Source organism: Rhizobium sp. 2YAF20 (assembly GCF_052114685.1).
In the GTDB taxonomy this organism is placed as follows: Bacteria; Pseudomonadota; Alphaproteobacteria; order Rhizobiales; family Rhizobiaceae; genus Rhizobium.
Window position 1 is genome coordinate 1 of sequence record NZ_JBFRFF010000042.1, and the last position, 50,678, is coordinate 50,678.

Consider the following 50,678-nt stretch of genomic DNA (forward strand, 5'->3'; position numbering starts at 1 on the left):
GAGCTGATGCAGCTGATGCTGACGCCTTGGCTTCCCGAAACATTGCCGATCGAGATCTTGCCGTCGGCCGACAGTGACAGTTCGCCGGCATTGGCGGCCATGTCGCCGGCCATGTTGACGCCGGCACCCTTCTCGGTGACGACGATCTTGATGCGGTCGGCCTGCATGGCGCCGAGCGCCGAGCCATCGATGGCATATTCCGGCGTGCCCGAGGTTGCCGTCAGCGCCGTCGCCTCGCCGGTGGCATAATCATATTTGCTGGCGCCACCCGTCAGCCGCAGGGTTTTGCCGTAGACAGGAGCATTAACGTGAATATTGCGGGAGACGACGTCGAACAGGTCGACGGCGCCAGGACCGGAAGAGAAGTTGCCGCCTGCTCCTTCGAAGGTCACATCGCCGCCATTGACGGTGAAGCCGGTCAGGCTGCCGTCGGCACCGATATCGGGCGTACCTGTGGTCAGCGTCGCATGCGGGGTGTTGATGAAACCGCAACCACTGCAAGTGATCCCGTTAGGATTAGCGATCACTACATCGGCTCTGCCACCAAAAACTTCCGTCGGCCCGTTCAGTGCCGAACGGTTGCCGCTCGTTACCTCGTTTAAGAGTAAGCGGATAGGCCATCCCACGTAGCATCGAGACGGGAAATCGCTCATTTTCAGCATGAATCATGCTGGGAAACCTATGAGCGAAGATATGAATCAGGGTCGTACGTTCGAAATTCTGACGGCGGAGCCGGTGCGAAAGCGGCGAAAGCCGAAGTTGTGGTCAGAGGAAGCGAAGAGTCTGATCCTCGAACAAGCGTTGGCACCCGGCGCGAATGTCTCTGCGGTCGCGCGTGCCCATGGAATGGACCCGTCGCAGCTTTTCGGATGGCGGCGAGCAGCCCTTGCGTCGGGCTCGGTTCAGCGTCTGAAGGCAACCGGGGACAATGAGGCCTTTACGCGTTTCGAAGCGGTGCGAACGGACTCCGTAGAGATTTGGGTGGGCGACACAACGCTTCGCGTCAGCGCCTCCATCGATCCGGCGCTGCTGAGCGGCATTGTCAGGGCGGTGCGGCAAGCATGATCGCTTCGGGTGTGGTGGTCTACGTGTCATGCCAACCGGTCGACTTCCGCAAGGGCGCTGCGTCGTTGATGGCCTTGGTGCGGGATGGCGGCCTTGATCCATTCAGTGGCGCTCTCTTTGTATTCCGCTCGAAACGCGCAGACCGGATCCGCATTGTCTGGTGGGACGGTACAGGTATCTGCCTTTACGCAAAAATTCTTGAGGAAAATGGTTTTTACTGGCCAGCGAAATCAGCCACGCGCATCCGTCTCGACCATGCGCAGTTGATGGCACTTCTGGCTGGTATGGACTGGAAAAGGATCAGGCCTGCCCAAGTGCGCAGACCGCTTTCGACAGGCTGAACAGGCCTGCGGCAAGATGAATCATGTCGCTGTAAGTGTTGGGAAATCGGCTGATTTTATGCTTTAGTGCATCTCATGATTTTACCTGGTTCCGACCTTCCTGACGACGTCGAAGCGCTGAAAGCAATGATCATCGCGATGAGCGCAGAGAAGGCTGCGACTGAGGCCGAAATCGCCCGAATGAAGGCTGTCCAACAGAAAGCCGACGAGCGGATCACCACTTTAACGGCGATCTTGAAGGTCTTGCAGCGTGCCCAAAATGGTACGCGCTCCGAGCGTCTGCGGCTGGCGATCAATGACGACCAGATAGACTTCGCTTTCGAGGAGATCGAGGCTGGCCTTGCCGCGATTGATCGTGAACTCGGCCAGGTCGGCAAAGAACGGCCAAAGAGGGCAGCGCGGCCTCGCAAAGGTTTTGCTGCCCATCTGGAGCGCATCGAGGAAGTCATCGAGCCGGAGATCCCCGACGAATGCCAGGGCTTGGAGAAAGTTCTGATCGGCGAAGATCGATCCGAGCGGCTCGATGTCATACCGCCGAAGTTCAGAGTCATCGTCACACGCCGCCCGAAATACGCATTCCGGGAGCGTGACGGCGTGCTGCAGGCTTTGGCACCAGCGCATATCATCGAAGGCGGCCTGCCGAGCGAACGGTTGTTGGCCTATATCGCGGTCTCGAAATACGCCGACGGTCTTCCGCTTTACCGCCAGGAGGCGATCTATCTGCGCGACAGCGTGGTTCTCAGCCGCTCTTTGATGGCCCAGTGGATGGGGCATCTGGGCTTCGAGTTGCGAATCTTGGCGGATTACATACTGGAGCGCATCAAAGCCAGCGAGAGGATATTCGCGGACGAGACGACCTTGCCGACGCTGGTTCCAGGCTACGGCAAGACGATGAAGGCGTGGCTGTGGGCATACGCTTGCGACGACCGACCGTTTGGCGGGTCTGGTCCGCCGATGGTTGCTTATCGCTTCGAAGACAGCAGAGGTGGCAAGTGTGTCGCGCGCCATCTCGCCGGGTTCAGTGGCATCCTGCAAGTTGACGGTTACTCGGCCTATACCAGCATGCTTAAAGAGCGCGCCAAGTCCGGAAGTAATGAAACGATCAAGCTGGCCGGCTGCTGGGCACATCTACGTCGTAAGTTTTACGAGCTGCACGTCGGTGGCATCAATGACGCTGCGACAGCGTCGATCACAGCCATGACGGAACTTTGGAAGGTTGAGGACGAGATCCGCGGCAGTGATGCCGAGACACGCGCAACGCGTCGTCAGGAGACGTCCGCTGCCATCGTCGCCGATCTCTTCCAATCGTGGGAAAAGGAGCTTTCCAAAGTCTCCGGAAAGTCCAAGACTGCCGAGGCGATCCGCTACGCTCTGACACGCCGGGAGGCGCTCGAGCGCTTCTTGACCGATGGCCGCATCGAAATCGACTCCAACATCGTCGAACGCGCGATCCGGCCCCAGACAATTACAAGAAAAAATAGCCTCTTCGCTGGGAGCGAGGGCGGTGGAGAGACATGGGCGACGATCGCCACACTTCTGCAGACGGCAAAAATGAACAACGTCGATCCGCTCGCCTGGCTATCTCAAACGTTGACACGCATCGCAAATCGCTGGCCAGCCTCAGATATCGAGCAGCTAATGCCGTGGAACTTCAGCGACGACGCTACCGGCTAACCGCTTACGTTTAAGATGACGGAGGCAGGGTTGGAATTATTGAGGTTCGGATTGCCCGGCGTCACGCCGCCGAGGTTCGAGGTGCCGACCTCGCCCTTGTAGTTGTTGAGTATCAGCCCCGGCGTACCGACGTTGAAGTCCGAAAATTTGTTGTGTGACAGGCCGGCCGCGTTCGGGGTGACGATATCGATCAGYGGCACGCCGTTGGGAGCCGCACCRAYRCCCGGCTGGTTGGCSGCAGGGGCGGTGGTGCTTGCCGAGACCGACTGGGCATTGGCGATGGCCGGCTGCAGCAACAGAAGGGCGCTAAGGATGACGGCAAGCGATTGCTGTCCGAGGCGCACGAGCCAATGAATGGCGCTGCCTGATTGCTGCCTTGGATGTTTGCCCACGATACGTTCGCCCTTCTGAGGTCGGGCTACGTCCGCGGCTCTCGCCCAAACATCTAGCCTACATCTCACCTCGCCCAGGCCGCGTCATGCGGCACATAYTGWYGATTTTTCTTGATCGACTTATCGGCGCGCGTCAATCTCTGCACGGATATGGAGAGCAAACTTAGGGTAAGTTCGCGCAAATTTGGTAAAGACCGTGTGAATTTTACACCAAAACCTATAGGAAATGCGGATAAAAACACGCATCACGGATAGTTTATCGCAGGYGCTTCAGGCCTTGCGGCGCGGCGATGGCGGACGCGCCACGACGCGGTGCTCGAGCACGAAWCCGGGGCCTTGGTCGTGCAGCACGCCGGACAGACGGCATAAACGTCCGCAGGCGTCGCAACGGCACAGGCGGACGCCGCTATCCGAAGCAAAGCCGCGATAATGCATCTGATCGGCCACCCCGCAATGCGGGCACACGATATCAGGCCGGATCTCCATGCCCAGCCGAACCTTTGCGTCCCAGTGGCCGGACGGATCAAGTTGCAATATCCATTGCCGCGTGCGCTTGATCCAGCGCGTGACCGATACCGGCTTGACACCAAGGATCGCGGCTGCGTCCGTGACTGGTCGTTGTTGCGACAACAGCCGGATGAACTGCGGCAAGTTGTGGAACTTCAGCCTCGACAGGGGGGTGCCGGTGGTGCGGCGGAAATGCACGTCGCAGGCAACACACCGAAACACCGGCAGGACCGGTTTCGGATGGGCTGCGCGCGTGGCAAGCACCGTCTCGCCGCCTCCGCAATGCGGACAGCGTGGCGGTGCTTCCGACAGCGACAGTATCTCATCGAACTGCCCCTGCAGCCAGGCGGTCAACGCCTTGTCTTCCGTATCGGGAATTGGCCGATAGTGCCCCGTCCGCGGCATCATCGGGTCGAATATACGTTTGGGGGGAGCCGTTGTTGTCATGTCAATCTCATTGCCGGTGCAACAGGAGGGCCTTTAGGGCGGCTGCGCATCTGAACATTGGAGCGAAAATTTGCCTGCTGAAACAGCGGGATGTTTTAGGTGCAGCGCGCGAAAGTCACAAGCCTTCTGAAAAATGCTTTCTGGCTATTTTTAAGCGTTGCCGCCGGCATTGTTCCGGCTTCCGAACAGGAGGAGGGACTGCGTAATATACCGCGTCATCGCCGACAGTCTTCCGCAGTCGGCCCCCGTTGCGGTCATATACGGCTAACCAATTCCAAAAGACCGTCGGGGAAAATGATCTCGGTGGCTTGTTGAAGCTCTTCGGTAGACCACCAGTGATGATCGGCCATAGCCGCGTGGAAAATGCCCTAAGGCTCTTTCGGAGCGCCCGGCGGGATCTGCTCCTCGCCTCGCGGTCAGAGAGATAGCGAGCCGACCCGCGCGCGGACCCCATACCTGGATTGACACTTATAACCTTTGCGCCGTCAGCACGCCGCGCGCCATTCGTCCAGGGAACTTCGGATGGGTTTGCCAAGCCGTGGTTATTGACAGAGTATCGCCGTCAACACTGAAGAATCGAACTTGTTCAGTGCCGACCCAAGCCGGATGCCACGCTGCGTCTACTTTTATGACGAGCCTGCCCTCGTCCTCGACATGGCACGAGCCAGAGTAGGCCATCATCGTTTCGAAGAGCGCTGCGGCGTCTTTGTCGGTGCGCCCTCTGGATGTGAGGATCGACATCATCCGGTCATTGGTGATTACCATTTGGCCGAGAGGGTCGACGCCGAAAATGTCCACGCACTCGCCAGTATCTTCCAATTCGACATGAAAAGACGTGATCTTCCACCATCCCAGCAATGCGCCGCGCACCGATGCCGAAGCCGACATGACGTATCTCCTCTGTCGCACCGGACATGATCCGATATCCGTTGGGTCGATGTTGCACAGCGGGGCGTCAGCTCGCAAGATAATGAAGCCCCTTCGCTCGTCTCAAAAACCCGAGAATCTCCGGCTAAAAACGCTTCGTCAAAATTCTTAATTTTCGATCAGGCTCTTAGGCAAATTTGGACGTCTGGAAGATACGATCTCTATGCGACCGCCCCTAGAGTTGGCACTTAGGATCAATCATATCCTCCGCGGACCCGCGGGATTTGTTGGTTCCGATTATTCTCGCCAGAATATAGAAGCCATGCTGCCCGTCCGGTAATGTGGCGCCAAAGACGCCTACTACCACGTTTTTCATATTTGAGCGGGCTCCATCAACACCGTCTGCGACAACCTTCAACGGGTTCAAATTTGAGAAATCATCGGCCGTATGGAACGTTGCCCACCAACGGGCATTGGTCCTCAAGTTTGTAAACCGGACGCTTCCAATCTCTGCCGCATGGGTCTTCAGCAGAGCGCGAAAGCGAGGCGTCTCGCATCCCATGTGGATATGAAGCCGATCTTGTGTGCGCCAACTGGCGGCGTTTATCGCTAACGCAAAATCCTGTGGTGAAACCTTCCATCCGAGCAGGCCGATTGCGGCTGATCGCTCTCTCCACGCTGCGTCAAAATAGTTAGGCGCTCCCGCCGTCAGAACGCGAGGGTCTTCGATGCCGGCCACATCGGCTAGCGGCGCAAGAATGGTTCTCTCTTTGTCGGTCGGTTCGCGAAGAACGGCGTAGGAGGACAGCGGATCCTGCGCCTGAACTACTTTGAGGCACGGATATGGCGATCCTGTTAGGATAGAGTTCATCTCGCAAGCTTTAACGACCAGCCCCAAAGCAGAGCGGCTGACGAATGAGCTCATGATTACGACTGCAACAGCGAGAGAAATAGCGAGAATGCCAGGACGATGCTTCATGCGTGATTTCGATTTTTTACTGACGAGCCAATCATTTCCGAAGATTTGGCTCTCATGATATCTTCCCTGAATCCGTTTCGATAGACGCGGCAGAACCATCGACCTCAAGAATTCGACGGAGATTTCCATTGCGACTGTCGGAACATTGATATTTCCAGGATCGTTGTCTGGCAACGCAGGAAATATGGAGTTCGTAGCACCGCGGATGACCGCTCATGGCGCAATCCGGCCAACATCAGCGCCCCGGCAAAGGGTAAGGCGCTTGAATTGTGTCGCTCGGACATCCGTGCTATTCGCATTTCGCCTGTCTTGGGATGCTTCCGCCCTGATGTTCGACGGTCGAAGGATGAGTGGACCTTGCGCGCCACTTCGGAAACAAGGCGCCCAAGGCTGGAGAGATGAGGCGAACCGTTAGAAGCATCCGCCTCATACCATTCATCTTATTGAAGGGCGGCGTCCTTTATTTCTCACCCTCATTTCCTGATCGGGCGGGGACTGTTCAGACAAACCGAGCCAGCTCATTCGAACGCTGGCGGCAAGGGATATCGAGCATTCCGTTTCTCGTAATCGGCAAGGGGCGCGCGGCGTAATACGCCCTCGTATTCCTGAAGCGTCCAGTCACCAAGATCGGGTGAGATCCTGCTCATTGTTCCGACTGTTAGACTTGCACGCGGATCGGACGGAGCTAACGGAATGACGAACCATGGGCTACTCGATGGATTGGCGGGGGTGGCAAACTCCGCGCCATTCGTTGGAGTGCTACTTGCCGCCGCACTAACGGGGGCCAGCATGGAAACAGTGACTACAGCTAGATTAGCAATCTTTGTATCATGTCCCACGCGATTATCTTGCCAAATTAGCGACACGCCATCGCTACCTGAAAAAAATCGCCTATGCACACCACCATGCCTTGCGGGAGTCGCTCCAGCGCGCGTGTAAAGCGGACGCGGAAGTGTTCCACGGTCATCCGGTCGTCGGGGAACGAGACGTCCGCGGCGGGTTTGGAGCGGTTGTGCTCGTGCCGTGGTTTGGCGTTGTCGCTCATGTCGAGGATACACAAAAAGCATTCAATCGAACTGCTCGCCATGCCCGATCTGTTCCAGCACGGCGTCGCTTGCCACAGGATCGTCTGCCGGATCCGGATCGGCCTTATTCGCCTCCTCTAGCGAACGCGCGGCCTCGATCAGAGCAACGACAATTTCCCGCGTTGCCCAGCCGGCCTCGTTCGCCGTTGCAATGACTTCGTCCAACACGTCGCGAGCGGCAGCCTTCGCTTCCTCGAAACGATCCGCAGTGTCTTCACTTATGGGCGCAGGGAACCGAGTGCCGACCGGCTCTATCCACGGCTCCGTCAGGGTCCGCAATTCGTCCCGATCGATGAACTCGTCAGTTGCTCCGGCCTTGGGATCGGGATGAGAAACGGTGACGTCCATTTCCTCGGGAAGAGATAGCGCCTGCTTTGCATTCATGATGCCGACGGGAACCTGTTCTCCGCCGTCGTTGGTCACAGTCACTTCCACGATCTTTTTTTCTTCGGTCATGGATGGTCTCCTTCGATTGGCAAACGCCGGCGACGTCCTTCTGTTCCCGGACGTGGTGCCTTCGAAGGCGCCTGGGTTTCGCGACTGAACATTCGTAATCGGGCTCCAGAGTTTTTGCGCGTAGCTCGTTCGGCTGCTACTCGCCGGAACGGGCGCCTGGCACAAACCCAAGAACGAATTCTGTCACCTTCTCGGACGACATCTCGCACGGCTTCAACACCGACCGCCCTTCGGAGAGGACGTAGAGGTTGAACGAGACGAGGTCCGTGCCGCCGAGTTCCTCGGCGTACAGCCAGACACGCCGACCGTCGTCGGAACGCTGGATGGTCGATCCCCACTGCCGTTCTTGGAAGTCCCCCTCGACGTACCCGTCTGGAAGCCCAGCAAGTGCCTGCTCGAATCCCGGCGTGACGGAAGCGCTGGTACCGTTCACGGCGCGAGGCACTCTTCGCAAATGCCGCAGCCATCCTCGTCCAACGACGCTCGGACACATCCGCAGCAGAGGCAAGCGACGCCTCCTGCGTCTTCCCGCTCAGGCGGAAGGATTTCCATCGTCTCCATCGTGAGGTCGTACTTCAGGTCAGCGGCGTCTTCCATGTCGAGACTCCAGTCGAATTCGGACTCAAGATGGTGATGTCGGCCATCCAGACAAGACGGACGCCTTGACGGTTCGAAAGCGAACGACATCTCTTACGAATGAGCCGCATCCATTCCCCACCGGCGGATCGAAATCCCGACCGGTTCCTGAGATGCCAGGGCGCCATGGAGGATGCGATCGCAGTGACTGGTTGGCGCCGCCAATTGCAGTCGCTCTTGTCGAGGTAATAGTTTGATAAAGTATGCAACCCATGCTTCACAACGCAGGAGTTTCTGGCGATTTTCGGAAGTGCGCTTTTTGACGAACTAGCGACCCCATCCTGCACCCTCAACACTGAAATTTCAGCTCAAGCCCTCATCAGGACCATCAAGAAGTGACCGCCTCTCCGCCCTTTCTCGGCTTTCCCGATCGCCTCGCCGATGGCTGTATGCCCCACGTTGTGATCTTCGGAGCCGGTCACGGCACCACCTATCCCGGCAAGGACAGCAGCGGCCACACTCTGGCCGCCGACGCCATCCGCGCTGCGAGCCAAAACGACGCCGCGCTCGTCGAGCATTGGGATTTCGATCTCGGCGGCCCACTATTCGACGCCAAGCCGGTCTGTTGCATCGACGTCGGCAACATCCCGACCATTATGAATGACAATGCCGGCAACCGGGCCCGGATCGAGACGAGGACCCGCGAGGCCCTAACGTTGCAAGCCGTACCGATCCTGCTCGGCGGCGATTGTTCCGTGACCATTCCCTTCCTCACAGGCTTTTCGGACGACGGGCCAGTTTGGATCCTGCAGATTGACGCCCACATCGACTGGCGCGAGGAGGTGCAAGGCGAACGCTACGGTTATTCGAGCCCGATGCGTCGAGCGAGCGAGATGCCACATGTCGCCGGCATCGTGCAAGTCGGCCTACGCGGTGTCGGTAGCGCGCGCATCACCGACATCGAAGCAGCGCGACGCTATGGCAGCCACTTTGTAACCGCTCAAGCGATTCACGCCCGTGGCGTCGAATCCGCTCTCCAGCATATTCCGGAAGACGCGCGGGTCGTCGTCACCCTCGACTGCGACAGCATTGATCCGAGTATTATGCCGGGCGTGGCGGCGCGTACCCCCGGTGGCCTCACCTACACGCAGGTGATCAATCTGATTGCAGGCCTGGGCAGACGCGCCAGGATCGCAGGATTCGACCTTGTCGAGCTCTATCCTCCCGCCGACATTGGCGGCCTGTCGGCCCAGGCCGCCGCGCGCCTTCTCGTCAACGTGATCGGCGCCATCGTCCGGCAGGTTTGAATCCGCGCCCAGTTCACCCCTCTCGGGCGCGACCTTCCAGACCAGCGCTTCGCGACCGAAGTTGTCGTCCCAACCTATCGTTATGCCATCTCCACTCAGCGGCTCTGCATCGACAGGGTTGTACCAGTTGTGCCAGGCGGCGCGGCCTATCCAGCCCGAACGTCGCGCCAAATTGATTAAGCGATACGACGACGGAATTTAGATTGCTTTCACCTGCCCCTTCGTAGGGCGCGAATGCGTTGAGCGGTGACAATGTCGCCCATGGAAATCGCCCGATTGATTTTATGTGTGAAACATCGTCAGCCCTTTGGAACCGCGACGCCAAACGCTAGGTTCGGCGCTGCGATGGGAAGTATGACGGGGGTAAGGCGTGAATTACAATTGGAGCGGTGCGCGAGCGCGCCGTATCAGATTGGTGAAGGCTGGCATCTCACTGCTGATTGTCCTGGCCGCGATCAGCTATCCGGCGATGATCCTATTTCGCGCCATCTAGCCGGTTCGGCTCGGCTCGACGGAAATTGCTGATTTTTGTGGTAGCCCTTAGGGCTATTGAAGTCCGAAAAATCCGGAATTATCTTTTTCTTTTGTCGTTCCACTTGGAGGATGAAACGATGAGAGACCAGAGGATAAAGCCAACCGACGAACCCCTGACATCCCGAGATCTTGGCGTCTGCCAATCGGTCCACAACACCGTATGCGACGAGCAGAAATGTGCCCCCGGCTCGGAGGAAGCCAACAGGATTGCCGCCATAACCATCCATCTCTATCGCCAAGGCGTCAGAGACGAACAAAAGCTACTTGAGCTGGTACGGGCCGCACGCGGTATCCAATTTGGCCGCGAGGATGCCAAGCGGGAGCGAAAACCGCTGGCCTAAAGGCCGTCACGCCCGCGCTATAGGCGAACAGGGACGCGATTGATCTGTGAGCGGGGCGGCCAGGTGTCGCTGTGAGGGGACACGGGGTGACACCTGGCCTTCTCGAGATGTCTGCGCAGGGAGGGGCAGACTTAGGCGAACGCTCGTCTGGCGGAAATGTTCCGCGCTGCAGCACGGGCGGGGAATTCAGCGATCGTCGGCTTGGAAGGGTTATACGAAGGCCTCAATCTGCCACACTGCCAAGATGGCATGAAAGCAGTCATGCTCGCCGGTCGCCGCCATAGAAACTTCGTTGGGGAACTAGCACCGCGGCGGGCTAGACACCTCGCGGTCAGTGGAGAGTGGCGGCGGTCTTCCGGTTCGAAAATTGATGCACGAGCATGATGCCCTGCTCAAGCAGGAGTTCGGCTGCCGCCAGATCACGTGGCCCGAGCCAGACGTTCATGCCGCGGATGGTGTTTGCCACGCACATGGAATTTGAGACGAAGCGTGCGTCGCCCTCGTCCTCCGCCTCCTCGGCCGTCGCTTCCAGCGCGTCGGCTACCGTGTCGAGCAGGCTCGTCCGCTCGGCTAGCGTCATTTCATACAAGGTCTTCGATATGCCATGCATGATCGTCTCCTCGCGCAGACCAACAGATCGCGGCGTTGATAATTCGATGAAGTCAACTGGCTGTGAATGGCAGATGGTGATTGGTCACCCACGGAGCAAGTCATAGCTGCTAGGCATCAAGTGCATTAGTCTCGGGCGATCGGCCGATCGCCCTGAAGGTCGTTCGCCGAAGTCCTTTTCAAAGCAGAACCGCCCGACGCGGTTATCGTCGCCCGAAGTGAACGGCTTGAATAAAACACATTCAGAGCTTACTTAATGCTCATCGGCGTTGCTGGTGAGTGCTCCGCGGGAGCGTTCGCGACTGCCGAAGTCGTTCGACTACTTTTGACCACGGATGTACTGGCACTGGTGTGAAGAGCGATGTTGGAAAGGTCGGTGCGGTTTCGCCCCGGCCTTTTTTATTGGCTAGCTGTCACGGCAACGCCCCCGGCCACTCGTTCGACGGTTCTTCGGCCTCGGCGCCTAGGCGACCCGGGGTCGGGATCGCGGTCGTAGGCAGTCTTAAGATCTCCGATCTCTTCTACGATCGCGTCGTAGACGTCGGCCTGCGTCGCAACTTTGACGACCAAAGAGTCTACGAAGTCCTCGAGCTGCAGACGCAAGCCATTTTTCCAGTTTTCGCTCACCTGCGACCCTCCGACTGCAGACGAACGCCGTTGCACAGCAGTCCCCACGTGGGACAGTGCGACGACGACCGGCTGACCGGTACAGCACCCTGATCAGGCTCCGGATCGGGGAGAGGCTCTTCCCCTGGAATGCGGTCTGGATCGGATGGTGGATTATCGAGCGGGGGCACGATGGGAACGGACATATGAGTTTCTCCTCGATTACCGCAACGCAGGAGGTGTTCGCATGTTCCGCCGGCCCGTGAGATAGCACAGATCGATCCGTAGGTATCTCATTTCGGACAGCTTGGACGTTGATTGAGGGCTGAACAGACAAGCTCGCGCTGCCGGTATCGCGGCTGCTGTCGATCCCACGTGCGCTGCCCATCTGCCCTCGTTGGACGCCGACCCGGAGCCAATGCTGGGTATAGTGGTCGCGAAACGATCCCCCATCATTCCACCGGAACGGCTTGATGCCTCCGTCACAGAGGCGCTCGCAAGGATTGGAAAGACGAAGGGACGCCTTTGTTACAGTCGCGCGCGAGGAGAGCTTCACAAAAGGAGCCGCAGTCAAACCGGGCGTCTCCCATTCGGCGCTCAGCCAGGCGAACCGCAGCCTTGAAGAGCGCCTCGGCATGAGGCTCCTGACAAGGACGACGAGGCGGGTGTCTCCGACGGAGGCAGGCAAGAGGCTGCTGGACACCGCAGGTCCGCGGTTCGAGGAGATCCAGGCCGAGCTGGCCGCGTTGAGCGAGATGCGCGATCGCCCGACGGGCACGGTTCGGACCACCGCGGGAGAACACTCCGCAATCTCGGTTCTCGCTCCCGCACTCGAACGGTTTCTGCCGGACAATCCCGACGTGACAGTTGAGATCATCGTCGACTACAGGCTGGCCGACATCGTGGCGGAACGCTTCGATGCCGGCGTCCGTCTCGGCGAGCAGGTCGCAAAGGACATGATCGCGGCTCCGATAGGCCCGGACGTGCGCATGGCAGTGGTGGGCTCGCCCGCCTACTTCCCACCAGAACCGTTTGCCTGCGACACCGCAGGACCTCCCCGCTCGCAAGATCAACCCGCAGCAAGCTCCTTCGCTTTCCGGGCATATCGATCAGCTTGCTCGTCCTCGCCCATCGCCGCCAGCAGAAGAGACAGGTTCCGATGCGTGTGGGGATCGGCAGGACGCAATCTTATAGCGGTTAGATAGTGTGATCTTGCATCCGCGAGCATGCCTTGCTCGTGGGGAGCACCGCCAGATTTTTGTGGGCCTTCGCATAATCCGGCGACGATCTGAGGGCGGCACGATAGTGAGACTGAGCCCTCTCGAGATCGCGTCCTTCGAGAAGCATGGCGTAGTTGTAGTGAGCTTCGGCGTAATCCGACCTCGCCTGTAGCGCCAGTCCGTAGTGCGATTCAGCCTCGTCTGCATCGCCATGCTTTTCGAGAAACACGCCGAAATTGTTGTGGGCCTTGGCAAAGCCAGGGCGCAGCCGTAGCGTCTCTTGAAAATGATGATACGCCTCGAACCGATCGCCCCACCGATCGAACAGGCCGGCTAGACGCAGAAGGGCATCAACGTAGTCAGGTCTGCACTTCAAAACTTGCCGATAAAGGACAGCCGCTTTCTCCGCCCGGCCGGTTTCTTCATGCAATATCGCAAGGTTGTAGTGTGCTTGCGGATATTCCGGCTATAGACGAACCGCCTCCCGGTAATGGGCTTCGGCGGCGGTTTGGTCACCCACGCGTTTCAAGATGACGCCACGGTTGTTGTGCGCCTCCGGGTAGTCCGGGCGGAGCAAGTGCCGAGGCGGATCCCCGGCCCTGTCCCGTAGACGCTTACGTCGAGTGATCGTATCTACGATCCTTCTCGCTTGCTCCTGGTGATTAAGATAAACAGCGTCGACGTCCTCCGAGGCGGCACGAATGTCGGAGGCTAGAACCAGGCATGATCCGCCCTAGACGGCCATGTCCAATTCAATGCCGCGTTGCGATGCCAGTTCCGCAATCGCATCGAAGGCGTCTTCAATCGTTTGCTTATCGAGTTTTGTGTCGGCAACCATACGTAGTCTCCAAATGCGTTGGTATTTGAAGTCACCGGCGGCAACCAGTCAAACACTTGATTTCTTTCACATCAAGTCGGGAGCAAACTCGATCGGCTAATGGTTATGCATCTGGGCGAGGTGCGCCGCTGTGGGTTCGTTCAGTTCCGGCTGCAGCGTGACGTGACTGATGCCGAAATGCACATTCAGTTCCGCTGCCGCATGCGCGAGAACCTCGTCACCCGGATGACCGTCCGGCGTGACCAAATGGCAGGTCAGCCCGGTTTCGGTGGTGCTCAGTGACCAGACGTGGAGATCATGGGCCGAAGCGACCCCAGGGATGTCGAGCAACGACTGGCGAACCTTATCCATGTTGATCCCCTCCGGGACCGCGTTGAGGCTCATGGTGATGGAGCCGGTGAGTAGGCTCCATGTTCCAGCGACGATGACCAGGTTGATCACCAGGCTCATCAGCGGGTCGATCCAGTGCCAGCCGGTGAGGAGAATGATCAGGCCGCCGACCACGACGCCGAGAGACACCAGCGCGTCGGCCGCCATGTGCATGAACGCGCCCCGGACGTTAAGGTCACCTTTGCTCCCGGAGGAGAACAGCCAGGCGCAAACGCCGTTGAGCACGATCCCGCATGCAGCGACAATCATCACGGTCTTTCCAGAGACGATCTCCGGCTGCCAGAAACGCTGGATGGCCTCCCAAGTCAGGCCGCCGACCACAACCAGCAGGAACACCGCGTTGAACAACGCCGCAAGGATCGAGGTGCCGCCGAGGCCGAAGGTAAAGCGCTTGCTGGGATTTCGCTTGGCAAGGATCACCGCCGCCCATGCAACCCCGAGCCCGAGCGCATCGGACAGGTTATGCCCGGCGTCGGCGAGCAGGGATACTGAGTTGATGGCAAGGCCGTAGATGACCTCGATGATCACGAAGGCCGCGTTCAGACCAACTCCGATCGCAAAGGCCTTGCCGAAATTAGCGGGGGCATGAGCATGGCCGAGACCAGGGCTATGTCCGTGGTCATGATCGTGACGATGGCCATGGTCGTGCTGAGGGGACATCGCAGAAACTCTCGTTGCGTATTCGCGCACGCTACAAGCTCTAGCCACTAGAGATGCAAGCGGAATATTCATGAAAATGAAGGCTCCGTCGAATTGAAGCCGGTTACTTGATGACACGCGCGCATCTCGGCCACGACCCGTAGATATGCCATAGTGCAATGCATGTGCGCCAAGACGCGGAAGGTAACGCCGTGAATTTCTATTCATCGTACGATCAAGGATTCGTTCGTGTGGCCGCTTGTACGCCGCAGTGCGAGGTTGCCGACCCTAGATACAACGTCGCAGAGACTTTGAAGCTCGCCAGGCGCGGCTCCGACGAGGGAGTCGCTCTGATGGTGTTTCCCGAGCTTGGGCTCTCCGGCTATGCGATCGATGATTTACTGGGCCAGGCGGCGCTTTTGGAGCGCGTGGACCGGGAACTCGGTCAACTGGTCGAAGCTAGTGCCGAACTTGCCCCGGTCTTGCTGGTCGGCGCACCGCTCCGACGAGAGGGTCGGCTCTATAATTGCGCGGTCGCCATTCATCGCGGTCGCATCCTGGGCGTGACCCCGAAAAGCCATCTGCCGAACTATCGGGAGTTCTACGAAAAACGCTGGTTCGCATCAGGCCGCGACCTGCGTGATATGTTCATCGACGTGGCAGGTGCTTCGGCGCCGTTCGGGATCGACCTGCTGTTTGCCGCCGAGGATGTCGAGGGCTTCGTCTTCCATACCGAGCTGTGTGAAGACGTTTGGGCGCCAGCGCCGCCGAGCGACCACGCGGCGCTGGCTGGCGCTCTGATCCTGACGAACCTGTCCGCCAGCAACATCACAATTGGCAAGGCGGAAATCCGGCGTCTGTTGTGCGCAACCCAGTCCGCTCGTTGCTGGGCGGCCTACGTGTATTCGGCAGCGGGGCCTGGCGAGTCGACGACTGATCTCGCCTGGGATGGCCAAGCGTGCATCTATGAACTTGGCTCGCTCCTGGCCGAAACAGACCGCTTTCCGATGCAGTCTCAGATGGTCATTGCCGACATCGACGTGGATCGGCTCCAGCTCGAGCGATTGCGAACAGGTACTTTCAATGACGCGGCCGTTGCGCAAGGCTGGCCTGAACTCCGCTTTCGCCGGATCGGCTTCCGCTTCGAGCCCCCGCCGGGAGACATAGGCCTCTGGAGGTCGGTACCGCGCTTTCCGTTTGCGCCCGCCGATCCTGCCCGTCTCAACCAGGACTGTTACGAAGCCTATAGCATCCAAGTCCAAGGGCTGATGAAGCGCCTTCAGGCCACTGGGATTCGTCGTGTCTGCATCGGCGTTTCGGGTGGCCTTGATTCGACGCATGCACTGATCGTCGCCGCTCAGGCATTCGACCGCCTCGGCTGGCCACGGTCGGATATCCTCGGGTTCACGATGCCCGGTTTTGCAACCGGTGAAGCGACCAAGTCGAACGCCTGGGCCCTGATGCGCAGTCTGGGCGTCACCGCCGAGGAGGTCGATATCAAGCCGTTGGCCAATCGACTGTTGGCCGATCTCCGCCATCCCTTTTCGAAAGGCAAGCCGATCTACGACGTGACCTTCGAAAACGTCCAGGCAGGCCTGCGCACCGATTTCCTATTCCGCGCTGCTAATCAGCGAAAGGCGATCGTACTCGGCACCGGTGACCTGTCCGAGATTGCGCTGGGATGGTCGACATATGGCGTCGGAGATCAGATGAGCCATTACAATGTCAACGCCTCCGTTCCGAAGACGCTCATTCAGCACCTGATCCGCTGGGTCGCCAATTCAAAATCCTTCAACGAAGAAACCAATCAAACCCTCTTGCTCGTTCTCGGTACAGTCATTTCTCCGGAGCTTATCCCCTCAGGTTCAAAGGATGCTTCGCAGGGCACGGAGGCGACGATCGGCCCATATGAACTCCACGATTTCACGCTGTTCTATTTGACGCGCCATGGGCTTCGTCCCTCGAAAGTCGCCTTTCTGGCGTACCATGCCTGGCGCGACGCTGCGCAAGGAGTTTGGCCGCCAGGCTATCCCAAGGACCGACGACACGCATACGATCTCGCCACCATCAAAAGGTGGATGGAGGTATTTCTGTATCGCTTCTTCGCGATCAGCCAATTCAAGCGTTCGGCCTCGCCGAACGGCCCCAAGGTCACTAGCGGTGGCTCCTTGTCGCCGAGGGGGGATTGGCGGGCACCGTCGGATGGCAACGCTCGCGTCTGGCTCGAAGAATTGCGAAGCAATGTGTCGGAAACGTAGTCCGAAGTCTGTGCCGTTGGGCAATACGAGGTCGGTCTGCTGACCTTGTCGCTCTCGCCGAGATCGGAGCCGTAGACCTTTTTGCCGACGGCCGTCCTGCTACATTCGACTGCGTGCCGATGCGGCGCATCGTCGTCTGAACGATGACTGGCCGAGCAATCGAATGGCGGATTGCTGAAATCTCGCGAGACGAGTCGCGCAGCCGAGCTGCCTGCAAAGCATCGCTAAGTACTCTACAAGGGTCTCAGATACCACGCGGAGCGAAGAGGATAATTGCGGATGCGATCAGCGCCGATGCCGAGCCCGACAAGTCCCACCTGTCCAGTTGTTGACCTTCGACTGCCCAGAGCCACAGCAGCGACGCCACGATGTATATGCCGCCATAGGCCGCATACGCTCGTCCGGCTACCTCGCTTGGGATCAGCGTCAGCAGATAGGCAAACACGACGAGCGCAAAGAGCCCCGGCGCAAGCCAGTAGATGGAGTGTGCCGTCCGACGCCAGGCCCAGAAGCTGAAGCATCCGGCGATCTCGCAGACCGCGGCGGTCGCAAAGATCAACCCGGTGGAAAGGTAGACAGGCATCGAAACTCGCTCGTTAAGTCAACGTCACAAACGAAGTGGTTGCATGGATTCGACGATCTGGCTACGTCGCCTTTCATATTCCTGTCGTCAGCGCGATCATCCAGCCCGGCATCGTCCCCAAGAGGGCTTCTGCAGCACCCTCTCCATGTCGGTCAGGATCTTAAGGCTGGCGAATACCACGACGCGAAGTCTTGCCTTGCCAGTCCCGGCACTGCTGGCTATGCGAGCACGCAGGCGCTTAAGCCCCCAGCGACTTCACTCCGAGGCCGATCAGCAGCAAGGCTCTCGCCGTGTCAATCTATAGTTTACCGGTTCGGCCTAAGGATACCGCATCCTTGGGTTCAGCATTCGTTTGTCCGCAAACGAATATTGAACGATCCAACCACAAATCACGGGATCCGAGATGACCAATGCGTTCGAATCCGACGTCTTTGATCTGGCACCGATCTCGATGTGGATAGAGAATTTCAGCGGGGTGAAAGCGCTGTTCGACCAGTGGCGTCTCGACGGCATAGCGGACATTCGGGAATTCCTAAAGCAGGACCTTGCGCGCGCTGCCGATTGCTCGCAGCGCATCCGTGTCCTGCGGGTGAATAGGAAAACGTTGGAGCTGTTCGAAGCCGACGATATCGCGCATTTGACCGCCAACCTCTCCAGTGTCTTTCGAGACGACATGCTAGATACGCACATCAACGAACTGGCCGACCTGTGGGACGGCCACACCGAGTTTTCGAGCAGCACGGTGAACTATACGCTGTCCGACCGACGATTGGACATCCAATTGCGCGGGGCCGTGCTGCCTGGCTACGAAAGCTCTCTTGCGAGGTTATTGCTGACGACATAAGACGTCACCTCGCGCGAAGAAGCAAGGCGGGCGGAGAGCGACAACAGGCGATACGCCGAGGGAATATTTGATCACTCGCCGATCTCTCTGTGGATCGAGGACTTCAGCACCATCAAGACGCTCCTTGAAGGGGGTCCGCGACCGTGGCATTGTCGACTTTCGCACATTCACGGATGTGCATCCGGAATTCGTCAGCCAATGCATGAGCGAGATCCGCGTCATTGATGTCAATCAGGCGACGCTCGAGCTATTTTGTGCACCCGATCGCCATACGCTCCTGCAACGTCTTGGCGATATTTTCCGTGGCGATATGGAAAAGCCCTTTCGCGAGCAGCTTATGGAACTTTGGAACGGCAATCTGTTTCACCACCGAGAGGTCGTCAACTATGCGCTCGATGGCTCCGAGCGCCACATCCTCTTGCATTTCTCTGTTTTCCCAGGGCACGAGAGTAACTGGTCTCGTGTTCAGGTGGCGCTGACCGACATTACTGCGCGCAAGAAGGCCGAGGCCTATCTCGAATATCTCGGCAAGCACGACGTACTGACCAGGCTACACAATCGTGCCTTCTACATGGATGAATTGAACCGGCTTGAGAGAAAGTCACTCCGGCCTGTTTCAGCAATTGTGATGGATCTCAACGGCTTGAAGGACGCGAACGATCAAATCGGCCACGATGCCGGAGATGCGCTGTTGCGTCGCTTCGGCGAGGTTCTCAATGGTGTCGTGTCACAGCCGAACCATGCCGCGCGAATCGGGGGCGATGAATTCGCAGTATTGATGCCGGGGGCGGACCGGCATGCCGCGAGCGTCATGGTTGAAACGATCAACGAGCTTCTAAAGATCAACAATCAGTTCTATTCCAGTTCTCCCCTCAGCGTGTCTATTGGCATTGCCACGAGCGAGCCGGTTGAAACGATGGAGAGTGTGGTCAAGCGCGCTGACGCCTGCATGTATGAGCAGAAGAGAGCTTATTACGCATCACGCAACAAAGCCGACGCCAATTTCGGGCGCGATGGCGTGTCTGAATCTGCCGCCTGACGCGGACGATCAAACTGGGAAAAGACCGAGCGACGCGTTGCAGGCGTGCTCCCCGTCTTCGACTTCGGCGGCATAGAACGCGTCTATCGAAAAGCCGACCTCGGGCTTTAACCCATTTCGCTACTAAGATCTAACAACCCGCTTCGGCGGGTCTTTTTGTGCCTTGAACAGAGCCCGGAATGTCATCTCTGACATCCTAATGCGCCTAGGTGACACACAAATGCTGTTCAAGGAAAATCGCTCATTGAAACCAATTGGCTTTTGGCAAAAACGTGCAGACCTTCTGAAAACTCCTCAGCAGTCGATCCGAAAAGCTCTGCTGGAAACTTGGATTGAGTTTTGGCATGGATCTTTTGCGTTGGCGAATAGATAGCCGTCGGCCTCATGGATTGGGCCGAACTTCAGGCCGGCTTTGCCGCACTGGACGCGGAATGCTTCGACATCCTTGACGTCGAACACCAGTTTGATGACGGACTGGCCACTTCGTTGTCCCTTGGCTGCTTCATGCAGCATTATATTTGCTCCACCGTCTTGCGCTATCAGTTCGATGATACGATCACCGGGCAGTTGCATGGCTTTGAAGCTGAAATGCCTCTCATAGAACTGCGCGGTCTCCTCAACATTCCTCGCGTAAATCATCAATCGATTAAGTGGCAAAATATCCTCCGATTACAGCCTGTTCGATTCACCTGCATCAATGCTCGTGGTAGACTTTGCCATGGCACATCTTTCAGGAACAGACCGCTCGCAATTGTTGCTTCTGCCCGAAGCGGTCGACGACTATGTCGGACCGGACAACCCGGTTCGTTTTATCGAGGCCTTTGTCGATGGTCTCGATCTTGTTTCGGCCGGGTTTCTACGAGTGGCGGCGAAAGACACTGGCCGTCCTGGATACGATCCTGCCGATCTGCTTAAAATTTACATCTACGGTTACCTCAATCGGGTGCGGTCGAGCCACCGGCTGGAGGCGGAGGCCCATCGCAATATCGAGGTGATCTGACTTCTGCGCCACCTGAAGCCGGACTTCCGCACCATCGCCGCCTTCCGCAGGATCAACCGGTCTGCATACAGGCAGGTGTTCCGGGAGTTCGTGATCCTATGCCGCCAGCTCGATCTGTTCGGGAAAGAGCTTCTGGCGGTCGATGGCACGCGGATCAAACCGGTCAACAACAAGGATCGCAACTTCACCCGTGGCGCACTGACCAAGTTCATCAGCGAGGCCGACGAGAAGCTCGCCGATTACATCAAGCGGCTCGATGAAAGCGATGCCGACGAAGAGAAGCTGGGTAACGGCAATGGCTCTGGTCGGAGAAGATCGCAGCCATCAAAGGCAAGCGCGATCGCTACAAGGCGCTGCTGTATGAATTGGACAAGACCGGCGAGGACCAGATCTCGCTGACCGATCCGGATGCTCGCGCCATGGCGCGCATGACGAAGGTCGGCGTCGGCTACAACATCCAGCTCGCCGTGGATGTGAAGCACAAGCTGATCGCCGAACAGGAAGTGTGCAACCAGGTCCTCGACATGGGTCTGTTGGCGACGACGGTCGAAGCTGCCATGGAAACGCTCGGCGTTGACAAAATCGAGGCGGTCGCCGATCGTGGCTACTTCAAGATCGAGGACATCGAGGCCTGTGAGAAGGCCGGCATCAGCGCCAATGTTCCCAAACCGATCCGGGGACCGGCCGCACGCGAGGGCTTCTTCACCAAGGAGGCGTTCCGCTACGATCCGGACAAGAACGTCTACATCTGCCCAGCCGAACAGGTTCTCTCGTCACGCTACGAGAGCAAGTCGCGCGAGAACGTGAAATTCGACTACTGCAACAGGGACGCCTGCAAGGGCTGCGCCCTCAAGCCACGCTGCACCAACAACCCCTATCGCCGTGTCTCGCGACTTGAGAACGAGGCCGCCCTTGATCGCGTGGCAGCACGGTTGGCGGCGCGACTTGACGTTCTCGACCGGCGGCGCGAAAGCGTCAAGCATCCGTTCGGCACGATCAAGCAATGGATGTATCAGGGTGCGTTCCTGATGCGACGGCTGGAAAACGTTCGGGGCGAGTTCAGCCTGACGGCGCTCGCCTATAACATCCGAAGAGCCATCACACTCGTCGGCGTTCCCGGCCTTCTCGCCGCTGTTCGGACGTGAACGGCCGCCATTCGCACATTTTTGAAGCAAAAATGGGCGCTATATCCCCTAAATACCTCGATGCGCTATATCCGGGTGGACAATAGGAGTTCCTGGATTCGTATCGTGCGGCGCGCCGAAAGATGCCGGATAATCAGCTATCCGACGAGTTTTTGGACGCTCTGCCTGACTTTTGTGACGCGCCCACGCACTAAATTACCATACTAGCAACGGATCGGCCCGGAATGTTCCGGGCCGATTTGCGTTAGTAGACATTGCAAAGACATCTCGCCGGGATTGGTCGCCGTGAGCCGCTCACCCCACCAGATCACAATCGCGTGCGGCTCAATCTATCCATCCACAGTTGCAGAACGTCGCGCTTGCCCTAGATCTGTCGTCAGGACCAACATGAGGACTTCGCGATGAAGAAGATCGTTCTCCTTGGACTGCTGGCCGTTTCGGCCATGACAACGCCGGCGCTGGCGATCAACCGATATAACTCGATGTCCTACACGTGTTCGCAGGCGCGTGCACTCGTAGGTCGCGAGCGCGCGGTGATCTTGCGATATACCGGCCGGAACAATTTGCCGATATATGACCGCTTCGTTTCCGACAGCGCATTATGTGACACCGGATTTTACGCCGACAGAACCTATATCCCAACGAAAGACAGCAACAGCTGCCCGGTCAGCAACTGTGTTCCCTCGTCGGACGACGACGACAGGTGACCGCTACCGGCAATGATTGTCCCTCATAACCCTCCAAGCATTGCGGCGTGCCGCCGCTCTTTCTCATTTTAGAGGAAGGGCAGGAAACCCCTGGCCAAATTGCCATCCCATGCTACCTCTATCGTCGCGGGGATCGAAGGCGGAGACCAGGTGATGGAAGCGCATGCAATCAAGAATGTCTGCATCTACGGCGCCGGTGCGCTTGGCGGCTCCATCGCGGTGAAGCTGGCTATGGGCTTGGGCGAACGGGTTCAGATCTCGGTCGTTGCCCGCGGCGCGCACCTTGAGAGCATCCGTGCGCAAGGTCTTCGTGTCTGGGAAGCTGGCGCTTCGAGCCCGGTCACGGCCAGGATCACCGCAACCGACGATGCGCGCGAACTGCCGCCGCAAGATCTCGTCATCACGGGGCTGAAGGGACATCAACTCGCCGCCGCCGCTTCCGGTATTGCCGCCTTGCTGCATCCGGGAACGCGCGTGATGATGATCCTCAACGGCATACCGTGGTGGTATTTTCATCGGGACCGGCAAAGCAGCCACGCCGAAACCCAATTTGAAGAACTCGATCCGGGTAGCGTCCTCTGGCGGCAGCTGGGGCCGGAGCGGGTGATCGGCTGTGTTGCCTATCAGGGCGCCGAGGTCATCAATCCCGGCTCAATCCAGCTCAGCAATAACGGGCGCTATGTCCTCGGCGAGCCGTCGGACGAACACACTGCGGATATCGCAGCGATCTCCGCGCTGTTGATGGAGGCCGGCGTCAACAACACCATATCGCCGAATATCCGCAACGAGATCTGGAACAAGCTTCTCGGCAATGCGGCGTTCAATCCGATCAGTGCCCTCACCCGGGCTCTGATGACGGATATCATGTTCGATCCGGGCCTTTCGAAAATGGTGGCGCAGGTCATGACCGAGGTGCGGTCCGTCGGCGAGGCTCTGGGCGCGAAATTCGCCCTTTCCATCGCGGAACGCGTTGAGCAATCGAAGGCGATCGGGCCGGTTCGCACGTCCATGCTGCAGGACCTTCTGGCCGGAAAGTCGCTTGAGATTACGCCGCTCGTCGGCATGGTGGTGTCGCTCGGCCGCCTGACAAAGGTGCCGACGCCGACGTCTGAGACGATCCTGGCGTTAGTGACACAGCTTGATCGGGAAACCCAGCGATCCGGGGCGGGAACGCCATAGCGCCATACAATATTAGCATATTGTGGAATTGTGCATTTGGGCCGATAATTCCCCCGGGTTGAAGAGGGAGGAATTCGTCATGCAATTCCGTCGATACGGCTTGATCATCCTCGTCATCATTGCAGCGGCCGGGGCCCTGTTCGCTTCGAAGATCACGGGCGATAGTTCACCGACCATCGAGGCTTCCAAGGTCATAGGCAACGGCGACACTGCATCGAATTGATTGGCTAAGCCGACCAGCGACCACGACGATCACAGGCCGTGGTGCTGACCTGCGCCGGAAATCGCATATTGGGCCATTTTCCCTCAGGCGCCTCCAGCGCCTTCGGCGCTTTCCGCCGCCGCCTTCTTCATGGCGATAATGTTGTTCGTCGTCGCCGCTGCGACCACGGCCGCGTGTTCTTCGTTGGCGACCTGGACCGTTGGAGATGCGAAGACGATACCGTTGGCCACAAAGGCTTCGCGGATCATCGCATAGGCGCGGCGGCGAACGCCCGATTGATGGCCGGGCTTGGTCATGAATGCGAAGCTCAGGTTGATGCCATAGTCGCCGAACTGTTCGACGCCCTTCATCTTGACGGTCTCGATGATCATCGGGCCCAGTTCCGGATCCTCCAGCAGTGTCGCCCCTACTCCCTTTACGAGCTTCTTAACGAGGACGATGTCGGTCTGGTAGCCGACGGATATCAGGAACTTGTCGATCACCCAGTCGCGCGACATGTTCTGGACGGCACCGAGGACGCCGAACGGCACAGTGAAAATCGGCCCCCGGTGGTGACGCAGCTTGACGGAGCGGATGCTGAAGGATTCGACGGTGCCCTTGTAGCTGCCGCTCTGGATATATTCGCCGACACGGAAGGCATCGTCCATCATGTAGAAGATGCCGCTGATCACGTCCTTGACCAGCGTTTGCGAACCGAAGCCGATGGCGACGCCGAAAATTCCGGCGCCGGCGATCAGCGGCCCGACTTCGACACCGAGCCCGGAAAGCGCCATCATGATGGCGATGGCGCCGATCAGCACGGCGAGGAAATTGCGAAAGATCGGCAACAAAGTCAGAAGCCGGCCGCTTCTCGCCATGGTGGCAGCATCGCCTTCCACATGGCTTGCTACCTCCAGCCGATGATTGATGAAGGCCTTGACCATCTGCCAGAGCACATCGGCGACCAGTAGGATGACGACACCGCCCAAAACACCGCGAATGACCCTGGCGACCGTATCCTCCTGCATCATCGGGATGGGGTGTAAACGCATGACGAGAACGACCCAGGACACGGCGACCGCGATGACGGCCGCCCTGACCCCCCTTTCGACGAGGACCTCGTAGATCGTGCGGCCTGACGGAGATCCCGGATCTCCTCTGCCGAAGGCATTTCGGATGATTGACGTCGTTAGCTTCAATGTCGCCGGCACCAGGACCAAGTAGATGCCAAGCAACAGCGTGATCGCAAGGCCTGTGACCCAAAGCACCCAAAGTACGCAGAACCAGAAGATCAGCAGCCAATGGAGGACGCCGCGATGGGGACGCTCGGCCGGGCGCGGACGGTTCCAGACGATTTCGATGGCGGCAAGCAGCAGGACGATGCCAAACAGATAGTCAAGGGCTGCTTGAACCGGCGGCAGGAAGCCCAGAGCGCCCATGATACCATCGGCGGCCCAACCTGCCACATAGATGAAGGTGAAAACGATGACGCGCGTGAACCAGAACCTGGCCGCATGGTCATCGATCGGCACGAGACGGAACGGCTGCAAGCCGGTTGCGTCAGCGTATGGGGCGAGCAGTACCTTGCTGAGGCGGATGATGACCCGGCCGGCGATCAGGCCGAGCAGCGTCGGAACGATCAACCTGCTAAGGAGCGGCGGCCAGCTGAAGCTCAGGAACAGGCCGACGCTGGCAAGGCCGAACACGACCAGTGGGGCAATTTGGACAAAGAGGTGGTGGCCGAGCAGGTGAAAGCCGTTTACCGGGGCTCCGTCCTGCTGCGCGGCCGGCCGGCGGGCAAAGAGGCGCCTGAGGATACGGCCGAAGAACCATTCTGCGGCAAGGCCGATTGCGACCAGCAGACAAAAGAACAGGAATACGCCAATGGGGCGGCGACCGTCCACGCCTGCCTTGGTGGTCTCGACGGCCCGCGCGAACTCGGACGGGATAAGCGGGATTGCCTGCCTGACGGCAAAGAGATGCTCTTGAACCGCGTTTAGCCGGCTGGTCAAATCGCTGGCAGACATGTTGGTCATTTCCGTGTCCGGCGGCGCGGTCGATCGCGACGCCAGCAAGGCACGAATGTCGGGATCCTCAAGCAGCTTTGTCAGCTGGTCGATCTTCTTCTGGGTAGCGTCGGGTGCCGGCGACTGTTGAGCGGAAGCGATGTCCCCACTGAATGCAATAACCATCAACGTTGCAGCTGCAATGACCCACAGCCTTCCCAAAACAACCCTGAAATCGACGTATCTCATTGCATACCACCCCACACCAATTGATAGCCCATTATGCGCATTTTTTTGCGACACTCCGCAACAACTTATTCTTGCGCGGCATCATTTTACCCCTGAACGCTGCCGAACTTCTCGACCCACTTGCGGTCGAAGCCATCCGGAGCACCGGAGCGGTGGATCGGCCCAGAAAAGGCCAGGCATCACCGAAATTTTTATCTCTGATTTAGAAATTTATTCAGCGTTACTGGATAATGATTGCTTCTGCCGGGATAGAGCTGCGGCGGCCTAACAAGACGATCGTCGCCAAGCCAATCCGGCCCGGGCGAGCGTTACACGGAAGGCTGCACTATCGTCCAGGTCGCCAACCCCTTCCCCGCATTCCGGGCGCTTGCCGAGCCGAGGCCCTACCCAAAGGTGAATTGTATGAAAAACCTAGTCCTGGCAACTCTGATCGCCGCATTTCTTCCGGCGGTATCATACGCCGCCACCCTGAAATTCCCAAGCGATGAGCCGGTTGCCTCGATCACCATTCCGGATAGCTGGGGTCCCAAAGAGACGGAAACCGGCATCGACGCGACGTCGGACGATTCGGCGATCTATATTTCGATCGATGTCGCTGACGCGAAGACCACTGACAAGGTCATCGACGACGCAATTGCTTATCTCGAAAAGAATGGTGTCAAGATCGACGGTTCGACGCAGAAGAAATCGGACGAAATGGTCAACGGCATGAGCATGACCAATTTCGACTGGGATGGCACCGACAGCGACGGTGGCGTCAATGTCGGCCTGTCCCTGCTCGCGCCAAGCGCCAACAAGCTTCTGGTCATCACCTATTGGGGTTCGAAGGGCACGCAGGAAAAGCACGGGGCAGAACTGCAGGCGATCATCAGCTCCCTCAAGGCAGCCAGCTGAGATACCTCATCTCGACGTTTGGAGGTCGCGGGCGTTAGCGCTCGCGGCCTTTATATTTTTCCTATTTTTTCGACTCTTGCCAGGAATGGATTTCCTATCCGCGCCGGCAGTAGCCTCTCTCATCTACTGAAGAGGTGATGCCGTGCTCCATTCGATGACGCCGGAACGTTCGCAATCCATCCAGGCCCTCAGCCGGAGCGGCCGAGCCCTGCCGGTACCTGCCCACAGGCGCTCACGCGACCGCCAGATGCGCGAGCGACGCACGGCCTGCATCATGATGATGTTCGGCGTCGCGCTCGGCAGCCTCGAGCTCTACATCATTCTGTCGTATCTCTGAGCGCGGCCCCTGTCCGATGATGACAACCTATCTGGGAGGCAACCTGCCGATCCGGCGGATCGGCGGCGCAATTTCTTCGCTTGTGACGCCGTTCGAAAGCGGCGAGCTCGATCTGGCCGCGCTCGTGGCGTACGTCGAGTGGCAGATCGAAAACGGCATCGATGGCCTGATGGCGTGCGGCATCGCCGGTGAAGGCGACGTGCTGACCATGGCGGAACGGGCTCGCGTAATCGCCGTCTGCGTCGAAGCGGCTGGCGGCAAGGTGCCGGTCATCGTGGCCAGCGGTACCAATTCTACCGCGACAACGATCGAGGAAACGCAGGAGGCAGCGGAGCTGGGCGCGGACGCGGCGCTCGTCACCCTGCCCTATTATTCCAAACCGACGCAGCAGGGCATCATCCATCATTTCGAACTGCTTGCCGCCAGCACGAGCCTGCCGCTGATCGTCCACAATCTGCCGTCCCATACGGCAGTCGATCTGACGCTCGAGACGCTGCAATCCCTTGCGGCGATACCGTCAGTCATAGGCATTGCCGACGGAACAGGAGACATCAGCCGCATCGCCGCGTGGCGATCTGAGCTGCCCGGCAATATCGCCTGGTTTTCCGCCCATGATCTGACGGCAGCAGCGTCGACCCTTGCCGGCGCGCAGGGCACTATTTCCACGGCTGCAAACGTCGTCCCGCGGCTGTTCTGCGCCATGCAGCATGCCGCGACCGCCGGCAATCTATCGGCGGTATCTATCCTCGGCGAACGGCTGCGCCCCCTGTTCCAGGCGCTGTCGCGCGAGTGCGAACCGGCGGTGGTCAAGCATGCGCTCAGTATCGTGCGAGGAATGGGTGCGGATGTTCGCCTGCCACTTGTCGGCATCGATCCTGCGACCGAGGCAATGATCCTCAGCGCCCTGACGTCGGCTCATATCACCGATGAGAGACATTTTGCGACGGCGTTCATCCCCGAATTGGCCAGGCGCCACCTATCCCTATGACATTTTTATATTTTTTGCCGACCCGCCGAATGGAAACGCTATCCGACCATGCATAGATTTCTGCACAAGACACCAGCGTCACATCGTTCGACCAGGTGCCGGTGATGCACTGAAAGGAATATGCAATGCCGCGTCTTACCGCTTACGAGCCTTCCCCCGAACCACTCCAAACCAGGCGGGCGATAGCCATTGCCAGAAATCATCCAGACCACCCTCATTCTCTGCGCTCAGGCACCAGTGCAGTCGCGCCGCGCCTGGCTTTCGTCTTTGCCACGGCGGGCCTCATCCAGCTGCTGATGCACTGGTTCGGGCGCTGATCGAGCTTCGTCAGATGATTTTGAGGACAATAACCACCATGCCGAATACACAGCAATTCCAACGCCGCTCTTCCCTTGCCACCGTCGCAGCGCCGGCCCGCTTCATCGTCGGCCGCGATGGACATGGCGGATGGATCGTACAGGACAGGCAGGGCCTGGTTGGCGGCCTGTTCGCCAATGAAGCAGCGGCCCTTCACTTCGCCGCCGAGGAATGCAACCGCAATCCGGCCGACATCTGCCGCGCGCCCGAAGGCGTCACACTCGATCTCGATTGCGCGGCACCTATTGCCGCGAACCTGCATTAAGTCGCTCGCTTCGATATTCGCTCGGAAACTCGGCCAAACGCTTCCTTAACCGCGGCCTTGGTAAGATGCAGCTCCGCTACATCAAAGCCAGAGAGTGCAATGTCGAAGCCAGCATTCCGCTACAGCCACTACGATCTGCAGGAGCAGCGCGCCGGGACTGTCATCGAGATCAAGCTGTCTGCCGTCGCCAACGTCCGACTGATGAACGCGACAAACTTCCTGCGTTTCACGGAGACGCTGAAGCATCAGTTCGTCGGCGGCGTCGCAAAGAAATCGCCAATCCGGCTCACCGTGCCGGAGAGCGGCCACTGGCATGTCGTCGTCGACATGGAAGGCCATAATGGCCAGGTCGAGTCGAGTGTCAAAATGATCGGGAAGTCCGTGCCGCCACGGATTCAGAAGGCGTCCTGAGGGCATCTGCCTCGGGGCACCGGCCTCTCCGGCATATGTCAGCCGCGTTCCTTCCGCAGCTTGGCCCACCACTCCAGCCGCTTCCTGATATCCCGTTCAAACCCGCGCTCCGGCGGATCGTAAAACGTCTGGCGACCCATTTTCTCCGGGAAATAGTCCTGGCCTGAAAAGGCGTCCGGCTCATCGTGATCATAGCGATAGCCGTCGCCGTAGCCCTCGCCCTTCATCAGCTTGGTCGGCGCATTGAGAATATGCTTCGGCGGCAGAAGCGAACCGTTTTCCTTGGCCGCGCGCGTCGCTGCCTTGAACGCGGTGTAGACTGCGTTGGACTTCGGCGCGGTCGCCAGATAGACGCAGGCCTGCGCGAACGCCAACTCCCCCTCCGGCGAGCCGAGATAATCATAGGCGTCCTTGGCTGCGTTGCAGACCACCAGCGCCTGCGGATCGGCAAGACCAATATCTTCGATCGCCATTCGCACAAGACGGCGGCCGAGATAAAGCGGGTCCTCGCCGGCATCGAACATCCGGGCGAGATAATAAAGGGCGGCATCGGGATCAGAGCCGCGTACCGACTTGTGAAGCGCGGATATCAGATTGTAGTGACCGTCCTGCGCCTTGTCGTAGACCGGTGCGCGGCGCTGGACTATCTGCGTCAAGGCTTCCGTGTCAAACGTCTCGTCCTTGCGGGCAGCTCGCCAGACTTCCTCGGCAAGCGTCAGGACGGCCCGACCGTCACCATCCGCCATGCGGATCAGGCTCGCCCTTGCGTCGTCGCTCAATGGCAGCGGCTTGCCTTCGACAGTCTCCGCGCGGGTCAGCAGCTCCTCGAGGCTCTCTTCGTCGTGGGCCTTGAAAGTCAGAACGCGGGCCCGCGACAAAAGGGCTGCGTTGAGTTCGAACGACGGGTTCTCGGTCGTCGCGCCGACGAGGATCACGGTGCCATCCTCCATGACCGGCAGGAAACTATCCTGTTGGGCGCGGTTGAAACGATGGATTTCGTCGACGAAGAGCAGCGTCTGGCGGCCGTCCATTCGTCGCATGCGGGCTGTCTCGAACATCTTCTTGAGGTCCGCGACGCCGGAAAAGATCGCCGAGATCTGCTCGAAGGCTAGCCCGGCCTCACCGGACAAAAGTCGCGCCACTGTGGTTTTGCCCGTGCCCGGCGGGCCCCAGAAGATCATTGATCCGAGCGACCCGCTCGCGATCATCCGACGCAGCCCACCGTCTTCGCCCGTCAGATGCGGCTGGCCGGTCACTTCGGACAGTGAACGCGGGCGCAGGCGATCGGCGAGAGGTCGCCTGGCCGCGACCTCCTCCGGGATCTTGGGGGCGAAGAGGTCATCGCTCATCGGAAGAATTGCCTTATCCGCTGGCCATCCCGTTCGATTTCGACGCGCCAGATTTCCGGCTCCCCGCTGAGGGCAGCCACAAGATTCTGCGTCGTGGTGATGACGGTGCCGTTGACGGAAATGATGATATCCTTGGGGGCAAAACCGAGGCGTTGGGCCGGGGAATTGCCTTTCAGGTTCTCGACGACGACGCCAACCGTATCGGTCGGCATATGCAGTTCGTCGGCAACCCGTGGAGAAAGGTTGGCGACCGTGGCGCCGGAGAAAGGATTGCTGCCGGTGATGACCTTTTCTTCACGCGGCCGCGTCTCCGGAGCGCTTGCAAGTGTCATCGATGCCTGGCGTTCCTTGCCGTTGTCGAGGATCGTCAGCGACACGGTCGCGCCAAGGCCTGCCGTCGTCAGGCGATAGCCGAGCGCATCGGGGTGCTCGACCGGAATGTTGTTGAGTGCGGTGATTACCTCACCTGGCTTCAGGCCCGCCTTTGCCGCCGGACCGTCCTCCATGACCTTGGTGATGAGGGCGCCGCGCACCTTCTTCAGGCCCAGCGCATCGGCCACTTCCGAGGTGACCGGCTCGAACGAGGCGCCGATATAGGGCCGGTCGAACGTCTTGGCGCCGCGATCGGCGGCGGCCAGAAAGACGCGGACGAGATTGGCGGGCGTCGCAAATCCTATGCCGTTCGAGCCGCCGCTCTGCGAATAGATCGCGGTGTTGATACCTATAAGGTTGCCCTTCATGTCGATCAGCGCGCCGCCGGAATTTCCGGGATTGATCGAGGCGTCCGTCTGGATGAAAAAGCCGACTTGGTTCTTGATCTGGTTGCGGGCAAGCGCCGAGACAATGCCCGAGGTCACCGTCTGGCCGACGCCGAAGGGATTGCCGATCGCCAGCACGAGATCGCCCACCTCTACCGCGTCGGAATCGCCGATCGGCAGCACGGGAAATTCTTCCTTCACATCGATCTTCAACACAGCGAGATCGACCTGCTCATCCTTCAGCACGACCTTGCACGGAAACTCCCGACCGTCCGAAAGCGCGACCTTGATATCGTCCGCGCCGTCGATGACGTGGTTGTTGGTGACGATGGTTCCGTTTGCCTCGACGATGACGCCCGAGCCGAGCGAGGACTGCTTCTCGGTGCGGTTGGGCATGCGCTGGCCGAAGAATTGCTGGAAGAAGGGATCACCGGCAAAAGGAGACTGCTGCTGGACCACCCGCTCCGCATAGACGTTGACGACGGCACCCGCCGTCTGCTTGACGAGCGGCGCGAAAGACAGCTGCATTTCCATCTGGCTTTGAGGCAAGACCTTGGCCGTCTGCGCATCAGCCGAAAGAGGAAAGACCGCGACGAATGCGAGTATCGAGATCGAGGCGCGTATCAACAAGCCTGGCATGCATATTCCCTTTGAAATGTCGTGGAGGGCACTGTTTTAGCGTCAGACGCTAGAAAGAAAAGAGGGCGGAACCGTGGAAGATCAAGAACCACGATCAGTCTACCGATGCGATCTTTGAACTAAAGCGGGCGCTCGGGCATTTAGATTCCGCATAGCCGTTCGAGGTCTATTGCACAGTCTCCGAGCGACAGGCGGCTGGCGAACACTTCTGTTGCTGGCGCATTTTGCGGCAACAAGCCAATTGGAGCGAAAGCATGTTTCTTTTCACCAACAGAATAGCATCGGTGGCTCGCTATTTGATAATGCCTGCCTTGGCGGCAACCGTAGCCATACCGGTCGTGGGACCATCAGGTGCTGCCCGGGCCGCGAGCTTTGATTGCGATGGCAAAGCGTTGCAGCCGGACGAGAAGATGATTTGCGACACGAGATCGCTCAACGATGCCGACGTCAAGATGGTAACCACCTTCGACCTCCTATCCGGGCTGCTGGCCATGGGCTCGCGCGGCACCTTGCAGGACGAACAGACAGTATGGCTCAAGAAGCGGCAGGAATGCGGGGCTGACCTTGCCTGTCTGAAAACATCCTATGAGGTCAGGTTGAAGCAGCTGGATGAGACGTACAAGCATCTGAACCGGCCGATGTGAATTGCCTACCCTCCCCTTGATGGGGAGGTCGCGCGGAACGCGCGAGTGGGGTGAGCTTTGGCTGTCACAAAAGATCTCCCCACCTGACCCTTCGGACCGACCCTCCCCATCAAAAGGAGGGTAGACAGATCAACGGCCGGTCAGATCCCTCACCGCGCCACGGTCAGCGCTGGTCGCAAAGGCGGCGTAAGCCTTGAGCGCCGTGGTGACGTTGCGCTTGCGCACTTCCGCGGGATGCCAGCCCATCGCGTCCTGATCGGCGCGGCGGATCGACAGTTCCTCGTCGTCGACGCGCAGGCTGATCGTCCGGTTGGGGATGTCGATGTCGATCATGTCCCCTTCCCGTACCAGGCCGATGGTGCCGCCGTTGGCCGCTTCCGGCGAGGCGTGACCGATGGACAGGCCTGACGTGCCGCCGGAGAACCGGCCGTCGGTGATCAGCGCGCATGCCTTGCCGAGGCCCTTCGACTTCAAATAGCTGGTCGGATAAAGCATCTCCTGCATGCCGGGGCCGCCCTTGGGTCCTTCATAGCGGATGACGACGACGTCGCCAGCCTTGATCTCATTGGCAAGGATCGCCTTGACCGACGAGTCCTGGCTTTCGAAAACACGCGCCGGGCCGGAGAATTTCAGGATGCTTTCATCGACGCCCGCCGTCTTGACGATGCAGCCGTTCAGCGCGAGGTTACCCTTGAGAACCGCTAGGCCGCCGTCCTTGGAGAATGGATGCTGCGCATCGCGGATGACGCCATGTTCGCGGTCGAGGTCCAATTCTTCCCAGCGCGCGCTCTGGCTAAAGGCAACCTGGGTCGGGATGCCGCCCGGTGCCGCGCTGAAGAGGTCGAGCGCCGCCTTGTTGTCGGTGACGGCGATGTCCCAGAGTGCCAGGGCATCGCCGAGCGTCGGGGCATGGACTGTCGGCAGATCAGCGTTGAGCAGGCCGGCGCGGTTCAACTCGCCAAGGATCGCCATGATGCCGCCGGCCCGATGCACGTCCTCCATATGAACGTCAGCCTTGGCCGGCGCAACCTTGGAGAGGCAGGGAACCCGCCGCGACAGCCGATCGATATCGTCCATGGTGAAATCGACCTCGCCTTCGTGAGCAGCCGCCAAAATATGAAGGACGGTGTTGGTCGATCCACCCATGGCGATGTCGAGCGCCATGGCATTTTCGAAGGCGCCCTTGCTGGCAATCGTACGGGGCAATGCCGTTACGTCGTCATTTTCGTAGTAGCGTTTCGCGAGCGCCACGATCCGACGGCCGGCCTCGAGGAACAGCTCCTTGCGGTCCGAATGGGTGGCAAGCGTCGAGCCGTTGCCGGGTAGCGACAGGCCGAGGGCTTCCGTCAGACAGTTCATGGAATTGGCTGTGAACATGCCGGAGCAGGAGCCGCAAGTCGGGCAGGCCGAACGCTCGATGACCGCGACGTCCTCGTCGGTGATCTTGTCATCTGCGGCCGCGACCATCGCATCGACCAGATCGAGCGCGACTTTCTTGCCGTGCATGACGATCTTGCCGGCCTCCATCGGACCGCCGGACACGAAGACCGTCGGGATATTGAGACGCAACGAGGCCATCAGCATGCCAGGCGTGATCTTGTCGCAGTTCGAGATGCAGACCATGGCATCGGCGCAATGGGCATTGACCATATATTCGACGCTGTCGGCGATCAGTTCGCGCGAAGGCAACGAATAAAGCATGCCGTCGTGGCCCATGGCGATGCCGTCGTCGACCGCGATGGTGTTGAATTCCTTGGCGACGCCGCCGGCAGCCTCGATCTCGCGCGCCACGAGCTGGCCGAGGTCCTTCAAATGGACATGGCCCGGGACAAACTGCGTGAACGAGTTCACCACCGCAATGATCGGCTTGCCGAAATCGCTGTCCTTCATACCCGTCGCGCGCCAAAGGCCGCGCGCGCCTGCCATGTTGCGGCCATGGGTCGTGGTTCTGGAACGATAGTCTGGCATGGTGTCTTCCTCGACGTCTTGATTATTCGGGCGCTGCCTGCGGCGGACCTATTCCGAGGGCGGAAGGACAGCGTCTCTTTTTAAGGATTGTCCTAATCCAATCGCGCCGGGCTGTCACTATCAGGTAGGCCGAATCCGGTACGCCGCAAGGGTAGTGGGTGGGGAGACGGCACGCAGGTCCTTGCATAGGTGCAGATTTGCGCCAACCACTCCGTTATCACAGGTTGCATATAACCGATGGCGTAGCTTTTCTATTCTGATCCGTTGATCTGCTTGGATGGAAACTCAACGACACGATCAAGACGTTCCGCGAACTGGCAAGATATCTGCGTCCCGACGCCCAGGTCGCCGGTGATGAAGCAATGTCTCATTTTGCCGGGACGCATCTGAGGAAAATGACCGCCATAGGGTTGTAGCCCTTCAGGGAGTTCGAGCGAGGCGACGTGACTTACAACGATATCCAAGGCTTCTGGAGGGTTTCGGGCACAAACGTCCACCTCGTCTGTGAAGAGGCGGTTCGGAGCTTTCTCTACAAAGCACGTCAAGTACTTGAACAATCCTTCTCTCTGGCAGATATCGAGGATCTGCGTGCAGGCAAGACGATGAAGAAACGTCTGGCGGCGGCACAACTCTCCGCCTCGGACAACCGCACATTTCTGCGCCAGTCCCATCACTTCGCCGAGATCCAAAGTCTCGATCCGGACCTCAAGAAAGATCGCCGATGGGTGCTGAGGGCGGTGATCACCTCACAGCGTCGAGCCTAGTCGCTCCCAACAGCAAACGCCAGAAGCCGGACGATCGCTCGTCCGGCTTCTCAAATTGCCGTCCGCCAGCGCTATTAAGCGGCAGCAGCAGCCTGTTCTTCAGCAGCAACGCGAGCCTTGTCGGCAGCGCCCTTGGCGAAGGTGTCGCGTTCGACGAACTCGATCACGGCCATGGCGGCATTGTCACCCTGACGGTAGCCGGCCTTCATAATACGAAGGTAGCCGCCGTTGCGGGTGGCGTAGCGGGTTGCGATCGCGTCGAACAGCTTCGTTACGACAGCAACGTCGCGGATCTGCGAGATGGCCTGGCGACGCGCATGCAGATCGCCGCGCTTGCCGAGCGTGACAAGCTTTTCGACGATCGGGCGAATTTCCTTCGCCTTCGGCAGGGTGGTTACGATCTGCTCATGCAGGATGAGCGAAGCCGCCATATTGGCAAACATTGCCTTACGGTGGCTGGCAGTTCTATTCAGCTTGCGGCCTACCATACCATGGCGCATTGCTATTCTCCTTCTATCGCAGGCACCCTGTTGTTTCGGGCCTGCCGTTTCCTGGCACATGCAGGCACCCTGTCGATTTAATCGGGGCCTGCTGTTTGACGGGGAAAGGCAGTCGTCCTGCCTTTGCTAGGTTCAGTACTGGTCTTCGTAACGCTTGGCGAGATCTTCGATGTTCTCAGGTGGCCATGCCGGCACTTCCATGCCGAGGTGCAGACCCATAGAAGCGAGAACTTCCTTGATTTCGTTCAGCGACTTGCGACCAAAGTTCGGTGTGCGGAGCATTTCTGCTTCGGTCTTCTGAATGAGGTCGCCGATATAGACGATGTTGTCGTTCTTCAGGCAGTTTGCCGAGCGAACAGACAGTTCGAGTTCGTCCACCTTCTTGAGAAGGGCCGGGTTGAAGGCCAGCTCGGTGACTGTCTCTTCTTCCGTTTCCTTCTGCGGCTCGTCGAAGTTGACGAAGACGCCAAGCTGGTCCTGCAGGATGCGCGCTGCAAAAGCGATTGCATCTTCACCGGTGATTGAGCCGTCGGTTTCGATGGCCATGTTCAGCTTGTCGTAGTCGAGAACCTGTCCTTCGCGGGTGTTTTCAACCTTGTAGGACACCTTCTTGACCGGCGAATACAGGCTGTCGACCGGGATGAGACCAATCGGAGCGTCTTCCGCACGATTGCGCTCAGCCGGTACATAGCCCTTGCCGTTGTTGACGGTGAATTCCATGCGGATTTCAGCGCCTTCGTCGAGCGTGCAGATGACATGCTCTGGATTGAGAATTTCGATATCGCCAACCGTCTGGATGTCACCAGCAGTGACAACGCCTGGGCCCTGCTTGCGCACGACCATGCGCTTTGCATCGTCGCCATCCATCTTGATGGCGATTTCCTTGATATTCAGCACGATATCCGTCACGTCTTCGCGCACGCCCGGGATCGAGGAGAACTCATGCAATACGCCGTCGATCTGCACGGCCGTAACAGCGGCGCCGCGCAAGGAGGACAGCAGAACGCGACGAAGCGCGTTGCCAAGCGTCAGGCCGAAGCCACGCTCCAGCGGTTCTGCAACGAGGTTTACCTTCGTGCGACCGCTCGAGGAGAACTCGACCTTGTTCGGCTTGATCAGTTCCTGCCAATTTTTCTGAATCATATTCTTGCCTTCCGTTCGTTGCCACCATCCAATCGTGGCAACCGAGCTTGAGAAGCACCGGCAAACGCTGAGCGCTTACCGGTGTTGTGATTGGCGACGATCAGACGCGACGCTTCTTGCGCGGGCGGCAACCATTGTGCGGGATCGGGGTCACGTCGCGGATGGACGTGATCATGAAACCAGCAGCCTGAAGGGCGCGCAGAGCGGACTCACGACCCGAACCCGGGCCGCAGACTTCGACTTCCAGCGACTTCATGCCATGTTCCTGCGCCTTCTTGGCAGCATCTTCAGCAGCGATCTGGGCTGCGAACGGCGTCGACTTGCGCGAGCCCTTGAAGCCCTTTGCGCCAGCAGACGACCAGGCGATGGCATTGCCCTGTGCGTCGGTGATGGTGATCATCGTGTTGTTGAAAGTCGAGTTGACGTGAGCGACACCCGACGAGATGTTCTTGCGCTCGCGACGGCGAACGCGGACGGCTTCCTTGGCCATGGTATTCCTTTCGTTGATCTCTGCACCGCCGTAATTCCAGCGGCTCCACCGGCAAGCGACCCGACAGGCCCCTTGCCAAACTCAAAAGAGGCCGGTGGAACCACCAGCCTCCCCCATCCGGTTTCCCGGATATTACTTCTTCTTGCCTGCGATAGCCTTTGCCGGGCCCTTGCGGGTGCGGGCATTGGTATGCGTGCGCTGACCGCGAACCGGCAAGCCGCGGCGATGACGCAGGCCGCGATAGCAGCCGAGGTCCATCAGACGCTTGATGTTCATCGAGGTTTCGCGACGCAGGTCACCCTCGACCTGATAGTCACGGTCGATGGTTTCGCGGATCTGCAGGACTTCGGCGTCCGTCAACTGATGGACGCGGCGCTCAGCCGGGATACCAACCTTCGAAACGATTTCCTGCGCAAACTTAGGTCCAATCCCGTGAATATAGGTCAGCGCAATAACTACGCGCTTTGCCGTCGGGATGTTGACGCCAGCGATACGTGCCACGCCTATTCTCCTTGCGTTCCATTTGCCATGCGGCAAAGGTTTTCATTATGCGACCCGGAAGGGCCACCTGTTCAGATAGAGGTCCGTAACATGTCAAAGCGACCGAACCCGGAATTCCCTGGAGGGAAGTCCGCGCCGATCGCATTAGATGTCGCGAGTTGGCGCGGTGTTTAGCGGAATCAGTTAAAAAAAGCAACCGTTCCGCCAAGTTTATTTTGGCGCATCCGCCGTCCGGACGGTGTCACCGGACGAAAGGCCTCCACGCCATTTTAGTGCCCTGCCCGATCGCTGTCTCGCCTTGGCGAAACGACCAAGCGTCAGAGCTTGCCGAGGACGGATTCGACCTCTGCAGTGACATGGTCGATATCGGCCATGCCGTCAACGGAATGAAGCTTGCGCTTGGCGTAGTAATAGCCAATCAGCGGTGCCGTTTCCCTGTAGTAAGCCTGCATGCGCGTGACGACGGTCTCGCGCGTGTCGTCGGGACGTCGCTTGAAATGCGTCGAACCGCACCGGTCGCAGACACCCTCGACCTTCGGTCTCAGATTGCTGTCGTGATAACCCGCGCCGCAGTTGGCGCAGGTATAGCGGCCCGACACGCGATCGGCGAGGACCACGTCGTCCACCCTGATTTCGATGACGGCAGAAAGCTCCAAGCCCTTGGCCTTCAGCATCTCCTCAGTCGCATCCGCCTGGACGAGCGTGCGCGGGAAGCCGTCAAGAATGAAGCCCTTGGCACAGTCTGGTGCATCGATCCGTTCGGAAATGATGGCATTGACGATCTCATCGGAGACGAGCTTGCCGGCATCCATGACGGCCTTGGCGCGCCTTCCAACTTCAGTACCGGCAGCAACCGCGGCCCGCAGCATATCGCCGGTGGAGAGCTGGGGTATCCCGTACTTCTCCACGATACGCTGGGCCTGGGTCCCCTTACCTGCTCCCGGTGGCCCCAAAAGTATAAGTCTCATCGCCCCCTCTTTCCTCCACGCAACTTCGATTTCTTGATCAGGCCTTCGTACTGCTGTGCAATCAGGTGACCTTGAATCTGTGCCACCGTATCCAGCGTTACGCTAACCACGATCAAAAGCGAAGTCCCCCCAAGGGACAACGGTATCCCCGTCTGCGACACGAGGATCTCAGGCAGTATGCAGACGAAGACGAGGTAGATCGCGCCGATCACCGTTATGCGGGTGAGGACGTAGTCGATATATTCCGCCGTGCGTTCGCCGGGGCGAATACCCGGAATGAAGCCGCCATGCTTCTTCAGATTGTCGGCCGTGTCCTTCGGATTGAAGACAATGGCCGTATAGAAGAAGGCGAAGAAGGCGATCATGGCCGCATAAAGCACCATGTAGAGCGGACGGCCATGGCCGAGTGCCGCAACGATGGACGTTGCCCAGGTGGGCATGCCGGCGGTGTTGGCAAAGCCCGCAAGTGTCGCCGGCAGAAGCAGCAGCGACGATGCAAAGATGGCCGGAATGACGCCCGACGTATTGAGCTTCAAAGGTAGGTGCGAGGTATCGCCCTGGAACATGCGATTGCCGACCTGGCGCTTCGGATACTGGATCAGCAACCGGCGCTGGGCGCGTTCGACGAAGACGATGAGCCCGATGACGCCGATGGCGACGACCAGCACCGCAAGGATAAGGCCGGTCGACAATGCACCGGTGCGGCCAAGTTCCAGCGTACCGGCCAGTGCCGTCGGCAGACCTGCGGCAATACCGGCAAAGATGATCAGCGAGATGCCGTTGCCGATGCCGCGCGAGGTGATCTGTTCACCGAGCCACATCAGGAACATCGTGCCGCCGAGCAGCGTGATGACAGTCGAAACGACGAAGAACCAGCCTGGCGATACCACAAGTCCATTGCCGCTCTGCAGGCCGATCGCAATGCCATAGGCCTGCAACGTGCCGAGCAGCACCGTGCCGTAGCGGGTGTACTGGTTGATGATCTTGCGGCCTTGCTCGCCTTCCTTCTTCAGATTTTCAAGCGCCGGCACGACCGAGGTCATGAGCTGAACGATGATCGAGGCGGAAATATAGGGCATGATGCCGAGCGCAAAAATCGCCATGCGCTGGACGGCGCCGCCGGAAAACATGTTGAAGAGGCCGAGAATGCCGCCGGCTTGACCCTGGAAGGCCTGCGCGTAGGCCTGTGGATTGAGGCCCGGAAGCGGAATATGCGTACCCAAACGGTAGACGAGAAGAGCGCCGAGGGTGAACCAGAGCCGTTTTTTCAGATCCTCTGCCTTGGCAAAGGTCGAAAAATTGAGATTGGACGCCAGTTGTTCCGCTGCAGATGCCATGCAAATCTCCGCACTACCAATTCCGGCAAAATCGGCCGGGTCCGGAATCAGTTAGTAAATTGTTCAAAAGCCGGGCTTTGGCGGATTGCTGCGCAATCGGATACCTCACCCTCGTTCCCGTTATCATCTGTGCGACGCCAATGCGCTAAACAGATTCGTGAGGCTCACATATGGGAGCAAAATCGCCCGGTGTGAAGCACCCCGGGCGACTTATAAGTGATATTATTCTGCGGCAGTTTCGACAGGCGTCGAAAGAAGCTTGACGGAACCGCCAGCCTTTTCGATCTTCTCGACTGCGGTCTTGGACGCGCCTGCAACTTCAAGCGTCAGCTTCGCCTTCAGTTCGCCGTCGGAGAGAATCCGAACGCCGTCCTTGACGCGACGAATGACGCCTGCAGCCTTGAGGGCAGCCGCATCAACCGTCTTCTTGGCATCGAGCTTGCCGGCATCGACTGCAGCCTGGAGGCGAGCAACCGAGACGACGACAAAGTCCGACTTGAAGATGTTGTTGAAGCCGCGCTTCGGCAGACGACGGTAGATTGGCATCTGACCGCCTTCGAAACCGTTGATCGCTACGCCCGAACGGGACTTCTGTCCCTTGACGCCGCGGCCGCCGGTCTTGCCCTTGCCCGAGCCGATACCGCGACCAACACGCTTGGTGTTGTGGGTCGCACCATCATTGTCGGTGATTTCATTCAATTTCATAACGAATACCTCCGGCTTACTTCTCGTCGACGACGCGAACGAGATGCTGGACAGCACGGATCATGCCACGAACCGAAGGAGTATCCTCCAGCGTGCGGCGACGGTGCATCTTGTTCAATCCAAGGCCGATCAGCGTCTTCTGCTGAACGTCAGGACGGCGAATGGGGCTGCCGATCTGCTCGACCGTGACGGTCTTTGCTTCGGTCTTCTTGGTCGCTTTGGCCATAGGTCAAACTCCCCTTATTCTTCAGAGGCATTGCCGGAGGCAGTACGACGAGCCTGCAGGGTGGCATACTTGATGCCGCGCTGAGCTGCGATGTCCTTCGGATGAACCTGATGCTTCAGAGCGTCGAAGGTAGCGCGAACCATGTTGTATGGGTTCGAGGAACCAGTCGACTTGGCGACGACGTCATGAACGCCGAGCGTTTCGAAAACGGCGCGCATCGGACCACCGGCGATGATGCCGGTACCGACCTTGGCCGAGCGCAGCAGAACCTTGCCGGCGCCATGACGGCCGTGAATGTCGTGATGCAGCGTACGACCATCGCGAAGGGGCACGAAGATCATATCGCGCTTTGCGCTTTCGGTGGCCTTGCGGATGGCTTCCGGCACTTCGCGTGCCTTGCCGTGGCCGAAGCCGACGCGGCCCTTCTGGTCACCAACGACGACGAGAGCAGCAAAACCGAAGCGACGGCCGCCCTTGACTACCTTGGCAACGCGGTTGATTGCGACGAGCTTGTCGACGAACTCGCTGTCGCGCTCCTCGCGGTTCTGGCGATCGTCGCGAGAACCTCTTTTTTCTTGTGCCATTGTCCTTTTCCTTTTTCTTTTCCGGTGCAATCGGCAAACTAAAAGAAGGACCACAAAGCGCCTTTATGGCGTCTATGCGATCCCGGTGATGGCCTGAAAAGGCCGAAAGCCGGCCGGATGCTTGATCCGGCCGGAAATCAAATTAGAAGGTCAGTCCACCTTCGCGGGCAGCTTCGGCAAGTGCCTTGATGCGACCGTGATAGATGAAGGCGCCGCGGTCGAAAACGACCTCGTTGACGCCGGCCTTGGAGGCGCGCTCTGCAACGAGCTTGCCTACAACTGCGGCAGCCGCTGTGTCGGCACCGGTCTTCAAAGAGCCACGCACGTCCTTTTCGAGGGTGGAGGCGGACGCAAGCGTCTTGCCGGCCACATCATCGATGACCTGAGCGTAGATGTTCTTCGACGAGCGATGAACAGACAGGCGCGGACGGCCGTTGGCCACCGACTTGATTTGACGACGCACGCGGTTGGCACGACGTGCAAGTGCTTCTTTCCTGCTAGCCATTTCGCGTGATCCTTACTTCTTCTTGCCTTCTTTGCGGACAATCCGCTCGCCGGCATACTTGACGCCCTTGCCCTTGTAGGGCTCCGGGCCACGGTATTCGCGGATTTCCGCGGCAACCTGGCCGACCTGCTGCTTGTTGATGCCGGAAACGACGATTTCCGTCGGCTTCGGTACAACGATCGAGATGCCGACCGGCGGCTCATAGATCACGTCGTGGCTGAAGCCGAGCGCGAGCTGCAGGTTCTTGCCCTGCATGGCGGCACGGTAACCGACGCCGTTGATCTCGAGCTTGCGCTCGTAACCTTCAGCAACACCCTTGAGGATGTTCTCGATCATCGTACGGGACATGCCCCACTTTGCGCGAGCATCCTTGCTGTCGTTGAGCGGCGTAACCACAACAGCGTTATTTTCGATTTTCAAACCGATTTCGTCGTTTGCGACGAAGAACAGTTCGCCCTTCGGACCCTTAGCAGTCACCTTCTGGCCATCAACCGAGGCCGTGATTCCTGCAGGGACCTGAACGGGCTTCTTACCGATACGAGACATTTTTTCAAACCTGTCTGTTTCGAGGGGAGATTTCTGCTGGTCTTAGAAGACCGAGCAGAGAACCTCGCCACCAACATTCTGTTCACGAGCCTGGTGGTCGGCCATCACGCCCTTCGGGGTCGAAAGGATGGTGATGCCGAGACCGTTCGCGACCTGCGGAATGGACTTGACCGAGACATAAACCCGGCGGCCCGGCTTAGACACACGGCCGATCTCACGGATCACCGATGCGCCTTCATAATACTTGAGCTCGATGCTCAGTTCCGACTTGCCATTGCCGAAATCGACAAGGGAATAGCCACGAATGTAGCCCTCGGACTGAAGGACATCGAGAACACGTGCACGGAGCTTGGACGCAGGCGTCGAAACCGACGACTTGCGGCGGGAAGCGCCGTTACGGATGCGGGTGAGCATATCGCCCAATGGATCTGTCATTGTCATCTGGGCGTCTCCTTACCAGCTCGACTTGACAATGCCCGGCACCTTGCCGAAATTGCCGAGTTCACGCAGCGCGATACGCGACATGCGCAGCTTGCGGTAATAAGCACGCGGACGACCGGAGACTTCGCAACGGTTACGCACGCGGGTCTTTGATCCATCGCGCGGAAGCGATGCGAGCTTCAGGGTAGCCTTGAACCGCTCTTCGATCGAAAGAGTCTGGTTCATGATCGTGGCCTTCAGCGCTGCGCGCTTGGTGGCCTGCTGGGCGACCATATTGCGGCGGCGCTTGTTCTTTTCAACTGCGCTTGTCTTCGCCATATCTGAGTTCCTTTTCTACGCTCGTCGTTACGGTTACTGACGGAACGGGAAGTTGAACTCTGTCAAGAGAGCCCGTGCTTCGTCGTCCTTGGTCGCCGTCGTGCAAACGATGATGTCCATGCCCCACATCTGATCAACCTTGTCGTAGTTGATCTCAGGGAACACAATGTGTTCCTTGATGCCCATGGCGAAGTTGCCACGACCGTCAAAGCTCTTCGGGTTCAGGCCGCGAAAGTCGCGAACACGCGGGAGAGCGATGTTCACAAGGCGGTCCAGAAACTCGTACATACGGGCGCCGCGCAGCGTAACCTTGGCGCCGATCGGCATGTTCTCGCGGACCTTGAAGCCAGCGATAGACGTACGTGCGTGGGTGATGACCGGCTTCTGGCCGGCGATCGCTGCGAGGTCGGCTGCTGCAATGGTCGGCTTCTTGGAATCCGCCGTTGCTTCGCCCACACCCATGTTGATCACGATCTTATCAAGTCTCGGGATCTGCATCTCGTTGGCGTAGGAGAATTTCTCCTGCATCGCCTGACGGATACGGGTGATATATTCCTGCTTGAGCCGTGGCTCGTATTTTGCCTCAGCCATCGATCACATCTCCCGAACGCTTGGCCACGCGGACCTTCTTGCCATCCACGACCTTGAAGCCGACGCGGGTCGGCTTGCCGTCCTTGTCGACAATCGCGATGTTGGACAGGTGAAGCGGGGCTTCCTTGTTGATGATGCCGGCTTCCTGGGTCTGCGACTGGCGCTGGTGGCGCTTGACCACGTTGACGCCACGCACAACCGCGCGGTCTTCCTTCGGCATCACTTGCATAACTTCGCCGGTGCGGCCCTTGTCCTTGCCGGCAAGAATGACGACCTTGTCGCCTTTACGAATCTTTTGCATCTTTTCCGCTCCTTACAGTACTTCAGGAGCCAGCGAGATGATCTTCATGTGGTTCTTGGCGCGAAGTTCGCGCGGAACCGGTCCGAAGATACGGGTGCCGATCGGCTCTTTCTTGTTGTCGATAAGAACTGCTGCATTCGTATCGAAGCGGATGACACTGCCATCCGCGCGACGGATATCCTTGGCGGTACGAACGACAACCGCCTTCATCACGTCACCCTTCTTCACACGGCCGCGCGGGATCGCTTCCTTGATCGAAACGACGATAATGTCGCCGATCGAGGCATACTTGCGCTTCGAGCCGCCCAGCACCTTGATGCACATGACACGACGTGCGCCGGAATTATCCGCCACGTCGAGGTTTGTTTGCATCTGAATCATATCAGGTCGCCTTCTTGTTTACCGGAATGGTTGGGCTTGACGCCCCCTACCCCGGCTTATGGACTATAGTCTTGGCTGAATTTACCCGGCTCTTCGAACGATCGTTTGCCTGCGCGGGTCATCAATAAAGCAAAAGAACGCTCGAACACGAGCGTCCCTGCTTCCAATTCCGTGCTTCATACAGATATTTCGCCCAAGCGCAAGGGCTTGAGCAAAAATCCGTTACTTAGACTGGGCAGAGATTACCGTCCAGGTCTTGTCCTTGGAGATCGGCGCGCATTCCTCGATGGATACGGTATCGCCGATCTTGTACTGGTTGGCCTCGTCATGTGCCTTGTACTTCTTCGTACGGCGAACGGTCTTTTGAAGCAGTGGGTGTGCGAAACGACGCTCAACCCGAACCACTACGGTCTTCTCGTTCTTGTCGCTGACGACGACGCCCTGCAGAATGCGCTTTGGCATATTATTTGGTCCTTCAGGCCTTGGCTTCTGCCGCCTTCTGGCGGGCAATGGTTTTCACGCGTGCGATGTCACGACGGACTTCCTGGACACGCGAAGACTTTTCAAGCTGGCCGGTCGCCTTCTGGAAGCGCAGGTTGAACTGCTCCTTCTTCAGCTTGGCAAGCTCTTCCTTCAGTTGGTCTGCGCTGAGAGCGCGAACGTCTGCGGCTTTCATGAGCTTCATCCTTACTCTGCAATGCGCTGAACGAAGCGCGTCTTAACCGAGAGCTTGGCGGAGCCGAGGCGAAGCGCCTCGCGAGCGATTTCCTCGCTGACACCATCGATCTCGAACATCATACGGCCGGGCTTGACCTTGCATGCCCAGTATTCCACGCCGCCCTTACCTTTACCCATGCGGACTTCGGTAGGCTTCTTGGTGACTGGAACATCAGGGAACACCCGGATCCAAACACGACCGGCACGCTTCATGAAGCGCGTGATCGCGCGGCGAGCCGCTTCGATCTCGCGGGCGTTGACGCGGTTCGGTTCCTGGGCCTTGAGGCCGAATTCACCGAATGCCAGGTCAGAACCGCCCTTTGCGACGCCCTTGATGCGGCCCTTAAATTGCTTCCGGTACTTCGTACGCTTTGGCTGCAACATTTATCTATTCTCCGAACTTAACTGCCACGCGCGCGTTTAAGCGTTTTCGCGGCGACGGTCTCTATCCCGGCTTGCGGGGCCCTGGCTGTCGCCTTCCATCGCACGACGCTCGGAAGCCATCGGATCATGCTCAAGGATTTCGCCCTTGAAGATCCAGACCTTGATGCCGCAGATACCGAAAGCGGTAACAGCTTCGCAGACCCCGTAGTCGATGTCGGCGCGCAGCGTGTGCAACGGAACGCGACCTTCACGGTACCATTCCGTACGAGCGATTTCAGCACCGCCGAGACGGCCGGCGCAGGTGATCTTGATGCCTTCGGCGCCAAGACGCATGGCCGACTGAACAGCGCGCTTCATGGCGCGGCGGAAAGCCACGCGACGCTCGAGCTGCTGGGCGATCGACTGGGCAACGAGAACCGCGTCGATTTCCGGCTTGCGAACTTCAACGATGTTGAGGTGCGTTTCGGAATTCGTCATGTCGGCGAGCTTCTTGCGAAGCTTGTCGATGTCTGCGCCCTTCTTGCCGATGATCAGACCCGGGCGAGCCGAGTGGATGGTCACGCGGCACTTCTTGTGCGGACGCTCGATGACGACCTTGGAAATGCCGGCCTGCTTCAGCTCGTTCATGACGAACTTCCGCATCTTCAGATCTTCGTGAAGAAGCTGACCGTATTCGGCATTGTCCGCAAACCAGCGGCTATCCCATGTACGGTTGATGCCAAGACGAAAACCGATTGGATTGATTTTCTGACCCATTATGCGGCCTCCTCTTGCGCCTGCACTTCACGAACGACGATCGTCAAATGAGAGAAAGGCTTTTCGACACGCGATGCACGACCGCGACCACGTGCGTGGAAGCGCTTCATGACGATCGACTTGCCGACATAGGCTTCGGCGACGACAAGGCTGTCGACGTCGAGGTCATGGTTATTCTCAGCGTTTGCGATCGCGGATTCGAGCGTCTTTCTGACGGCGCCTGCGATACGCTTGCGCGAGAATTCCAACTCGGCGAGTGCGCGCTCTACCTTCAGGCCGCGGATCGATGCAGCCACCAGGTTGAGCTTCTGCGGGCTGACGCGAAGCGTGCGGGCGATTGCCTGCGCTTCGTTGTCCTTCAGCCGGCGTTCGGCTTTTGCCTTGCCCATTGTTACTTCCTCTTCGCTTTCTTGTCCGCGCCGTGACCATAATAGGTGCGGGTCGGAGCGAATTCACCGAACTTGTGTCCGACCATGTCTTCATTGACGCTGACCGGAATGTGCTTGCTGCCGTTGTAGACGCCGAATGTCAGGCCTACGAACTGCGGCAGGATCGTGGAACGACGTGTCCACATCTTGATTACTTCACTACGTCCGCCTTCACGAACCTTCTCAGCCTTCTTGAGAAGATAGCCGTCAACAAACGGACCTTTCCATACTGAACGAGCCATTGGAGACTTCCTCTCTTACTTCTTGCGCTGGTGGCGCGAGCGCATGATAAACTTATCAGTCGACTTGTTGGACCGCGTACGCTTGCCCTTCGTCGGCTTGCCCCAAGGCGAAACCGGGTGACGACCACCCGAGGTACGGCCTTCACCACCACCGTGGGGGTGGTCAACGGGGTTCATGACGACGCCGCGGTTATGCGGACGCTTGCCGCGCCATACGGTGCGACCGGCCTTGCCGTCATTGATGTTGCCATGGTCCGGGTTCGAAACCGCACCGATCGATGCAAGGCAGGAACCGGGAACCAGGCGCTGCTCACCGGAGGAGAGGCGAAGGATCGCCATGCCCTGATCGCGGCCGACGAGCTGGACATAGTTACCGGCGGAGCGACCAAGCTGGCCACCCTTGCCCGGCTTCATCTCGACGTTGTGGATGATCGAACCGACCGGGATGAACTGGAGCGGCATCGTGTTGCCAGGCTTCACGTCAACCGCCTTATCGGAGGCAATCACCTTGTCGCCCGGAGCAAGACGCTGCGGAGCGATGATGTATGCCTGCTCGCCATCGGCGTATGAGATCAGGGCGATATAAGCGGTGCGGTTCGGGTCGTACTCGAGGCGTACGACAGTACCCTCGACGTTGAACTTGCGACGCTTGAAGTCGACCAGACGGTAGGTGCGCTTGTGACCGCCGCCGATGAAGCGGGCAGTGATGCGACCGAGGTTGTTACGACCACCGCTCTTAGTCAGACCTTCCGTCAAAGCCTTAACCGGCTTGCCCTTGTGGAGGTGCGAGCGGTCGACGATGACCAGCTGACGCTGGCTCGGGGTCGTCGGATTGAATGTTTTCAATGCCATTTTCTTATTCCTCAGAGACCGGTGGAGACGTCGATCGACTGCCCTTCGGCGAGCGTCACGATGGCCTTCTTCACGTCCTTCTGCTTGCCGACAAAACCGCGGAACCGCTTGGTCTTGCCCTTGCGAAGCAGGGTGTTGACGGCCGTGACCTTGACGCCGAACAGCGCTTCGACGGCAGCCTTGATTTCAGGCTTCGTCGCGGTCTTGGCAACGTTGAAGACAACCTGGTTATGTTCGGAAACCAACGTCGACTTTTCGGTGATCGAAGGAGAAACGATCACATCGTAATGGCGAATATCCGTCACTTGAAACGCTCCTCTAGAGCCTCTACCGCAGCCTTGGAAAGCACGAGCTTGCCGCGACGCAGGATGTCGTAAACATTGATGCCCTGGATCGGCAGAACATCGATGTTCGGGATGTTCTTGGCTGCGAGCTTGAAGTTGCTGTCGAGCTCGGCGCCGCCGATGAAGAGCGCGTTGGTCAGGCCCATCGCATCGAACGTGCCGGCGAGAAGCTTGGTCTTGGCTTCGGTCGCGATGAAATCGTCGATGACGATGACATCTTCAGACCGGAACTTGGCAGACAGAGCGTGACGCAGGCCGAGGGCGCGAACCTTCTTCGGCAGGTCATGCGCATGGCTGCGGGTTACCGGGCCGTGAGCCTTACCACCGCCGCGGAATTGCGGAGCGCGAGCAGAATGGTGGCGAGCGCGGCCCGTACCCTTCTGCTTGTACATCTTGGCACCGGTGCGCCATACATCGGCGCGGCCCTGGGCCTTGTGCGTGCCCTGCTGCTTCTTGGCAAGCTGCCAGCGAATGACGCGTGCAAGGATGTCCTCACGCGGCTCGAGGCCGAAAATCGCATCAGAAAGGGAAACCTTCCCAGCGTCTTTTCCCTCGAGGGTCTTGACGTTAAATTCCATTGGTCCGGCTCCCTTACTTCGCTGCCGACTTGACGGCGTCGCGAACGATGATCCAGGATCCCTTGGAACCCGGGACGGCACCCTTGATGAGGATCAGACCACGATCTTCGTCGGTCGAAACTACTTCAAGGTTTTGCGTCGTGACGCGCGTCTGGCCCATGTGGCCAGCCATCTTCTTGTTCTTGAACACCTTGCCTGGGTCCTGGCGCGAGCCGGTCGAACCATGCGAGCGGTGCGAAACGGACACACCGTGCGTGGCGCGGAGACCGCCAAAGTTATGGCGCTTGATCGCGCCGGCAAAACCCTTACCGATCGTCGTGCCCGTTACGTCGACCAGCTGGCCGGCCGCAAAGTGGGTCGCGTTGATCGCGGTGCCGACGTCAAGCAGGTTGTCTTCCGTTACCCGGAATTCCTGCAGCTTGGCCTTCGGCTCGACACTTGCCACTGCGAAGTGACCGCGAAGGGCCTTCGACGTATTCTTGACCTTTGCCTGGCCGGCACCGATCTGAACGGCGGTGTAGCCATTCTTTTCAACCGTACGCTGGGCAACGACCTGGCAGCCCTCCATACGCAATACTGTAACCGGGACATGCTCGCCGGCGTCGTTATAGACGCGCGTCATTCCCACCTTCTGTGCAATCACACCTGAACGCATCGGTTCAATCCTTCTCACTCAGCTCGAGAACCAGAGGTCTCAGAGCTTGATCTCAACATCGACACCTGCGGCGAGGTCGAGCTTCATCAGCGCGTCCACCGTCTGGGGGGTCGGGTCAACGATGTCGAGAAGGCGCTTATGCGTGCGCATCTCGAACTGTTCGCGGCTCTTCTTGTCGATGTGCGGGGACCGGTTGACCGTAAACTTCTCGATGCGGGTCGGAAGCGGAACGGGGCCCCGGACGCTTGCACCGGTGCGCTTCGCCGTCGATACGATCTCGCGCGTTGAGGCATCGAGAATCCGGTGATCGAACGCCTTCAGGCGGATGCGGATATTCTGGCCGTTCATTCGACTTTATCCTTGCTCTTGTTATCCCGGCATCTGCGTACAGATACGGAAATGACCTTTAGTTGTTAGGCGGGCCACCGGTTTCAAAAATCGAGGGGGACACCGGCGGTGTCCCCGACCTTGAACCGGGCTTGGCCCAGCCGATACTTACTCGACGATCGACGCTACGATGCCGGCGCCAACGGTGCGGCCGCCTTCGCGGATGGCGAAGCGCAGCTTTTCTTCCATGGCGATCGGCACGATCAGTTCAACGGCAACGGTGACGTTGTCGCCCGGCATGACCATTTCCGTGCCTTCAGGCAAGGAGACGATGCCGGTCACGTCGGTCGTGCGGAAGTAGAACTGCGGACGATAGTTGGTGAAGAACGGCGTATGACG

63 protein-coding genes and 6 pseudogenes are annotated in these 50,678 nt (G+C 58.9%); 22 read left to right on the forward strand and 47 right to left on the reverse strand.

Going from position 1 to position 50,678, the window contains the following annotated elements; genetic code table 11:
• Positions 1-617 (reverse strand): annotated as a pseudogene (locus AB4Z52_RS29985) (filamentous hemagglutinin N-terminal domain-containing protein); the annotation flags it as partial.
• Between the two features lie 64 nt (positions 618-681).
• Here AB4Z52_RS29985 and AB4Z52_RS29990 point away from each other — a divergent pair.
• The 3 genes from AB4Z52_RS29990 to tnpC all read left to right on the forward strand — a co-directional run bounded on the left by AB4Z52_RS29990 (position 682) and on the right by tnpC (position 3,080).
• Entirely contained in the window at positions 682-1,065 is a 384-nt protein-coding gene (locus AB4Z52_RS29990) for a transposase (protein WP_442221527.1), read from the forward strand.
• Entirely contained in the window at positions 1,062-1,406 is a 345-nt protein-coding gene (gene tnpB / locus AB4Z52_RS29995) for an IS66 family insertion sequence element accessory protein TnpB (RefSeq protein WP_442221528.1), read from the forward strand. Before AB4Z52_RS29990 ends, tnpB begins: the two co-directional genes overlap by 4 nt.
• Before the next feature lie 75 nt (positions 1,407-1,481).
• A complete protein-coding gene (gene tnpC / locus AB4Z52_RS30000; RefSeq protein ID WP_442221529.1) occupies positions 1,482-3,080 on the forward strand; it encodes an IS66 family transposase in 1,599 nt (532 codons plus the stop codon).
• A gap of 8 nt (positions 3,081-3,088) precedes the next feature.
• Here tnpC and AB4Z52_RS30005 read toward each other — a convergent pair.
• From AB4Z52_RS30005 to AB4Z52_RS30040, 8 genes and pseudogenes are all read right to left on the reverse strand, one after another.
• Positions 3,089-3,436 (reverse strand): annotated as a pseudogene (locus AB4Z52_RS30005) (two-partner secretion domain-containing protein); the annotation flags it as partial.
• Between the two features lie 306 nt (positions 3,437-3,742).
• Complete coding sequence (locus AB4Z52_RS30010) at positions 3,743-4,426, reverse strand: DUF746 domain-containing protein (RefSeq protein WP_442221530.1); 684 nt, start codon at positions 4,424-4,426, stop codon at positions 3,743-3,745.
• A 468-nt stretch (positions 4,427-4,894) separates the two neighbouring features.
• Entirely contained in the window at positions 4,895-5,314 is a 420-nt protein-coding gene (locus tag AB4Z52_RS30015) for a lipocalin-like domain-containing protein (protein ID WP_442221531.1), read from the reverse strand.
• Between the two features lie 214 nt (positions 5,315-5,528).
• Positions 5,529-6,401 (reverse strand): CDP-diacylglycerol diphosphatase, encoded by an 873-nt coding sequence (locus tag AB4Z52_RS30020; protein WP_442221532.1) that lies wholly within the window; start codon positions 6,399-6,401, stop codon positions 5,529-5,531.
• Positions 6,402-7,128: 727 nt separating this feature from the next.
• Positions 7,129-7,359, reverse strand: coding sequence for a hypothetical protein (locus AB4Z52_RS30025; protein WP_442221580.1), 231 nt, complete (start codon positions 7,357-7,359; stop codon positions 7,129-7,131).
• Complete coding sequence (locus AB4Z52_RS30030; RefSeq protein WP_442221577.1) at positions 7,340-7,612, reverse strand: hypothetical protein; 273 nt, start codon at positions 7,610-7,612, stop codon at positions 7,340-7,342. Before AB4Z52_RS30030 ends, AB4Z52_RS30025 begins: the two co-directional genes overlap by 20 nt.
• 337 nt (positions 7,613-7,949) lie before the next feature.
• A complete protein-coding gene (locus tag AB4Z52_RS30035; RefSeq protein ID WP_442221533.1) occupies positions 7,950-8,246 on the reverse strand; it encodes a hypothetical protein in 297 nt (98 codons plus the stop codon).
• Complete coding sequence (locus tag AB4Z52_RS30040; RefSeq protein ID WP_442221534.1) at positions 8,243-8,410, reverse strand: hypothetical protein; 168 nt, start codon at positions 8,408-8,410, stop codon at positions 8,243-8,245. The genes AB4Z52_RS30035 and AB4Z52_RS30040 overlap by 4 nt, the downstream gene beginning before the upstream one ends.
• Positions 8,411-8,784: 374 nt before the next feature.
• On the opposite strand from AB4Z52_RS30040, the gene AB4Z52_RS30045 reads away from it, so the two are divergent.
• The 3 genes from AB4Z52_RS30045 to AB4Z52_RS30055 all read left to right on the forward strand — a co-directional run bounded on the left by AB4Z52_RS30045 (position 8,785) and on the right by AB4Z52_RS30055 (position 10,571).
• Positions 8,785-9,696 carry an agmatinase gene (locus AB4Z52_RS30045; protein WP_442221535.1) on the forward strand — a complete coding sequence of 304 codons (912 nt, stop codon included), beginning with the start codon at positions 8,785-8,787 and terminating at the stop codon, positions 9,694-9,696.
• A 370-nt stretch (positions 9,697-10,066) separates the two neighbouring features.
• Positions 10,067-10,189, forward strand: a complete 123-nt coding sequence (locus AB4Z52_RS30050) for a hypothetical protein (RefSeq protein ID WP_442221536.1) — start codon at positions 10,067-10,069, stop codon at positions 10,187-10,189.
• Positions 10,190-10,307: 118 nt separating this feature from the next.
• Positions 10,308-10,571 (forward strand): hypothetical protein, encoded by a 264-nt coding sequence (locus AB4Z52_RS30055; RefSeq protein WP_442221537.1) that lies wholly within the window; start codon positions 10,308-10,310, stop codon positions 10,569-10,571.
• A 331-nt stretch (positions 10,572-10,902) separates the two neighbouring features.
• Here the strand turns inward: AB4Z52_RS30055 and AB4Z52_RS30060 are convergent, their stop codons facing one another.
• Complete coding sequence (locus AB4Z52_RS30060; protein ID WP_442221538.1) at positions 10,903-11,181, reverse strand: hypothetical protein; 279 nt, start codon at positions 11,179-11,181, stop codon at positions 10,903-10,905.
• 622 nt (positions 11,182-11,803) lie between these two features.
• Entirely contained in the window at positions 11,804-11,992 is a 189-nt protein-coding gene (locus AB4Z52_RS30065; RefSeq protein WP_442221539.1) for a hypothetical protein, read from the reverse strand.
• A gap of 267 nt (positions 11,993-12,259) precedes the next feature.
• On the opposite strand from AB4Z52_RS30065, the pseudogene AB4Z52_RS30070 reads away from it, so the two are divergent.
• Positions 12,260-12,878: pseudogene (locus AB4Z52_RS30070) on the forward strand (LysR family transcriptional regulator); the annotation flags it as partial.
• A gap of 105 nt (positions 12,879-12,983) precedes the next feature.
• Here the strand turns inward: AB4Z52_RS30070 and AB4Z52_RS30075 are convergent.
• Positions 12,984-13,382, reverse strand: a complete 399-nt coding sequence (locus AB4Z52_RS30075; RefSeq protein WP_442221578.1) for a hypothetical protein — start codon at positions 13,380-13,382, stop codon at positions 12,984-12,986.
• Between the two features lie 558 nt (positions 13,383-13,940).
• Positions 13,941-14,894 carry a cation diffusion facilitator family transporter gene (locus AB4Z52_RS30080; protein WP_442221540.1) on the reverse strand — a complete coding sequence of 318 codons (954 nt, stop codon included), beginning with the start codon at positions 14,892-14,894 and terminating at the stop codon, positions 13,941-13,943.
• Between the two features lie 191 nt (positions 14,895-15,085).
• On the opposite strand from AB4Z52_RS30080, the gene AB4Z52_RS30085 reads away from it, so the two are divergent.
• Positions 15,086-17,131: an NAD(+) synthase gene (locus tag AB4Z52_RS30085; RefSeq protein ID WP_442221541.1), complete on the forward strand. Its 2,046-nt coding sequence runs from the start codon at positions 15,086-15,088 to the stop codon at positions 17,129-17,131.
• A gap of 244 nt (positions 17,132-17,375) precedes the next feature.
• Here the strand turns inward: AB4Z52_RS30085 and AB4Z52_RS30090 are convergent, their stop codons facing one another.
• On the reverse strand, positions 17,376-17,714 hold the full coding sequence (locus AB4Z52_RS30090; protein ID WP_442221542.1) for a YnfA family protein: 339 nt from the start codon (positions 17,712-17,714) through the stop codon (positions 17,376-17,378).
• A 403-nt stretch (positions 17,715-18,117) separates the two neighbouring features.
• On the opposite strand from AB4Z52_RS30090, the pseudogene AB4Z52_RS30095 reads away from it, so the two are divergent.
• A pseudogene (locus tag AB4Z52_RS30095) lies at positions 18,118-19,597 on the forward strand (diguanylate cyclase domain-containing protein).
• Positions 19,598-19,891: 294 nt separating this feature from the next.
• On the opposite strand, the gene AB4Z52_RS30100 reads toward AB4Z52_RS30095, so the two are convergent.
• On the reverse strand, positions 19,892-20,254 hold the full coding sequence (locus AB4Z52_RS30100) for a VOC family protein (RefSeq protein WP_442221543.1): 363 nt from the start codon (positions 20,252-20,254) through the stop codon (positions 19,892-19,894).
• Between the two features lie 61 nt (positions 20,255-20,315).
• Between AB4Z52_RS30100 and AB4Z52_RS30105 the strand changes: the two are divergent.
• The 4 genes and pseudogenes from AB4Z52_RS30105 (at position 20,316) to AB4Z52_RS30120 (ending at position 23,851) form a co-directional block, all read left to right on the forward strand.
• Positions 20,316-21,742: pseudogene (locus AB4Z52_RS30105) on the forward strand (IS1182 family transposase).
• Positions 21,743-22,143: 401 nt separating this feature from the next.
• The gene (locus AB4Z52_RS30110; RefSeq protein ID WP_442221544.1) at positions 22,144-22,449 is read left to right on the forward strand and encodes a hypothetical protein; all 306 of its coding nucleotides are present in this window, start codon (positions 22,144-22,146) and stop codon (positions 22,447-22,449) included.
• Between the two features lie 153 nt (positions 22,450-22,602).
• Positions 22,603-23,628: a ketopantoate reductase family protein gene (locus AB4Z52_RS30115; protein WP_442221545.1), complete on the forward strand. Its 1,026-nt coding sequence runs from the start codon at positions 22,603-22,605 to the stop codon at positions 23,626-23,628.
• A gap of 79 nt (positions 23,629-23,707) precedes the next feature.
• Positions 23,708-23,851, forward strand: a complete 144-nt coding sequence (locus AB4Z52_RS30120) for a hypothetical protein (protein WP_442221546.1) — start codon at positions 23,708-23,710, stop codon at positions 23,849-23,851.
• 83 nt (positions 23,852-23,934) lie between these two features.
• Here AB4Z52_RS30120 and AB4Z52_RS30125 read toward each other — a convergent pair whose 3' ends face one another.
• Positions 23,935-26,085 (reverse strand): mechanosensitive ion channel family protein, encoded by a 2,151-nt coding sequence (locus AB4Z52_RS30125; RefSeq protein ID WP_442221547.1) that lies wholly within the window; start codon positions 26,083-26,085, stop codon positions 23,935-23,937.
• Between the two features lie 402 nt (positions 26,086-26,487).
• Here AB4Z52_RS30125 and AB4Z52_RS30130 point away from each other — a divergent pair, with 402 nt between their 5' ends.
• From AB4Z52_RS30130 to AB4Z52_RS30155, 6 genes are all read left to right on the forward strand, one after another.
• Positions 26,488-26,979: a histidine kinase gene (locus AB4Z52_RS30130; RefSeq protein ID WP_442221548.1), complete on the forward strand. Its 492-nt coding sequence runs from the start codon at positions 26,488-26,490 to the stop codon at positions 26,977-26,979.
• Between the two features lie 142 nt (positions 26,980-27,121).
• Positions 27,122-27,316 carry a hypothetical protein gene (locus AB4Z52_RS30135; RefSeq protein ID WP_442221549.1) on the forward strand — a complete coding sequence of 65 codons (195 nt, stop codon included), beginning with the start codon at positions 27,122-27,124 and terminating at the stop codon, positions 27,314-27,316.
• Positions 27,317-27,332: 16 nt separating this feature from the next.
• Positions 27,333-28,304, forward strand: a complete 972-nt coding sequence (gene dapA, locus AB4Z52_RS30140) for a 4-hydroxy-tetrahydrodipicolinate synthase (RefSeq protein ID WP_442221550.1) — start codon at positions 27,333-27,335, stop codon at positions 28,302-28,304.
• A gap of 125 nt (positions 28,305-28,429) precedes the next feature.
• On the forward strand, positions 28,430-28,621 hold the full coding sequence (locus AB4Z52_RS30145) for a hypothetical protein (RefSeq protein ID WP_442221551.1): 192 nt from the start codon (positions 28,430-28,432) through the stop codon (positions 28,619-28,621).
• 38 nt (positions 28,622-28,659) lie between these two features.
• A complete protein-coding gene (locus tag AB4Z52_RS30150; RefSeq protein ID WP_442221552.1) occupies positions 28,660-28,926 on the forward strand; it encodes a hypothetical protein in 267 nt (88 codons plus the stop codon).
• Between the two features lie 99 nt (positions 28,927-29,025).
• A complete protein-coding gene (locus tag AB4Z52_RS30155) occupies positions 29,026-29,337 on the forward strand; it encodes a DUF1883 domain-containing protein (RefSeq protein WP_442221553.1) in 312 nt (103 codons plus the stop codon).
• 38 nt (positions 29,338-29,375) lie between these two features.
• Here the strand turns inward: AB4Z52_RS30155 and AB4Z52_RS30160 are convergent, their stop codons facing one another.
• The gene (locus AB4Z52_RS30160; RefSeq protein WP_442221554.1) at positions 29,376-30,686 is read right to left on the reverse strand and encodes a replication-associated recombination protein A; all 1,311 of its coding nucleotides are present in this window, start codon (positions 30,684-30,686) and stop codon (positions 29,376-29,378) included.
• Positions 30,683-32,083, reverse strand: coding sequence for a DegQ family serine endoprotease (locus tag AB4Z52_RS30165; protein WP_442221555.1), 1,401 nt, complete (start codon positions 32,081-32,083; stop codon positions 30,683-30,685). The genes AB4Z52_RS30160 and AB4Z52_RS30165 overlap by 4 nt, the downstream gene beginning before the upstream one ends.
• Positions 32,084-32,385: 302 nt before the next feature.
• On the opposite strand from AB4Z52_RS30165, the gene AB4Z52_RS30170 reads away from it, so the two are divergent.
• Positions 32,386-32,727 (forward strand): lysozyme inhibitor LprI family protein, encoded by a 342-nt coding sequence (locus AB4Z52_RS30170; RefSeq protein WP_442221579.1) that lies wholly within the window; start codon positions 32,386-32,388, stop codon positions 32,725-32,727.
• Between the two features lie 129 nt (positions 32,728-32,856).
• Here AB4Z52_RS30170 and ilvD read toward each other — a convergent pair whose 3' ends face one another.
• Positions 32,857-34,695 (reverse strand): dihydroxy-acid dehydratase, encoded by a 1,839-nt coding sequence (ilvD, locus tag AB4Z52_RS30175; RefSeq protein ID WP_442221556.1) that lies wholly within the window; start codon positions 34,693-34,695, stop codon positions 32,857-32,859.
• A 443-nt stretch (positions 34,696-35,138) separates the two neighbouring features.
• On the opposite strand from ilvD, the gene AB4Z52_RS30180 reads away from it, so the two are divergent.
• Complete coding sequence (locus AB4Z52_RS30180; protein WP_442221557.1) at positions 35,139-35,459, forward strand: hypothetical protein; 321 nt, start codon at positions 35,139-35,141, stop codon at positions 35,457-35,459.
• A gap of 74 nt (positions 35,460-35,533) precedes the next feature.
• Here the strand turns inward: AB4Z52_RS30180 and rplQ are convergent, their stop codons facing one another.
• The 9 genes from rplQ to rpsE form a co-directional block, all read right to left on the reverse strand.
• Positions 35,534-35,959, reverse strand: a complete 426-nt coding sequence (gene rplQ, locus AB4Z52_RS30185) for a 50S ribosomal protein L17 (RefSeq protein ID WP_442221558.1) — start codon at positions 35,957-35,959, stop codon at positions 35,534-35,536.
• 132 nt (positions 35,960-36,091) lie between these two features.
• Positions 36,092-37,102: a DNA-directed RNA polymerase subunit alpha gene (locus AB4Z52_RS30190; RefSeq protein ID WP_111158074.1), complete on the reverse strand. Its 1,011-nt coding sequence runs from the start codon at positions 37,100-37,102 to the stop codon at positions 36,092-36,094.
• A 100-nt stretch (positions 37,103-37,202) separates the two neighbouring features.
• On the reverse strand, positions 37,203-37,592 hold the full coding sequence (gene rpsK / locus AB4Z52_RS30195; RefSeq protein WP_022718372.1) for a 30S ribosomal protein S11: 390 nt from the start codon (positions 37,590-37,592) through the stop codon (positions 37,203-37,205).
• A 132-nt stretch (positions 37,593-37,724) separates the two neighbouring features.
• Positions 37,725-38,093: a 30S ribosomal protein S13 gene (rpsM, locus tag AB4Z52_RS30200; RefSeq protein WP_442221559.1), complete on the reverse strand. Its 369-nt coding sequence runs from the start codon at positions 38,091-38,093 to the stop codon at positions 37,725-37,727.
• A 317-nt stretch (positions 38,094-38,410) separates the two neighbouring features.
• Entirely contained in the window at positions 38,411-39,061 is a 651-nt protein-coding gene (locus AB4Z52_RS30205; RefSeq protein WP_442221560.1) for an adenylate kinase, read from the reverse strand.
• A complete protein-coding gene (secY, locus tag AB4Z52_RS30210; RefSeq protein ID WP_442221561.1) occupies positions 39,058-40,398 on the reverse strand; it encodes a preprotein translocase subunit SecY in 1,341 nt (446 codons plus the stop codon). Before secY ends, AB4Z52_RS30205 begins: the two co-directional genes overlap by 4 nt.
• Positions 40,399-40,620: 222 nt before the next feature.
• Positions 40,621-41,103: a 50S ribosomal protein L15 gene (rplO, locus tag AB4Z52_RS30215; RefSeq protein ID WP_442221562.1), complete on the reverse strand. Its 483-nt coding sequence runs from the start codon at positions 41,101-41,103 to the stop codon at positions 40,621-40,623.
• Positions 41,104-41,119: 16 nt separating this feature from the next.
• Positions 41,120-41,329, reverse strand: coding sequence for a 50S ribosomal protein L30 (gene rpmD, locus AB4Z52_RS30220; RefSeq protein ID WP_111158079.1), 210 nt, complete (start codon positions 41,327-41,329; stop codon positions 41,120-41,122).
• Between the two features lie 14 nt (positions 41,330-41,343).
• The gene (gene rpsE, locus AB4Z52_RS30225) at positions 41,344-41,913 is read right to left on the reverse strand and encodes a 30S ribosomal protein S5 (protein ID WP_442221563.1); all 570 of its coding nucleotides are present in this window, start codon (positions 41,911-41,913) and stop codon (positions 41,344-41,346) included.
• Here rpsE and AB4Z52_RS30230 point away from each other — a divergent pair.
• On the forward strand, positions 41,907-42,002 hold the full coding sequence (locus AB4Z52_RS30230) for a hypothetical protein (protein ID WP_442221564.1): 96 nt from the start codon (positions 41,907-41,909) through the stop codon (positions 42,000-42,002). The genes rpsE and AB4Z52_RS30230 overlap by 7 nt on opposite strands.
• 53 nt (positions 42,003-42,055) lie before the next feature.
• Here AB4Z52_RS30230 and rplR read toward each other — a convergent pair whose 3' ends face one another.
• The 19 genes and pseudogenes from rplR to tuf all read right to left on the reverse strand — a co-directional run.
• The gene (gene rplR / locus AB4Z52_RS30235; protein WP_442221565.1) at positions 42,056-42,418 is read right to left on the reverse strand and encodes a 50S ribosomal protein L18; all 363 of its coding nucleotides are present in this window, start codon (positions 42,416-42,418) and stop codon (positions 42,056-42,058) included.
• Positions 42,419-42,430: 12 nt separating this feature from the next.
• The gene (gene rplF / locus AB4Z52_RS30240) at positions 42,431-42,964 is read right to left on the reverse strand and encodes a 50S ribosomal protein L6 (protein ID WP_442221566.1); all 534 of its coding nucleotides are present in this window, start codon (positions 42,962-42,964) and stop codon (positions 42,431-42,433) included.
• 42 nt (positions 42,965-43,006) lie between these two features.
• Positions 43,007-43,405, reverse strand: a complete 399-nt coding sequence (gene rpsH, locus AB4Z52_RS30245; protein WP_018067986.1) for a 30S ribosomal protein S8 — start codon at positions 43,403-43,405, stop codon at positions 43,007-43,009.
• A gap of 12 nt (positions 43,406-43,417) precedes the next feature.
• Entirely contained in the window at positions 43,418-43,723 is a 306-nt protein-coding gene (rpsN, locus tag AB4Z52_RS30250) for a 30S ribosomal protein S14 (protein WP_442221567.1), read from the reverse strand.
• A gap of 33 nt (positions 43,724-43,756) precedes the next feature.
• A complete protein-coding gene (rplE, locus tag AB4Z52_RS30255) occupies positions 43,757-44,314 on the reverse strand; it encodes a 50S ribosomal protein L5 (RefSeq protein WP_442221568.1) in 558 nt (185 codons plus the stop codon).
• Positions 44,307-44,615: a 50S ribosomal protein L24 gene (gene rplX / locus AB4Z52_RS30260; protein ID WP_442221569.1), complete on the reverse strand. Its 309-nt coding sequence runs from the start codon at positions 44,613-44,615 to the stop codon at positions 44,307-44,309. The genes rplE and rplX overlap by 8 nt, the downstream gene beginning before the upstream one ends.
• Before the next feature lie 12 nt (positions 44,616-44,627).
• Positions 44,628-44,996 (reverse strand): 50S ribosomal protein L14, encoded by a 369-nt coding sequence (gene rplN, locus AB4Z52_RS30265; RefSeq protein ID WP_003536525.1) that lies wholly within the window; start codon positions 44,994-44,996, stop codon positions 44,628-44,630.
• A gap of 222 nt (positions 44,997-45,218) precedes the next feature.
• Positions 45,219-45,458, reverse strand: a complete 240-nt coding sequence (rpsQ, locus tag AB4Z52_RS30270; RefSeq protein WP_442221570.1) for a 30S ribosomal protein S17 — start codon at positions 45,456-45,458, stop codon at positions 45,219-45,221.
• 13 nt (positions 45,459-45,471) lie between these two features.
• On the reverse strand, positions 45,472-45,672 hold the full coding sequence (rpmC, locus tag AB4Z52_RS30275; RefSeq protein WP_442221571.1) for a 50S ribosomal protein L29: 201 nt from the start codon (positions 45,670-45,672) through the stop codon (positions 45,472-45,474).
• Between the two features lie 11 nt (positions 45,673-45,683).
• Positions 45,684-46,097: a 50S ribosomal protein L16 gene (gene rplP, locus AB4Z52_RS30280; protein ID WP_111158089.1), complete on the reverse strand. Its 414-nt coding sequence runs from the start codon at positions 46,095-46,097 to the stop codon at positions 45,684-45,686.
• A gap of 36 nt (positions 46,098-46,133) precedes the next feature.
• Positions 46,134-46,853, reverse strand: a complete 720-nt coding sequence (rpsC, locus tag AB4Z52_RS30285; protein ID WP_442221572.1) for a 30S ribosomal protein S3 — start codon at positions 46,851-46,853, stop codon at positions 46,134-46,136.
• Positions 46,853-47,242, reverse strand: a complete 390-nt coding sequence (gene rplV, locus AB4Z52_RS30290) for a 50S ribosomal protein L22 (RefSeq protein ID WP_442221573.1) — start codon at positions 47,240-47,242, stop codon at positions 46,853-46,855. The genes rpsC and rplV overlap by 1 nt, the downstream gene beginning before the upstream one ends.
• A gap of 2 nt (positions 47,243-47,244) precedes the next feature.
• Complete coding sequence (gene rpsS, locus AB4Z52_RS30295) at positions 47,245-47,523, reverse strand: 30S ribosomal protein S19 (protein ID WP_007770151.1); 279 nt, start codon at positions 47,521-47,523, stop codon at positions 47,245-47,247.
• A 15-nt stretch (positions 47,524-47,538) separates the two neighbouring features.
• Entirely contained in the window at positions 47,539-48,375 is an 837-nt protein-coding gene (rplB, locus tag AB4Z52_RS30300) for a 50S ribosomal protein L2 (protein WP_442221574.1), read from the reverse strand.
• Between the two features lie 11 nt (positions 48,376-48,386).
• The gene (locus tag AB4Z52_RS30305) at positions 48,387-48,680 is read right to left on the reverse strand and encodes a 50S ribosomal protein L23 (RefSeq protein ID WP_442221575.1); all 294 of its coding nucleotides are present in this window, start codon (positions 48,678-48,680) and stop codon (positions 48,387-48,389) included.
• Positions 48,677-49,297: a 50S ribosomal protein L4 gene (rplD, locus tag AB4Z52_RS30310; protein WP_442221576.1), complete on the reverse strand. Its 621-nt coding sequence runs from the start codon at positions 49,295-49,297 to the stop codon at positions 48,677-48,679. The genes AB4Z52_RS30305 and rplD overlap by 4 nt, the downstream gene beginning before the upstream one ends.
• Positions 49,298-49,310: 13 nt before the next feature.
• A complete protein-coding gene (gene rplC, locus AB4Z52_RS30315) occupies positions 49,311-49,952 on the reverse strand; it encodes a 50S ribosomal protein L3 (RefSeq protein ID WP_111158095.1) in 642 nt (213 codons plus the stop codon).
• A 39-nt stretch (positions 49,953-49,991) separates the two neighbouring features.
• Positions 49,992-50,300 carry a 30S ribosomal protein S10 gene (rpsJ, locus tag AB4Z52_RS30320; protein WP_003547547.1) on the reverse strand — a complete coding sequence of 103 codons (309 nt, stop codon included), beginning with the start codon at positions 50,298-50,300 and terminating at the stop codon, positions 49,992-49,994.
• A gap of 147 nt (positions 50,301-50,447) precedes the next feature.
• A pseudogene (gene tuf, locus AB4Z52_RS30325) lies at positions 50,448-50,678 on the reverse strand (elongation factor Tu); the annotation flags it as partial.

Bases quoted from the DNA above. Each gene is read 5' to 3' on its own strand.
- AB4Z52_RS29990 (WP_442221527.1), top strand. From the start codon at position 682: ATGAGCGAAGATATGAATCAGGGTCGTACGTTCGAAATTCTGACGGCG.
- tnpB (WP_442221528.1), top strand. From the start codon at position 1,062: ATGATCGCTTCGGGTGTGGTGGTCTACGTGTCATGCCAACCGGTCGAC.
- tnpC (WP_442221529.1), top strand. From the start codon at position 1,482: ATGATTTTACCTGGTTCCGACCTTCCTGACGACGTCGAAGCGCTGAAA.
- AB4Z52_RS30015 (WP_442221531.1), bottom strand. From the start codon at position 5,314: ATGTCGGCTTCGGCATCGGTGCGCGGCGCATTGCTGGGATGGTGGAAG.
- AB4Z52_RS30020 (WP_442221532.1), bottom strand. From the start codon at position 6,401: ATGGAAATCTCCGTCGAATTCTTGAGGTCGATGGTTCTGCCGCGTCTA.
- AB4Z52_RS30025 (WP_442221580.1), bottom strand. From the start codon at position 7,359: ATGGCGAGCAGTTCGATTGAATGCTTTTTGTGTATCCTCGACATGAGC.
- AB4Z52_RS30040 (WP_442221534.1), bottom strand. From the start codon at position 8,410: ATGGAAGACGCCGCTGACCTGAAGTACGACCTCACGATGGAGACGATG.
- AB4Z52_RS30055 (WP_442221537.1), top strand. From the start codon at position 10,308: ATGAGAGACCAGAGGATAAAGCCAACCGACGAACCCCTGACATCCCGA.
- AB4Z52_RS30060 (WP_442221538.1), bottom strand. From the start codon at position 11,181: ATGCATGGCATATCGAAGACCTTGTATGAAATGACGCTAGCCGAGCGG.
- AB4Z52_RS30065 (WP_442221539.1), bottom strand. From the start codon at position 11,992: ATGTCCGTTCCCATCGTGCCCCCGCTCGATAATCCACCATCCGATCCA.
- AB4Z52_RS30080 (WP_442221540.1), bottom strand. From the start codon at position 14,894: ATGTCCCCTCAGCACGACCATGGCCATCGTCACGATCATGACCACGGA.
- AB4Z52_RS30090 (WP_442221542.1), bottom strand. From the start codon at position 17,714: ATGCCTGTCTACCTTTCCACCGGGTTGATCTTTGCGACCGCCGCGGTC.
- AB4Z52_RS30110 (WP_442221544.1), top strand. From the start codon at position 22,144: ATGAAGAAGATCGTTCTCCTTGGACTGCTGGCCGTTTCGGCCATGACA.
- AB4Z52_RS30115 (WP_442221545.1), top strand. From the start codon at position 22,603: ATGGAAGCGCATGCAATCAAGAATGTCTGCATCTACGGCGCCGGTGCG.
- AB4Z52_RS30120 (WP_442221546.1), top strand. From the start codon at position 23,708: ATGCAATTCCGTCGATACGGCTTGATCATCCTCGTCATCATTGCAGCG.
- AB4Z52_RS30125 (WP_442221547.1), bottom strand. From the start codon at position 26,085: ATGAGATACGTCGATTTCAGGGTTGTTTTGGGAAGGCTGTGGGTCATT.
- AB4Z52_RS30130 (WP_442221548.1), top strand. From the start codon at position 26,488: ATGAAAAACCTAGTCCTGGCAACTCTGATCGCCGCATTTCTTCCGGCG.
- dapA (WP_442221550.1), top strand. From the start codon at position 27,333: ATGATGACAACCTATCTGGGAGGCAACCTGCCGATCCGGCGGATCGGC.
- AB4Z52_RS30145 (WP_442221551.1), top strand. From the start codon at position 28,430: ATGCCGCGTCTTACCGCTTACGAGCCTTCCCCCGAACCACTCCAAACC.
- AB4Z52_RS30150 (WP_442221552.1), top strand. From the start codon at position 28,660: ATGCCGAATACACAGCAATTCCAACGCCGCTCTTCCCTTGCCACCGTC.
- AB4Z52_RS30155 (WP_442221553.1), top strand. From the start codon at position 29,026: ATGTCGAAGCCAGCATTCCGCTACAGCCACTACGATCTGCAGGAGCAG.
- AB4Z52_RS30160 (WP_442221554.1), bottom strand. From the start codon at position 30,686: ATGAGCGATGACCTCTTCGCCCCCAAGATCCCGGAGGAGGTCGCGGCC.
- AB4Z52_RS30165 (WP_442221555.1), bottom strand. From the start codon at position 32,083: ATGCCAGGCTTGTTGATACGCGCCTCGATCTCGATACTCGCATTCGTC.
- AB4Z52_RS30170 (WP_442221579.1), top strand. From the start codon at position 32,386: ATGCCTGCCTTGGCGGCAACCGTAGCCATACCGGTCGTGGGACCATCA.
- ilvD (WP_442221556.1), bottom strand. From the start codon at position 34,695: ATGCCAGACTATCGTTCCAGAACCACGACCCATGGCCGCAACATGGCA.
- rplQ (WP_442221558.1), bottom strand. From the start codon at position 35,959: ATGCGCCATGGTATGGTAGGCCGCAAGCTGAATAGAACTGCCAGCCAC.
- AB4Z52_RS30190 (WP_111158074.1), bottom strand. From the start codon at position 37,102: ATGATTCAGAAAAATTGGCAGGAACTGATCAAGCCGAACAAGGTCGAG.
- rpsK (WP_022718372.1), bottom strand. From the start codon at position 37,592: ATGGCCAAGGAAGCCGTCCGCGTTCGCCGTCGCGAGCGCAAGAACATC.
- AB4Z52_RS30205 (WP_442221560.1), bottom strand. From the start codon at position 39,061: ATGAGACTTATACTTTTGGGGCCACCGGGAGCAGGTAAGGGGACCCAG.
- secY (WP_442221561.1), bottom strand. From the start codon at position 40,398: ATGGCATCTGCAGCGGAACAACTGGCGTCCAATCTCAATTTTTCGACC.
- rplO (WP_442221562.1), bottom strand. From the start codon at position 41,103: ATGAAATTGAATGAAATCACCGACAATGATGGTGCGACCCACAACACC.
- rpmD (WP_111158079.1), bottom strand. From the start codon at position 41,329: ATGGCCAAAGCGACCAAGAAGACCGAAGCAAAGACCGTCACGGTCGAG.
- rpsE (WP_442221563.1), bottom strand. From the start codon at position 41,913: ATGGCACAAGAAAAAAGAGGTTCTCGCGACGATCGCCAGAACCGCGAG.
- rplR (WP_442221565.1), bottom strand. From the start codon at position 42,418: ATGGCTAGCAGGAAAGAAGCACTTGCACGTCGTGCCAACCGCGTGCGT.
- rplF (WP_442221566.1), bottom strand. From the start codon at position 42,964: ATGTCTCGTATCGGTAAGAAGCCCGTTCAGGTCCCTGCAGGAATCACG.
- rpsH (WP_018067986.1), bottom strand. From the start codon at position 43,405: ATGACAATGACAGATCCATTGGGCGATATGCTCACCCGCATCCGTAAC.
- rpsN (WP_442221567.1), bottom strand. From the start codon at position 43,723: ATGGCGAAGACAAGCGCAGTTGAAAAGAACAAGCGCCGCCGCAATATG.
- rplE (WP_442221568.1), bottom strand. From the start codon at position 44,314: ATGGCTGAGGCAAAATACGAGCCACGGCTCAAGCAGGAATATATCACC.
- rplX (WP_442221569.1), bottom strand. From the start codon at position 44,615: ATGCAAAAGATTCGTAAAGGCGACAAGGTCGTCATTCTTGCCGGCAAG.
- rplN (WP_003536525.1), bottom strand. From the start codon at position 44,996: ATGATTCAGATGCAAACAAACCTCGACGTGGCGGATAATTCCGGCGCA.
- rpsQ (WP_442221570.1), bottom strand. From the start codon at position 45,458: ATGCCAAAGCGCATTCTGCAGGGCGTCGTCGTCAGCGACAAGAACGAG.
- rpmC (WP_442221571.1), bottom strand. From the start codon at position 45,672: ATGAAAGCCGCAGACGTTCGCGCTCTCAGCGCAGACCAACTGAAGGAA.
- rplP (WP_111158089.1), bottom strand. From the start codon at position 46,097: ATGTTGCAGCCAAAGCGTACGAAGTACCGGAAGCAATTTAAGGGCCGC.
- rpsC (WP_442221572.1), bottom strand. From the start codon at position 46,853: ATGGGTCAGAAAATCAATCCAATCGGTTTTCGTCTTGGCATCAACCGT.
- rplV (WP_442221573.1), bottom strand. From the start codon at position 47,242: ATGGGCAAGGCAAAAGCCGAACGCCGGCTGAAGGACAACGAAGCGCAG.
- rpsS (WP_007770151.1), bottom strand. From the start codon at position 47,523: ATGGCTCGTTCAGTATGGAAAGGTCCGTTTGTTGACGGCTATCTTCTC.
- rplB (WP_442221574.1), bottom strand. From the start codon at position 48,375: ATGGCATTGAAAACATTCAATCCGACGACCCCGAGCCAGCGTCAGCTG.
- rplD (WP_442221576.1), bottom strand. From the start codon at position 49,297: ATGGAATTTAACGTCAAGACCCTCGAGGGAAAAGACGCTGGGAAGGTT.
- rplC (WP_111158095.1), bottom strand. From the start codon at position 49,952: ATGCGTTCAGGTGTGATTGCACAGAAGGTGGGAATGACGCGCGTCTAT.
- rpsJ (WP_003547547.1), bottom strand. From the start codon at position 50,300: ATGAACGGCCAGAATATCCGCATCCGCCTGAAGGCGTTCGATCACCGG.